This window comes from Caballeronia humi (assembly GCF_001544475.1).
Lineage (GTDB): Bacteria > Pseudomonadota > Gammaproteobacteria > Burkholderiales > Burkholderiaceae > Caballeronia > Caballeronia humi.
Map to the genome: position 1 here is coordinate 280,883 of NZ_FCNW02000001.1, position 57,671 is coordinate 338,553.

The 57,671-nt window shown below is 63.7% G+C and carries 49 protein-coding genes (1 of these 49 cut by a window edge); 28 read left to right on the top strand and 21 right to left on the bottom strand.

All coding sequences use genetic code 11. The features are described from left to right. The first annotated feature begins 15 nt into the window (after window positions 1-15). Together AWB65_RS01380 and AWB65_RS01385 are read left to right on the top strand one after the other, a co-directional pair. Window positions 16-396 carry a response regulator transcription factor gene (locus AWB65_RS01380; RefSeq protein ID WP_087665422.1) on the top strand — a complete coding sequence of 127 codons (381 nt, stop codon included), beginning with the start codon at window positions 16-18 and terminating at the stop codon, window positions 394-396. Between the two features lie 60 nt (window positions 397-456). Beyond that, window positions 457-2,904: an arylsulfatase gene (locus AWB65_RS01385; protein ID WP_087665423.1), complete on the top strand. Its 2,448-nt coding sequence runs from the start codon at window positions 457-459 to the stop codon at window positions 2,902-2,904. 39 nt (window positions 2,905-2,943) lie between these two features. Here the strand turns inward: AWB65_RS01385 and AWB65_RS01390 are convergent, their stop codons facing one another. Together AWB65_RS01390 and AWB65_RS01395 are read right to left on the bottom strand one after the other, a co-directional pair. Beyond that, window positions 2,944-3,576, bottom strand: a complete 633-nt coding sequence (locus AWB65_RS01390) for a response regulator transcription factor (protein WP_087665424.1) — start codon at window positions 3,574-3,576, stop codon at window positions 2,944-2,946. Next, window positions 3,573-5,447, bottom strand: coding sequence for a sensor histidine kinase (locus AWB65_RS01395; protein ID WP_159907485.1), 1,875 nt, complete (start codon window positions 5,445-5,447; stop codon window positions 3,573-3,575). The genes AWB65_RS01390 and AWB65_RS01395 overlap by 4 nt, the downstream gene beginning before the upstream one ends. An 89-nt stretch (window positions 5,448-5,536) precedes the next feature. Between AWB65_RS01395 and AWB65_RS35385 the strand changes: the two genes are divergently transcribed. Both AWB65_RS35385 and AWB65_RS01400 read left to right on the top strand, forming a co-directional pair. After that, window positions 5,537-5,839 carry a hypothetical protein gene (locus AWB65_RS35385; protein WP_125474058.1) on the top strand — a complete coding sequence of 101 codons (303 nt, stop codon included), beginning with the start codon at window positions 5,537-5,539 and terminating at the stop codon, window positions 5,837-5,839. 27 nt (window positions 5,840-5,866) lie between these two features. Next, window positions 5,867-6,232: a BON domain-containing protein gene (locus AWB65_RS01400; protein ID WP_087665426.1), complete on the top strand. Its 366-nt coding sequence runs from the start codon at window positions 5,867-5,869 to the stop codon at window positions 6,230-6,232. Window positions 6,233-6,283: 51 nt separating this feature from the next. Here the strand turns inward: AWB65_RS01400 and AWB65_RS01405 are convergent, their stop codons facing one another. The 5 genes from AWB65_RS01405 to AWB65_RS01425 all read right to left on the bottom strand — a co-directional run bounded on the left by AWB65_RS01405 (window position 6,284) and on the right by AWB65_RS01425 (window position 12,005). Next, window positions 6,284-7,960 (bottom strand): bifunctional aspartate transaminase/aspartate 4-decarboxylase, encoded by a 1,677-nt coding sequence (locus tag AWB65_RS01405; protein WP_087665427.1) that lies wholly within the window; start codon window positions 7,958-7,960, stop codon window positions 6,284-6,286. A 64-nt stretch (window positions 7,961-8,024) separates the two neighbouring features. Continuing rightward, window positions 8,025-9,716, bottom strand: coding sequence for an aspartate-alanine antiporter (gene aspT / locus AWB65_RS01410; RefSeq protein ID WP_087665428.1), 1,692 nt, complete (start codon window positions 9,714-9,716; stop codon window positions 8,025-8,027). A 278-nt stretch (window positions 9,717-9,994) separates the two neighbouring features. Then, window positions 9,995-10,444: a hypothetical protein gene (locus tag AWB65_RS36605; protein WP_200821643.1), complete on the bottom strand. Its 450-nt coding sequence runs from the start codon at window positions 10,442-10,444 to the stop codon at window positions 9,995-9,997. Window positions 10,445-10,498: 54 nt separating this feature from the next. Then, entirely contained in the window at window positions 10,499-11,038 is a 540-nt protein-coding gene (gene bamE / locus AWB65_RS01420) for an outer membrane protein assembly factor BamE domain-containing protein (RefSeq protein WP_087665429.1), read from the bottom strand. A 58-nt stretch (window positions 11,039-11,096) separates the two neighbouring features. After that, window positions 11,097-12,005 carry a peptidoglycan DD-metalloendopeptidase family protein gene (locus AWB65_RS01425; RefSeq protein ID WP_087665430.1) on the bottom strand — a complete coding sequence of 303 codons (909 nt, stop codon included), beginning with the start codon at window positions 12,003-12,005 and terminating at the stop codon, window positions 11,097-11,099. Between the two features lie 564 nt (window positions 12,006-12,569). Here AWB65_RS01425 and AWB65_RS01435 point away from each other — a divergent pair. Next, complete coding sequence (locus AWB65_RS01435; RefSeq protein ID WP_087665685.1) at window positions 12,570-12,821, top strand: GlsB/YeaQ/YmgE family stress response membrane protein; 252 nt, start codon at window positions 12,570-12,572, stop codon at window positions 12,819-12,821. A gap of 72 nt (window positions 12,822-12,893) precedes the next feature. Here AWB65_RS01435 and AWB65_RS01440 read toward each other — a convergent pair whose 3' ends face one another. Further along, complete coding sequence (locus AWB65_RS01440; RefSeq protein ID WP_087658359.1) at window positions 12,894-13,556, bottom strand: VTT domain-containing protein; 663 nt, start codon at window positions 13,554-13,556, stop codon at window positions 12,894-12,896. 220 nt (window positions 13,557-13,776) lie between these two features. On the opposite strand from AWB65_RS01440, the gene mutL reads away from it, so the two are divergent. Continuing rightward, window positions 13,777-15,693 (top strand): DNA mismatch repair endonuclease MutL, encoded by a 1,917-nt coding sequence (mutL, locus tag AWB65_RS01445; RefSeq protein WP_087665432.1) that lies wholly within the window; start codon window positions 13,777-13,779, stop codon window positions 15,691-15,693. Then, on the top strand, window positions 15,690-16,637 hold the full coding sequence (miaA, locus tag AWB65_RS01450) for a tRNA (adenosine(37)-N6)-dimethylallyltransferase MiaA (RefSeq protein WP_087665433.1): 948 nt from the start codon (window positions 15,690-15,692) through the stop codon (window positions 16,635-16,637). Before mutL ends, miaA begins: the two co-directional genes overlap by 4 nt. 48 nt (window positions 16,638-16,685) lie before the next feature. Here miaA and purM read toward each other — a convergent pair whose 3' ends face one another. After that, window positions 16,686-17,741 carry a phosphoribosylformylglycinamidine cyclo-ligase gene (gene purM, locus AWB65_RS01455; protein ID WP_087665434.1) on the bottom strand — a complete coding sequence of 352 codons (1,056 nt, stop codon included), beginning with the start codon at window positions 17,739-17,741 and terminating at the stop codon, window positions 16,686-16,688. A gap of 197 nt (window positions 17,742-17,938) precedes the next feature. On the opposite strand from purM, the gene hda reads away from it, so the two are divergent. The 6 genes from hda to panB are packed head-to-tail and all read left to right on the top strand — an operon-like array spanning window position 17,939 to window position 23,251. After that, window positions 17,939-18,763, top strand: coding sequence for a DnaA regulatory inactivator Hda (hda, locus tag AWB65_RS01460; protein WP_200821651.1), 825 nt, complete (start codon window positions 17,939-17,941; stop codon window positions 18,761-18,763). 11 nt (window positions 18,764-18,774) lie between these two features. Then, window positions 18,775-19,458, top strand: a complete 684-nt coding sequence (locus AWB65_RS01465; RefSeq protein WP_087665435.1) for a histidinol-phosphatase — start codon at window positions 18,775-18,777, stop codon at window positions 19,456-19,458. After that, a complete protein-coding gene (gene pcnB / locus AWB65_RS01470) occupies window positions 19,455-21,083 on the top strand; it encodes a polynucleotide adenylyltransferase PcnB (RefSeq protein ID WP_087665436.1) in 1,629 nt (542 codons plus the stop codon). Before AWB65_RS01465 ends, pcnB begins: the two co-directional genes overlap by 4 nt. Window positions 21,084-21,140: 57 nt before the next feature. Next, on the top strand, window positions 21,141-21,701 hold the full coding sequence (folK, locus tag AWB65_RS01475) for a 2-amino-4-hydroxy-6-hydroxymethyldihydropteridine diphosphokinase (protein WP_087665437.1): 561 nt from the start codon (window positions 21,141-21,143) through the stop codon (window positions 21,699-21,701). Next, window positions 21,698-22,381: a deoxynucleoside kinase gene (locus tag AWB65_RS01480; RefSeq protein ID WP_087665438.1), complete on the top strand. Its 684-nt coding sequence runs from the start codon at window positions 21,698-21,700 to the stop codon at window positions 22,379-22,381. The genes folK and AWB65_RS01480 overlap by 4 nt, the downstream gene beginning before the upstream one ends. A gap of 54 nt (window positions 22,382-22,435) precedes the next feature. After that, entirely contained in the window at window positions 22,436-23,251 is an 816-nt protein-coding gene (gene panB, locus AWB65_RS01485; RefSeq protein WP_087665439.1) for a 3-methyl-2-oxobutanoate hydroxymethyltransferase, read from the top strand. 4 nt (window positions 23,252-23,255) lie between these two features. Here panB and pabB read toward each other — a convergent pair whose 3' ends face one another. The 5 genes from pabB to grpE all read right to left on the bottom strand — a co-directional run bounded on the left by pabB (window position 23,256) and on the right by grpE (window position 29,605). Beyond that, window positions 23,256-25,028: an aminodeoxychorismate synthase component I gene (pabB, locus tag AWB65_RS01490; protein ID WP_087665440.1), complete on the bottom strand. Its 1,773-nt coding sequence runs from the start codon at window positions 25,026-25,028 to the stop codon at window positions 23,256-23,258. A gap of 7 nt (window positions 25,029-25,035) precedes the next feature. After that, window positions 25,036-26,172, bottom strand: coding sequence for a molecular chaperone DnaJ (dnaJ, locus tag AWB65_RS01495; protein ID WP_087658345.1), 1,137 nt, complete (start codon window positions 26,170-26,172; stop codon window positions 25,036-25,038). A gap of 283 nt (window positions 26,173-26,455) precedes the next feature. Beyond that, window positions 26,456-28,417 carry a molecular chaperone DnaK gene (dnaK, locus tag AWB65_RS01500; protein ID WP_087665441.1) on the bottom strand — a complete coding sequence of 654 codons (1,962 nt, stop codon included), beginning with the start codon at window positions 28,415-28,417 and terminating at the stop codon, window positions 26,456-26,458. A 165-nt stretch (window positions 28,418-28,582) separates the two neighbouring features. Then, window positions 28,583-28,996: a thioredoxin family protein gene (locus tag AWB65_RS01505; protein ID WP_087665442.1), complete on the bottom strand. Its 414-nt coding sequence runs from the start codon at window positions 28,994-28,996 to the stop codon at window positions 28,583-28,585. 15 nt (window positions 28,997-29,011) lie between these two features. Further along, entirely contained in the window at window positions 29,012-29,605 is a 594-nt protein-coding gene (grpE, locus tag AWB65_RS01510) for a nucleotide exchange factor GrpE (RefSeq protein ID WP_087665443.1), read from the bottom strand. A gap of 369 nt (window positions 29,606-29,974) precedes the next feature. On the opposite strand from grpE, the gene AWB65_RS36610 reads away from it, so the two are divergent. Continuing rightward, window positions 29,975-30,136 carry a hypothetical protein gene (locus tag AWB65_RS36610; protein ID WP_181505500.1) on the top strand — a complete coding sequence of 54 codons (162 nt, stop codon included), beginning with the start codon at window positions 29,975-29,977 and terminating at the stop codon, window positions 30,134-30,136. Here AWB65_RS36610 and AWB65_RS01515 read toward each other — a convergent pair. From AWB65_RS01515 to hrcA, 3 genes are all read right to left on the bottom strand, one after another. Then, window positions 30,108-30,515, bottom strand: coding sequence for an Hsp15 family ribosome-associated heat shock protein (locus tag AWB65_RS01515; protein ID WP_087665444.1), 408 nt, complete (start codon window positions 30,513-30,515; stop codon window positions 30,108-30,110). The two genes, AWB65_RS36610 and AWB65_RS01515, sit on opposite strands and share 29 nt — an antisense overlap. Before the next feature lie 17 nt (window positions 30,516-30,532). Beyond that, window positions 30,533-31,600: a ferrochelatase gene (hemH, locus tag AWB65_RS01520; protein ID WP_087665445.1), complete on the bottom strand. Its 1,068-nt coding sequence runs from the start codon at window positions 31,598-31,600 to the stop codon at window positions 30,533-30,535. A gap of 135 nt (window positions 31,601-31,735) precedes the next feature. Beyond that, entirely contained in the window at window positions 31,736-32,752 is a 1,017-nt protein-coding gene (hrcA, locus tag AWB65_RS01525; protein WP_087665446.1) for a heat-inducible transcriptional repressor HrcA, read from the bottom strand. A 126-nt stretch (window positions 32,753-32,878) separates the two neighbouring features. Here hrcA and AWB65_RS01530 point away from each other — a divergent pair, with 126 nt between their 5' ends. Then, on the top strand, window positions 32,879-33,841 hold the full coding sequence (locus AWB65_RS01530; RefSeq protein ID WP_235007469.1) for an NAD kinase: 963 nt from the start codon (window positions 32,879-32,881) through the stop codon (window positions 33,839-33,841). Between the two features lie 35 nt (window positions 33,842-33,876). Further along, the gene (gene recN / locus AWB65_RS01535) at window positions 33,877-35,532 is read left to right on the top strand and encodes a DNA repair protein RecN (RefSeq protein WP_087665448.1); all 1,656 of its coding nucleotides are present in this window, start codon (window positions 33,877-33,879) and stop codon (window positions 35,530-35,532) included. Between the two features lie 836 nt (window positions 35,533-36,368). Here recN and glnE read toward each other — a convergent pair. Next, window positions 36,369-39,194 (bottom strand): bifunctional [glutamate--ammonia ligase]-adenylyl-L-tyrosine phosphorylase/[glutamate--ammonia-ligase] adenylyltransferase, encoded by a 2,826-nt coding sequence (gene glnE, locus AWB65_RS01540; RefSeq protein WP_087665449.1) that lies wholly within the window; start codon window positions 39,192-39,194, stop codon window positions 36,369-36,371. A 228-nt stretch (window positions 39,195-39,422) separates the two neighbouring features. On the opposite strand from glnE, the gene AWB65_RS01545 reads away from it, so the two are divergent. The 4 genes from AWB65_RS01545 (at window position 39,423) to aroG (ending at window position 47,540) form a co-directional block, all read left to right on the top strand. Continuing rightward, window positions 39,423-43,643, top strand: coding sequence for a YhdP family phospholipid transporter (locus tag AWB65_RS01545; protein WP_087665450.1), 4,221 nt, complete (start codon window positions 39,423-39,425; stop codon window positions 43,641-43,643). A gap of 61 nt (window positions 43,644-43,704) precedes the next feature. Next, window positions 43,705-44,538: a carbon-nitrogen hydrolase family protein gene (locus tag AWB65_RS01550; RefSeq protein ID WP_087665451.1), complete on the top strand. Its 834-nt coding sequence runs from the start codon at window positions 43,705-43,707 to the stop codon at window positions 44,536-44,538. Window positions 44,539-44,652: 114 nt separating this feature from the next. Next, the gene (gene tldD / locus AWB65_RS01555) at window positions 44,653-46,119 is read left to right on the top strand and encodes a metalloprotease TldD (RefSeq protein WP_087665452.1); all 1,467 of its coding nucleotides are present in this window, start codon (window positions 44,653-44,655) and stop codon (window positions 46,117-46,119) included. A gap of 347 nt (window positions 46,120-46,466) precedes the next feature. Continuing rightward, window positions 46,467-47,540, top strand: coding sequence for a 3-deoxy-7-phosphoheptulonate synthase AroG (gene aroG / locus AWB65_RS01560; RefSeq protein WP_087665453.1), 1,074 nt, complete (start codon window positions 46,467-46,469; stop codon window positions 47,538-47,540). A gap of 62 nt (window positions 47,541-47,602) precedes the next feature. Here the strand turns inward: aroG and hmpA are convergent, their stop codons facing one another. Continuing rightward, window positions 47,603-48,805, bottom strand: coding sequence for an NO-inducible flavohemoprotein (gene hmpA, locus AWB65_RS01565; protein ID WP_087665454.1), 1,203 nt, complete (start codon window positions 48,803-48,805; stop codon window positions 47,603-47,605). Between the two features lie 144 nt (window positions 48,806-48,949). Here hmpA and AWB65_RS01570 point away from each other — a divergent pair, with 144 nt between their 5' ends. Continuing rightward, window positions 48,950-49,189: an antitoxin gene (locus AWB65_RS01570; protein WP_374729724.1), complete on the top strand. Its 240-nt coding sequence runs from the start codon at window positions 48,950-48,952 to the stop codon at window positions 49,187-49,189. Beyond that, entirely contained in the window at window positions 49,186-49,578 is a 393-nt protein-coding gene (locus AWB65_RS01575) for a type II toxin-antitoxin system VapC family toxin (protein ID WP_087665455.1), read from the top strand. The genes AWB65_RS01570 and AWB65_RS01575 overlap by 4 nt, the downstream gene beginning before the upstream one ends. A gap of 4 nt (window positions 49,579-49,582) precedes the next feature. Here AWB65_RS01575 and AWB65_RS01580 read toward each other — a convergent pair whose 3' ends face one another. After that, complete coding sequence (locus AWB65_RS01580) at window positions 49,583-50,134, bottom strand: cob(I)yrinic acid a,c-diamide adenosyltransferase (RefSeq protein WP_087665456.1); 552 nt, start codon at window positions 50,132-50,134, stop codon at window positions 49,583-49,585. Window positions 50,135-50,335: 201 nt separating this feature from the next. Between AWB65_RS01580 and AWB65_RS01585 the strand changes: the two genes are divergently transcribed. The 6 genes from AWB65_RS01585 to proC all read left to right on the top strand — a co-directional run bounded on the left by AWB65_RS01585 (window position 50,336) and on the right by proC (window position 57,366). Further along, window positions 50,336-51,751, top strand: coding sequence for an FAD-binding oxidoreductase (locus AWB65_RS01585; RefSeq protein WP_087665457.1), 1,416 nt, complete (start codon window positions 50,336-50,338; stop codon window positions 51,749-51,751). 85 nt (window positions 51,752-51,836) lie between these two features. After that, window positions 51,837-53,330: an FAD-linked oxidase C-terminal domain-containing protein gene (locus AWB65_RS01590; protein ID WP_087665458.1), complete on the top strand. Its 1,494-nt coding sequence runs from the start codon at window positions 51,837-51,839 to the stop codon at window positions 53,328-53,330. 100 nt (window positions 53,331-53,430) lie between these two features. Next, window positions 53,431-54,519 (top strand): glycolate oxidase subunit GlcE, encoded by a 1,089-nt coding sequence (gene glcE / locus AWB65_RS01595; protein ID WP_087665459.1) that lies wholly within the window; start codon window positions 53,431-53,433, stop codon window positions 54,517-54,519. A gap of 18 nt (window positions 54,520-54,537) precedes the next feature. Further along, entirely contained in the window at window positions 54,538-55,764 is a 1,227-nt protein-coding gene (glcF, locus tag AWB65_RS01600; protein WP_087658325.1) for a glycolate oxidase subunit GlcF, read from the top strand. 59 nt (window positions 55,765-55,823) lie between these two features. Further along, entirely contained in the window at window positions 55,824-56,522 is a 699-nt protein-coding gene (locus AWB65_RS01605; protein WP_087665460.1) for a YggS family pyridoxal phosphate-dependent enzyme, read from the top strand. Between the two features lie 31 nt (window positions 56,523-56,553). Continuing rightward, a complete protein-coding gene (gene proC / locus AWB65_RS01610) occupies window positions 56,554-57,366 on the top strand; it encodes a pyrroline-5-carboxylate reductase (RefSeq protein ID WP_087665461.1) in 813 nt (270 codons plus the stop codon). An 87-nt stretch (window positions 57,367-57,453) separates the two neighbouring features. On the opposite strand, the gene ubiA is transcribed toward proC, so the two are convergent. Further along, window positions 57,454-57,671 carry the final stretch of a 4-hydroxybenzoate octaprenyltransferase gene (ubiA, locus tag AWB65_RS01615; RefSeq protein WP_087665462.1) on the bottom strand. The gene runs 643 nt beyond the window's last position, so only the last 218 of its 861 coding nucleotides appear in the window; its start codon lies beyond the right edge, outside the window — the gene reads right to left on this strand; its stop codon occupies window positions 57,454-57,456.

Genomic DNA, 57,671 nt, shown 5'->3' on the forward strand with positions numbered 1-57,671 from the left:
TGCGGGGAGACGACATTGGAGTCACTTCCGGAACGACGCATCGTGCTGGTCGAGGACGATCGCGACATGCGCAACGCGCTCCTCGTGCTGCTGAAAACGCTCGGGTACGCGGCGATCGACTACGCGTCCGCGGAACGCGCGCTGAGCGACGCCACGTTCGAAGGCGCGGGCTGCATGCTGATCGACATCCATCTGCCGGGCATGACGGGCACGGACATGGTCCGCCAGCTTCGGGCGCGCGGCTGCGACTGGCCCGTGGTCTTCACCACCGCCCACGACGACGAACGTTACCGGATCGAGAGCACGAGGCTGCACGCGCAGTTGCTGCGCAAGCCCTTCGGCGGCGCTGCGTTGCGCGACGCGCTCGACCGCGCGAAAGCCGAGGAAAAGGACTAAGCCTGCTCGTTTTGCATCAATTCATGCTGAACCATCGCAATCAAGCGAAAGGAGAACGCCATGATCGATAGTCACTCGCGCGACGAAGACGGCCGCGCTACGCCGTCGCCCATACGAAATCCCCAGCGTGCTTCGATCGCGTGGCTCGCAGGCAAGATCACGCTTGGACTTGCGCTGACGCTGAGCCTGGCGCTACCCGGCTGGGGACAAGGCGTGCCGCCGGGCAATTACAAGATGGGCGAAGTCCTGCCGATCCAGCCGCCAGCGCAGCCTCCGATCACCGAGATGGACTGGCGCAAAGTGAAACCGCCGGAACGTTTCGTCGTGAAGCCGCCGAAGGGTGCGCCCAACGTGCTCGTGATCCTGATGGACCAGGCGGGCTACTCCGATCCGTCGACGATGGGCGGACCGATCCACACGCCGACGATGGATCGCCTCGCCGCCAACGGCCTGACCTACACCAATTTCCACGTCAATCCGCTTTGCTCGCCGAGCCGCGTCGCGCTGCTCACGGGACGCAACTCGCATCAGAACAGCATGGCGGGCGTGACGGGCACCAACACGAGCTATCCGGGCGACTCGGGCGTCCGGCCGCTCACCATCTCGACTGTCGGGACGATGCTGCAAAGCTGGGGTTATCTCACGAGCTACTTTGGCAAGAACAACGAAGTGCCGGACAACGAGGTGAACATCAGCGGCCCGTTCGACCGCTGGCCGACCCGTAGCGGCTTTGACAAGTTCTACGGCTATATCGCGGGCGAGCAGTCGTCGTTCCATCCGAACCTGATCGACGGGACGACCTACATCGCCACGCCGCGCGATCCGAACTATCACTTCAATCGCGACCTGACCACGAAAGCGCTGGACTGGGTCCGCGCGACGCATTCGCTCACACCGGACCGGCCGTTCTTCATGTACTACGCGCAGAGCGCGAGCCATCCGCCGCATACGCCGCCGAAAGACTGGTTCGAGCGCGATCCATACAAGGGCAAGTTCGACCAGGGCTGGGACAAGCTGCGCGAAGAAACGCTGCAGCGGCAGATCAAGCTGGGCATCGTGCCGCCGGGCACGAAGATCGCGAAGAATCCGGACACCGTGCAGAAGTGGGACTCGCTCGACGCGGATTCGAAGAAGGTGTTTTCGCGTGAGATGGAGGTCTACGCGACGCTGACCGAGAGTGCGGACTTCGAAGTGGGCCGTCTGGTCGACGGCCTCAAGGAAATCGGCATGCTCGACAACACGCTGATCTTCTACATTTTCGGCGACAACGGCGGGTCGGTCGTGGGCGACCTGAACGGCACGTTCGTCGAATGGTCGAGCCTCAACGGCGCGCCGGAGGATGTTCCGTATCTGCTGTCGCGCCTGAAGGAATACGGAACCGAGAACTCGTATCCGAACTACGCCGTCGGCTGGGCGATGGCGGGCAGCACGCCGGCGACGCTCGGCATCACGTTCTCCAGCGGCGGCGGGATCATGTCGGGCATGGTCGTGCAGTGGCCTGCGGGCATCAAGGCGAAGGGCGAGAAGCGGCGGCAGTACACGCACCTTATCGACGTCGTGCCCACGATCCTCGACGCGGTCGGCATACCAGCGCCGAAGTACGTGAACGGCGTCGAGCAGTTGCCGATGCCCGGCGTGAGCATGCGCTACTCGTTCGACAACGGCAACGCGCCGGAGCGGCATCGCGTGCAGTACACGGAGACGGCCGGCAACCGGAGCATCTATCAGGACGGCTGGCTCGCCGCCACGATCCACAGCGCCCTGTGGGAGCCCAAATTGCGCACGGATGACTTCTCGAAGGACAAATGGGAGCTGTACAACCTGCACGAGGATTTCGGGCAGGCCACCGATCTCTCGGCGCAATATCCGCAGAAACTCGAGCAGATGAAGGCGCTGTTCATCGAGGAAGCGCGGAAGAACAACGTCTTGCCGCTGGACGACCGGCGTGCCGAACGGCTCAATCCTGAAGTCGCGGGACGGCCCGACATCATGTACGGGCGAAAGGAGCTGACGCTGTACCCCGGCATGCCCGGACTGACCGAAAACAGCTTCATCAACACGAAGTCGGTCTCGCACACGATCACCGCCGAACTCGAGATTCCGAAGGGAGGCGCGACGAAGGGCGTGGTCATGTCGCAGGCGGGCATGTTCGGCGGCTGGAGCCTGTACGTGATCGACGGCAGGCCGAAGTACACGTACAACTGGCTCGCCCGCGAGCATTACGTGATCGAGTCCCACGATCCATTGCCTTCCGGTCACGTGACGCTCGTCTACGACTTCAAGTACGACGGCGGAGGCCAGCACAAGGGCGGCACCGGCACCTTGTACGTGAACGGGAAGAAAGTCGCCGAAGGCCGCATCGAGAAAACGATGGGCTCGCTCTACTCGCTCGCCGCCGAGACGGCGAACATCGGGGAAGATGCGTACTCGCCGGTCACGAACGACTATGACCCGTGGGACAACGCGTTCACCGGCACGATCGACAAGGTCATGATCAAGTCGCAGTAAGCACGCCGCGCAGCGAAGGTTTGTTCCTTCGCTGCCCGCTCAGGACGCGTCCGCTGGTTGCTTGAGCAGTTCGATCAGTTGCGAGATCGAGTGGATGCCGAGCTTTTGCATGATGCGGGCGCGATGGGTCTTCACCATGCGCTCGGACAGGCTCAGATCCGCCGCAACCGCCTTGTTCAGCTTCCCCGAAGCGAGCCCCGCGACCACGCTGCGCTCGCGCTCCGTGAGCGATTCGAACAGAACCCGGACATCGCTTGCATGCTCGCTTGCGCGCCGTGTCGCGCAATCGCGTTCGATCGCCCGCGCGACTGCGGCAAGCAGTTCGTCCTTCCTGATCGGCTTGGTGAGGAAGTCGAGCGCGCCTGCCTTGAACGCTCTTGCGCACATCGGAACATCGGCTTGTCCTGACAGGAAAATCACCGGCAGCGGCGAGCGCCGTTCAGCCAGAGCTTCTTGCAGATCGAGGCCGCTCGGGCCGCCGGGCATGCGCACATCGAGCAGCAGGCAGCCCGGAGCGTGCGTGGCATCCGACAGCAGGAAATGTCCGGCATCGGAGTAAGTGCGAACCTGATAGCCCGCGACGCGCAGCAGTACCGCGACGGCTTCGCGCATATCGTCGTCATCGTCGACGACGTGGACGACGTGGACGATCGGGATGATAGAGGACGTCATGTTTCCAGCACTCCCTCACGGGATAGTCCCGTGCGTTCCGCGACCCTCAGCGTGATGCGGATCGTCGCGCCCACGCCTTCGTTGTTGAGCGCCGCGAGCCGTCCGCCGTGCGCTTCGACGATCGAGCGGACGATCGTGAGGCCGAGTCCCAGGCCCGTCGGCTTGGTCGTGAAGAAGGAATCGAAGAGATGTTTCTGAGCCTGTTCCGACAGACCGTGCCCCGAATCGGACGCGGCCAGCGCGACCTCATCGGGACCGGCGACCGATGTCGAGAGCGTCAGGCGGCGCTTCGTGACGGGCACGTCCTTCATCGCGTCGATGGCGTTCAGAATCAGGTTCAGCAGCACCTGCTGCAGCGCCGACTTGTCCCCGACGATGCGCGGCAGGTCGCTCGCGAGCGCGAGTTCGCAGGCTACGCTCGCATCGGAGAAGCTGTGGATCATCAGATCGTTGGCTTCGCGGACGACGTCGTTCAGATGCAGCGGACGCAGTTCCAAAGGCTTGCCGCGCGCGAGCGACCGGACTTTCTGCACGACCTCGCTCGCGCGGGCGCTCGCACGCTGGATGCTCGCGACGACCATCGCTGCGTCGGCGGACATCGGCGGGCTTTTCTCCAGCATCATCTGCGCGGCATCGGCGCTGGTCATGATCGCGCCGAGCGGCTGGTTGATCTCGTGCGCGATGCCCGCGGTCAGTTCGCCCAGCACGGCGAGGCGCGACGCCTGATCGAGCGCGCTGCGCTGCTCAGCCGCGGCATGCTCGGCGCGATTGGCGCGGCGCCGCTGGATCAGGAGCGAAGCGATCAACCCGGTCTGTGCGACGAGAACGAGCGCGCCGATGCCCAGTTCCGTCCGATATCGCCTGAACAGGGAATCCGGCTTGTAGAGCACCTTCGTGCCGGGCGGAAGCAGGCTCGAATCGATGTTCCAGCGCTGCAACTGCCGCCAGTCGACCGTCGTCACGGACGGCGGCGACGGCATAATCGACGGCGTAGTTCGTCCCGCATTGCGAAGGATGCGCAGCGCGAGTGCGCCGGCCATCGCGCCCTGCTCTTCCCAGCTCGAAATCGATCCGCCGACGATGCCCGCGCCGAGATACGTGCTGAAGAAGCTGAAGATCGGCGCATGCGCTTTATCAGCGAAGAGGCGGATGAGATCGCGTGGAATGAACGTGTTGCCGTTCGCATCGCGAAAGACGCTCGAATAAAGAATGATGGTGCGCGCGGGAAGCTGCGCGACGCGCTCGAGCATGATGTCGAGCGGCGCGTCCGAAATCCAGGTGACGGGCAGACCATGCGTGCGCATGGCCACCGTGCTCTCGATTCGCCTGCGCCACGCCTGATCGTACGTCGAGGTCCCGGCGATCACCGCGATTCGATCGGCGTTCGGCTGCAAGCGCCGCGCGAGGTCGAGCGTGCCCGCGACATCGAACGCCATGCGCACGCCCGATGCATGCGCGGAGTGTACGCGGCCGAGGAGATCGTCGTCGGGGATGCCGCAGAAGACGATGGGAACATCGGGCCAGAGCGCGTTGGCGTTGCGTTCCAGGAAACCCAGCGCCGGTTGCCGCAGCGCAATGACGACGTCGGGCTCGCGTTGCGCGAACTTCGTTTTCAGATATTGCGTGATGACGGTATCGGGCGGCGGCGTGCCGGACTCGAGCGCATGCAGCGGTTCGGTGACGAATTCAATGGTCGCGTCCGACTCGCGCGCGAAGACTTCGCGGATGCCGCGATCCTGCGCGATCGCGGACGGCAGATAAGGATCGCCGCCTTGCATGATGAGCACGCGCCAGCGGACGGCGGCGGAGGTGTCGGCGAAGCTTGAAGCGCTCAGCAGCACGGGAATTCCCGCCGCGAGCGCGTTGAACATGCGCCTCGAGCAACCGGGAAGACGCCGACGACGTTGAACGCGTTCATGCACGTTATTCGTCTCCATGCGGCGCAACGCGGGCAAACCGAATGGACCTCGAAGTCATCGCAATTACTCCTGTCGGCGCAGACGACGCGCTGGTCATTGTCCATAACAATTCTAGTGCGACGGACGCGCAGGATATGTCGAAATTAGAATTGGCTTTCGATAAATTACAAGTCGCGAATATCAATGGCGCGCGTTCCGGGCGGCGAAATAATCGAATTGTCGTGATAGACGCTAGATCGCTGATTAAATCGGCTGACGGTTCAATACCGACGACAATACCGTTGCCTGACAACACTCGACATACCGGGTATCTTTACGTTCCAGCGCACCTTGGCGCCATTTGAAAAACATACGAGAAAAGGAGAATCGCAATGAATGCACTGAAACCACTCAAGCTGGCGGCTGGCGTTCTGGTCGTCGCGGTATCGATGAACGCGGGAATGCTCAGCGCCTACGCGCAATCCAGCGACGCCGCGGCCGCCACATCGGCGGCACCGAGCGCGAAGTCGTCGAAAGCGGCGAACCGGGCGCTCGCGAAGGAGGTGCGCAAGAGCCTGACAAAGACGAAGGGTTTGAGTTCGTCGAACATCACGGTCCGCGCGAACGGCGGCGCCGTGACACTCGCGGGCACCGTCCCCGATGCCGCGCAGATCGACAAGGCAGGCGAAGCCGCGAAGGGAACGGCGGGCGTCACGTCAGTCAAGAACGCGCTGACGATCCGCGCGATCGGGCAATAAGCGGGTTAGCAAGGCCACCCGGACCGGCCGTTGCCAGTCCGGGGGCGCCCATCAAAGCACCTTGTTCCGGTCCAGCTTCTTGCCGGACTCGGCGTTATACCGCTCGACATATTCCCCGAGCAACTCCCGAATCGCCCGGCCGATCTGCACATAATCGCTCTCGTTGAGATTCGCGAGCGACACGCGTCCCGACGGATGCTGCGTGCCGAAGCCGCGTCCCGGCAGCAGCACGACGCGCGCGTCCTTCGCCAGCTTGAACAGCAACTCCGACGGCTCCGTGTTCTTGATGATCCAGTCCACGAAATCGCGTCCATACGCGCGCTCGCCGAGGAATTCGAGATCGAGGATCGTGTAGTAATCGACCTTGTTGACGTCGCTGTCGTCGAAGGTGATGCCGATTTCACGATACAGCGCCTGCTTGCGGCTGCGGATCAGGCGCTTCAGCGCATTCTTGTACGCGTCAGGCGTGTCCATCAACGAGAACAGCGAGAACAGAACCATCTGCACCTGCTGCGGCGTCGAAAGCCCGGCAGTGTGATTCAGCGCGACGGTGCGGCTGTCGGCAACCAGCCGGTCGATGAACTTGAGATTCTCGGGCTCCGTCGTGATCGATTCATAGCGCTCGTGCAACTGCTTGCGTTGCTCCTTCGGCAGCGCGGCGATCTGCTGGTCGAGCACGTTGTCGCGATGCGTCGCGATCGCGCCGAGCCGCCAGCCGGTCGCGCCGAAATACTTCGAATACGAATACACGAGAATCGTATTTTTCGGACAGAGCGCGAAAAGCGAGACGAAATCGTCGGCGAAAGTGCCGTAGACGTCGTCAGTGAGAAGGATCAGGTCGGGCCGCTCCTTCACGATTTCCGCGATGTATTCGAGGCTCTCCGTATCCATCTTTACCGATGGCGGATTGCTCGGATTCACGAGGAAAAATGCTTTCACCTTCGGATCGCGCAGCTTGTCGAGCTCCTGCTTCGAGTATTGCCAGCCGTTCGCGACATCGGCGTCGAGATTGACGACGTTCAACTGGTAATCATTGAGACGCGGGATCTCGATATACGGCGTGAAAATTGGCGTGCCGAGCGCGATGGTATCGCCAGCCTTGATCAGGTGATTCTCGCGCATCGTGTTGAAGATATAAGTCATCGCCGCCGTGCCGCCTTCGACCGCGAAAACGTCGAACTCGCCGATGAACGGATACGCGCCGATCATCTCGCGCCGCAAATACTGCCCGACGATCACTTCCGACAGCTTCAGCATCCGGTCCGGCACCGGATAATTCGACGCGAGAATGCCCTCGCACATTTCGTACAGAAACTCGCCCGCGTTCAGCCCCATTTGGTCGCGCACGTACGACACGGCGCCGCGCAGGAAATCGATGCCGGGCACGCCCTTGAAGTCACGCGCGAAAATCTCGAAGCGCTCCTCCAGCCCTTCGCGCTTCGGAAACCCGCCGAGCCCTTCCGGCATGTGCGCGAACGAGCGCTCCGATTCACGCATCGCGAAAAGACCGAGTTGCCAGAAACCGTGGCGCGGGATCGTCGCGAGAAAGTTCGGATTGCCGCGGCCCGCGTTGAGCATCGACAGGTTGGCCGGGCGCTCCACCGCGCCGCCGCCCGCCGCCTTGATCAGTTCGTCCTTCAGTTCGAACGGGCTCAGCGCCGCCATCCCGGCACGGTCGCCGGCGCCTGACTTCGAGCCCGCCTTTGCTGATTTTGCTGACTTTGCCATCCAACACCTCCAGATAGGGTGAACTGCAAAAAATCGGAACGTCGAGAGAAACGTGCGGCCTGCGTCAGGTGAGCAGCATCACGATCACCATCCCCCAGATCGTGAGCAGCGTGTTGCCAACCGCGTAGGTAACCGTGTAGCCGAGGCCCGGCACCTGGCTTTTCGCGGCATCGCAGATCATGCCGAGCGCGGCGGTCGTCGTGCGTGCACCGGCGCAGATGCCGAGCAAGAGCGCCGGGTGAAACTTGAAGACGTATTTCGCGACGAACATGCCGATGATGAGCGGCACCGTCGTCGCGAAAATGCCCCACAGAAAGAGGCTGACGCCGAGTTGCTGCAGGCCCTTCACGAATCCCGGCCCCGCCGTCACGCCGACCACCGCGATGAACACGTTCAGCCCGACCGAGTTCATGAACCAGATGGTCGGCTCGGGAATGCGGCCGAAAGTCGGATGGATCGCGCGCAGCCAGCCGAACACGATGCCCGCGATCAGCGCGCCGCCTGCCGTAGAGAGCGTGATCGGAATGTCGCCGATCTTGATCACGACCGCGCCGATCAGCGCGCCGAGCGTGATCGCGAAGCCGACGAACGCGATGTCCGCCGCGCTCGTCGGACGGTCTAGCACGCCCAGCGTCTTCGCGGCGGCCGTGGTGTCCTGCGTGCGGCCGACGAGCGTCAGCGTGTCGCCACGATGCAGCTTCGTGCTCGGCAACACGGGGATCTGCGTCTCGGTGGGGCCGCGCTTGATCTTGCGCAGGAATACGCCGCGCGCCAGCGGCATCGTGGCGAGTTCCAGCAGCGTCTTGCCGTCGACCTCCTTGCTCGTCACGTAGACATCGACGCCCTCCACCGGCACCGCGAGCAGCTCGGGATCGTCGACTTCGACGCCGCGTGGCCCAAGGATATCGACGAGTTGCTCGCGCCGCCCGCCGACGGCGACGACATCGCCCGCCTGCAACACGTCGTCGAGCTTGGCGTCGTGCACCGCGCCGCCGCGCCGGATGCGCTCGATGAAGAGCCGCGTGCCGGCCTGCTCACGCGCTTCGATTTCTCCCACCGACATCCCGACGACCTGGCCGCCCTCCGGAACCCGGTAGGCGCGCAGTTCGTAGCGATGCCACGCCTGGCCTGGGCCGCCGAGCTCCTGCTTGCCGCCGAGCGTCGCCTCGTATTCCTTGCAGGCCGCGACGAGATCGATGCGCAGCAGGATCGGCCCGAGCGTCGCGAGGATGATCGCCGAGCCGATCGTGCCGAAGATGTAGGTGACGGCGTAGGCGGTGGGCATCGCATCGAGAAGCGACTTGGTTTGATCGGCGGGGAGGCCGAGGCGATTGACGGCGTCGGTGGCGAGGCCCATCGATGCCGAGATGGTCTGCGAACCGGCGAAGAGTCCCGCCGCCGAGCCGATGTCATAGCCCGCGAGTTTGGCGGCGACATAAGGCGCGGCGAGACACAGCGCGCATTGCACGACGGAGAAGAGCGCTTGCGGCAAGCCGTCCTTCGCGATGCCGCGCACGAATTGCGGACCGACGCCGTAGCCGACTGCAAACAGAAACATCAGAAAGAAAACGGATTTGACGTTCGGCGAGATCGTAATGCCGAGTTGCCCGATGGCGATCGCGGCAAGCAGCGTCGCGGTGACGGCGCCAAGACTGAATCCGCGATAACTCTTTCCTCCGACCCAATACCCAATTCCCAATGACAAAAAAATCGCGATTTCCGGATAACTGCGTAGTGTTGCCGTGAACCATGACATACGCACTCCTTTTCGGGCTGATCTTCGGGTGGTGGTTTCGTCGTAAGGTGAGGAGAATTATCGATTGTGGTGCAGGCATGATAGCGCGCGTGAAACGATGATGCGTTACAGCACTTCAATAAATGATGGCATTGCCGAAAATGAAATAGTGGTGGCGACAGTTTCAGTTATTGGGTTTTAATGCCGATTTCGATATCCACCCAACAGCCGAGACTTCGCGTATTCAAACGCCGCTTCTCTATTCCGCAGCCGAAACCGCGGAACATATATTGAGACATTTAAATCCGCCTTGTAAGCGCCTCGGCCTGCATGTCTTCCGACGACTCATCGAGTCGCCACGGCGAACTCGCGTCGTACACGCCCTCGCGCACGCACGCGCGGCACCACTGACGCTCGACGACATCCGCCCGCGCCTCCCACACATGCCCGAACGCGCATTGCCAGCGCAACGGATTCGCGGCATCGATATAAGCGGCGGAGAGCAGCGCCCCGCCCCGCGCCCCGGCGATCCGCGCCAGCCGCTGCATACGCAACTCGCGACGCTGCGCCGCGCAGTTCATGCAGCGCACGTTCTGCGCGGCACTGAGCGAATCGTCCCACGCGTGTCCGCGAGCGCAGTTCCACGCGGCATCGTCCGGTGTTTGCGCGCAAGTCTCGCGATACTGCCCGGCTTGTTCCATCAGCGCGCGATGCGCGCGCTGCCTCTCGTTATATTTGTTTTGCTTCATGGCCCTGCCCTTTCTTGATGCCGTCGGTGCCGTCACTGCGGCATCGGTGTGTCGTCAGTGACGGCCGCCGCCCTCCGCTTCGGAGCGCGAGGTCGTCGTCACGATGCCGTCGGGTCCGAAATGCGCGTTGAACATCGCGTCGCGCGTCACGCCGCCCTCTTCCCAGTGCCAGCTCCAGACGCGTTCCTTCTTGAGCGGATACTCCGCCACCGTGGTCGGCTTGCCGAGCAGGCGGCGCACTTCATCCTGCGACATGCCCGGCCGCACCTTCGCGATGTTCTCCGCCGTCAGCACTTGCGTGGCCGACAAGAAGCGGCCGTTCGCATCGAGATCGACCATGTAGGTGGTCGTCCCGGCCGGGCCGCGCGGATATTCGAGGCGCCTGGAGCCATCGGTGAAAGTGCGCGCGGTTTCGGGCTCGCCCATCTGGTTACGAATCTCGGCTTCGGTCGTGACGCCCGGCTTCAGATCCTTCAGCAGCAAGGCGTCCGGCTTGACCGAATTGAAAATCGACTTGAGCTTGTTCATCGCCTCTTCGCTCTGCTGCTGGTCGCAGCCGCTGACTAGCGACGCCGCGCACAACGCGGCGAGCATGATTCTTTTCACGAGCGGACTCCCTGCCGTGTGGTTTTGGCCAAAGCCGCTTGATGCATCAGCCGCCAGCCTTCATCAGCGGCAGCGGATCGACGGCCTGACCCGACTTGCGCACCTCGAAGTGCAGCACCGGCTTGCCGTCCGGGCCCGTGCCCATGTCGGCGATGGTCGCGCCCTGCTTCACGGTATCGCCTTCGTGCACGAGCAGCTTGCTGTTGTGCGCGTAGGCGGTCAGGTAATCGCCGCTGTGCTTCACGATGATCATCTGGCCATACGCGCGCAGTCCGCTCCCCGCGTAGACGACCTTGCCGGGCGCTGCGGCCTTCACGGGCGCGCCGGTCTTGCCCGCAATATCGATACCCTTGCTGCTGCCGCCGAACTTAGTGACGACGTCGCCCTGCGTCGGCCACGCGAGCGAGAAGCCCTTGCCGCTTCCGGCCGGCTCCGGCTCGGGGCTTACGGAAGACTTCGCCGTCGCAGCCGGCGCCGCAGCGGATGGCGCAGCGGGCGAGGTCGCGCCCAGCAGCGGCGGCTGTGCCGTCTTTGCTGCGCCCGCCGTCGCCGATTTGCTCCAGTCGTCCGCCGATGCGGTCGCGCCCGGCGGCACAACGCGCAGCAACTGGTCGATGTTGACCTGCTGGCTCTCGGGCAGGTTGTTCCACTTCGACAGATCGGCGGGCTTCTGCTTGTATATACGCGCGATGCCGTAGAGCGTATCGCCCGGCTTCACGCGATAGAAACCGGGAGCCGCCGGCGCCGGCGTGACCGTTCCCGCCGGAGGCAGCGCCGTTGTGGTCGCGGGCATCGCGCCATCGCCCGGCGATGTCACGGCGGGCGGCGCGTCGCCGCCCGTCGAGCGCTCGACGACGGGCGCCGGCGTCAGCGAAGACGCACACCCCGCGAGGCCCGCCCCGCACACGACGGCCCACGCCGTCAGCCTGAATAATCCCGAACGCATCACCGCCATACTTCCGATTCCCTGCTGTTTGTTTTAACGACGTCCCGACGCGCGCCGTGACGCTCAGAATCGCGTTCCCACGGCGCATCCGCCGAGGAATGCCCCGTTCGACCCGGCCGCGCCGCAACCGAACAACCCGCAACCCGACAACGACGCCGCCAGCCCGATCACGACGACTGCCGCCCGAACCCGGCGCCACTTGTTCCGCTCTTTTGACTTACTGCGAACTTCGACTGCTTCTTTCACGCCTGACAACCCCTGCGAGCATAAAACATTTAACGATGAAAGCCATTTCCAGGCGCCAATTTTACTGACACTTTGGCGTTCTAACCTTTCACGTTATCACACGCGTTCGGCGCTTCGCATCTGCGCTTGTCCGAATCACGACCGCTTCGCCGTTCGCTCGCAGGCTGGATTCTAGCGGCTCCGTGGCCGATTGGCCTTGCGATCGACGTTCTAACAATGCTTGACATTTGAGGGGGTCCGCGATGCGCGTGCATCGGCTACATTTGCCGCGCTCGATGCGGGTGCATCCTGCATTCTCAATTCTCGGAGGTTGATCGCATGGAATTCATGCAACACGGACTCATCTGGGCGCTGATCATCGGCGCGGTTGCGGGCTGGCTCGCGGGCCTGCTCGTCAAGGGCGGCGGATTCGGGCTGCTGGTGGACATCCTCGTCGGTATCGTCGGCGCGGTGGTCGGCGGCTGGCTCTTCAGCGTGCTCGGCGTATCGCTCGGCAGTGGCATCCTCGGCACGCTGATTACGGCGGTGGTCGGCGCGGTCGTGCTGCTGTTCGTCATTCGACTGTTCCGGCGCGCGTAACGCTTCGCCCTGGCAATCGTCAAGCAGCATGAACGCCGAGGCCGCCAACTGGCGGCCTCGCTCGACGAAAACCTAAACCTTCGACGAACCCCGTCGCGTCATCTTCCACAGCGCGCCGAGCGCGATCGGAATGACGGCCGCGCCGATGCCCACCAGCACGATCACGTTCAGATACTGGCGGATGAACGGGATATTGCCGAAGAAGTAGCCGAGCAGCACGAGCAGCAGCACCCAGATCAGCGCGCCTAGCACGTTGAAAAACTGGAAGCGCATCGCGTCCATCGCCGACGCGCCCGCGACGAACGGCGCGAAGGTCCGCACGACCGGCACGAAACGCGCGATGACGATCGTCTTGCCGCCGTGCTTCTCGTAGAAGTCGTGAGTTTTCTGCAGCGCCGCGCGGTCGAGAAACCGCTCCAGCACGGGAATATTCGAATGGAACACCTTCGGCCCGACCGCGCGGCCGATCCAGTAATTGACCGTGTTCCCGGCGATCGCCGCGACGAGCAGCAGCGCGATCAGCGCGCCGAGATGCATCGAGCCGGTCGCGGCGAATGCGCCGCCGATGAAGAGCAGCGAATCGCCCGGCAGGAACGGGAACACCACGAGCCCGGTTTCGCAGAACACGATCAGAAACAGCACTGCGTACACCCAGCCGCCATAGTGCTGGATGAAAAAACCGAGCGACTTGTCGATATGAAGGATGAGTCCCAGAAATTGCAGCAGTGTGTCCAAAAGTGATCCTCGAAAGAAGTAAGCGACAACGCGTGAAAGCGTCGAATGGCATGAAAAAGCGGTCGCGTCATGATACCGAAAGTCGTTGGCGGAAAACTTAGACGCCCTGCTTTTGGCCGACAGATGCGAGCACAGTGGCGGGCGGATTTGGGGTACAAGCGGCGCGAGGCTCACCGCCGGCAGCCAAAAATCCGCAGACACAAGTCGTTATAATTTGGCGATGCCCGATCTCACCGATACCCCCGCCGTCGATTCGACCCTCGGCGCCGCACGCCGTTCGCGCGCGATCCAGCCGCTCCCCGATCAGTTGATCAGCCAGATCGCGGCGGGCGAAGTGGTGGAACGCCCCGCGTCCGTCGTAAAGGAACTGCTCGAGAACGCGCTCGATGCCGGCGCGACCACCCTGCGCATCACGCTCGATGAAGGCGGCGTGAAGCGCATCGTGATCGCCGACGACGGGTGCGGCATGCCGCCCGCCGAATTACCACTCGCGCTCCTGCGCCACGCGACGAGCAAGATCCGCTCACTCGCCGAACTCGAAGCCGTGGCGACGCTCGGGTTTCGTGGCGAGGCGCTGGCATCGATCGCGTCCGTGGCGGAACTCTTCATCACGAGCCGCACGAGCGAATGCGCGCACGCAACCCGCATCGACGCCCAGACCGGTGTGATTTCGCCCGCGGCGGGCACGGTCGGCACGACGATGGAAGTGCGCGAGCTGTACTTCAACACGCCCGCCCGACGCAAATTCCTGAAAAGCGAGCAGACCGAACTCGGGCATTGCCTCGAAATGATCCGGCGCGTCGCGCTCGCGCGGCCCGACGTCGCGATTTCGGTGATGCATAACGGCAAGGCCGTCGAGCACTGGAACGCGAGCGCGCCGCAAGCGCGAGTCGCGAAAATTCTCGGCGAAGTCTTCGATACGGCGCACCTGCCGCTCGACGAGCGCGCCGGACCGCTCGCCGTGTACGGCTGCGCGGGCCTGCCGACAGCGAGCCGCGGCCGGGCCGACCAGCAGTATTTCTTCGTGAACGGCCGCTTCGTGCGCGACAAGCTGCTTACGCACGCCGTGCGCGCCGCGTATGAGGACGTGCTGCACGGCAACCGCTATCCGTCGTACGTGCTGTTTCTCGACTTGCCGCCCGAGGCTGTCGACGTGAACGTGCATCCGTCGAAGATCGAAGTGCGTTTCCGCGATTCGCGCTCGATCCACCAGTTTGTCTTTCATGCCGTCCAGCGTGCGCTGGCGCGGAACGCGGGCGCGTCGCCGGAAACGACGGCGGGCGGTCACGCAGCGCAGCTTCAGCCGACTGGGCCGGCGTCGTTCAGTGCGCGGCCGCTTGCGGGAGCGGGGGTGCTGAATACAGTATCGACAGGATCAAACACGAGCGAAAACGGCACGACCTGGCTGCGCCAGTCGCGCATGACGCAGGGCACGCTGCCCGTCGCGCAGCCGCTCGCGCTCTACGACGCGCTGTTCGGCCGCCGCGACGTGGCCGCCGAGACGCCATACGTTGCCTACGGCGACAAGGCCGACCCGAAAAGTCACGCCGACGACCAGCCCCTCGGCTTTGCCCTCGGCCAGATCCACGGCATCTACGTGCTCGCGCAGAACACGCAGGGGCTCGTGATCGTCGATATGCACGCCGCCCACGAGCGCATCCTCTACGAGCAGTTCAAGAACGCCCTCGCCGATCGCGCGATCGCCGTGCAGCCGCTGCTGATTCCCGTGTCGATGACGGCGGAGCCGGTCGAAATCGGCGTGGTGGAAGAGGAGCGCGCGACGCTCGATGCGCTCGGCTTCGACCTCGCCGTGCTTTCGCCGACGTCGATCGCGATCCGCGCCGTGCCCGCGCTGCTCAAGGACGCCGATCTGCAATCGCTCGCGCGCGCGGTCATCGCGGACTTGCAGGCGTACGGCGGCTCGCGCGTGTTGACCGAACGCCAGCATGAACTGCTCGGCACACTCGCGTGCCACCACGCGGTGCGCGCGAACCGCCGCCTCACGCTCGACGAAATGAACGCGCTTTTGCGTCAGATGGAGGCCACCGAACGCGCCGACCAGTGCAATCACGGCCGTCCGACGTGGTTCCAGCTGACGCTCGGCGATCTCGACCGTCTTTTCATGCGCGGACAATGAGCGCGAGGAAAACGCTTCCGGTCGCCTGCCTGCTCGGCCCGACCGCGTCGGGCAAGACCGCCGCCGCGCTCGCGTTCGCGGCGCGGCGGCCGGCGGAGATCGTCAGCGTCGACTCGGCGCTCGTGTATCGCGAGATGGATATCGGCACGGCCAAGCCGTCCGCCGCCGAACTTGCGGCGGCACCGCATCATCTGATCGACATCATCGATCCTGCAGAGGCTTATTCCGCCGCCGAGTTTCGGTCGGATGCGCTGCGGCTCGTCGACGAAATCACCGCGCGGGGGAACGTGCCGCTTCTGGTCGGTGGGACGATGCTGTATTTCAAGGCGCTCACGCAGGGCCTAAACGATTTGCCCGCCGCCGATCCCGACACGCGCGCCACCCTCGATGCCGACGCCGTCCGCGACGGCTGGCCCGCGCTGCACGCGCGCCTCGCCGCCATCGATCCGCAGACCGCCGCGCGTCTCGCTCCGAACGATTCGCAGCGCATCCAGCGCGCGCTCGAGGTGTTTATGCTGACCGGGCAGCCGATGTCGGCGTTGCTCGCGGCACCGCGTGCGCAGGAAGAATCGGCGCGCTATCGCTTCGTGCCGATCGCGCTGGAGCCTTCCGAGCGCAGCGTGCTGCACGCACGCATCGCCGCGCGTTTCGATGCGATGCTCGCGCACGGTTTCATCGACGAAGTGAAGCGATTGCGCGCGCGAGGCGATTTGAGCCTAGAGATGCCGTCGATGCGCTGCGTCGGTTACCGGCAGGCCTGGGAATATCTCGACGGTGATACCGACTACAACACGATGCGCGACAAGGGCGTCTTCGCGACGCGCCAGTTGTGCAAGCGCCAGTTGACTTGGCTGCGCGCGATGCCGGAGCGGATCATCGTGGATTGCTGCGCAGCGGATGCAACGGAACAGGCAGTCCGGGCGATGGAGCATGTGGGCCAATGAAAACCGCTCACGGTGGAGCGGTTCTTGTTCAGCGATAAAGGAAAAGTTTCAGATCACCACCGTCTGCGCTTCACCTTCGCGGCTCTCGCGCACCGTCCCGATCATCCAAACCTGCTCGCCCGCCGCTGACAGCAGCCCGGTCGCCGCTTCCGCATCCTGAGCCGCGACGATCACCGCCATCCCGATCCCGCAATTGAACACGCGATGCATCTCCGCATCCGCGACGCCGCCGTGCTTCTGCAGCCACGAGAAAAGCGGCGGCAGCGGCCATGCGCGATGATCGAGCTCGGCGGTTAGCCCTTTGCGCAGCACGCGCGGAATGTTCTCGACTAGCCCGCCGCCCGTGATGTGCGCCATGCCCTTCACGGTCACGCTTTGCATCAGCGAAAGCAGCGGCTTCACGTAGATATGCGTCGGTGCCATCAGCGCGTCGGCGAGCGAGCGGCCGTCGAAATCGGCGTTCAGGTCCGGCTGCGCGCGCTCGATGATCTTGCGCACGAGCGAAAACCCGTTTGAATGGATGCCGCTCGACGCCAGTCCGAGCACGACGTCGCCCGGCTGGATCGTGCTGCCGTCGATGATCTTGCTCTTTTCCACCGCGCCGACCGCGAAGCCCGCCAGGTCGTATTCGCCGTCCGGGTACATGCCCGGCATTTCCGCCGTCTCACCGCCGATCAGCGCGCAACCCGACAATTCGCAGCCTTCCGCGATGCCTTTCACAACGGTAGCCGCCGTATCGACGTCGAGCTTGCCACAGGCGAAGTAATCGAGGAAAAAGAGCGGCTCGGCGCCCTGCACGAGGATGTCGTTCACACTCATCGCGACGAGATCCTGGCCGACCGTGTCATGCTTGTTCAACTGGAACGCGAGGCGCAGCTTGGTGCCGACGCCGTCCGTGCCCGACACCAGCACCGGCTCCTTGTAACGCTTCGGCACTTCGAAGAGCGCACCGAACCCGCCGATCCCGCCAAGCACGCCGTCACGCATCGTTTTCTTGGCAAACGGCTTGATGCGGTCGACGAGTGCGTCGCCGGCGTCGATGTCCACGCCCGCGTCGCGATAAGACAAACCTTGGGCGTCAGGGGCGGATTTCGGCTGATTCATGGGGGATGAGCGAGAAGGTCGGTAAAATAGGATTTTACCCGATGACAGCCGTCCGGCTCGAATTCACGCGTTCCGCGCCGCGTCGCCCGCATCTTTTCAAGACCGGGCAAAACAAGCGGAATGCCCTGCGCCCGGCGCGAACCGTACCGCGGCACCAACCGCACCATGCTTTTCAAGATACGCCCCGACGGAACCGACTGCCCGTGCAACGCCAACTGACGCTCGATCTCGGCACGCCGCCGCCTGCCACCTTCGATAATTTTTTCGCCGCCAGCAATCACGAACTCGTGACGCGGCTGCGCGAACTGGAAGGCGCGCTCGCGGCCGGGCCGGTCGCCGATCGCACGTTCTATATCTGGGGCGAGCCGGGCAGCGGGCGGAGCCACCTGCTGCAGGCGCTCGTCCACGAATCGACGGGCCGCGCGAAGTTTTTGAGCCCGCAAAGCGCCCTGACGGCGTTCGGTTTCGACCCGCGCGTGACGCTCTACGCAATCGACGACTGCGACGGCCTCTCCGGCGCGCAGCAGATCGCGCTGTTCAATCTCTTCAACGAGGTGCGCGCGTATCCGGCGAGCGCGCTCGTCGCGACCGGCAGCGCGCCGCCGATGGGCCTCGAAGTGCGCGAGGACCTCCGCACGCGGCTCGGCTGGGGCCTCGTGTTTCACCTCGCACCGCTCACCGACGAAGGCAAGGCGACGGTGTTGAAACACGCGGCGCGTGAACGCGGCATCGCTCTCGCCGACGATCTACCCGCCTACCTGCTGACACATTTTCGCCGCGACATGCCGAGCCTGATGGCGCTTCTCGACGAACTCGACCGCTTTTCGCTCGAACAGAAGCGCGCGGTCACGCTGACGTTGCTGCGCACGATGACGAAGTCGGCGGAAGGTCGCGCGATCGACGACAAAGCGGACGACAAACCGCCGCCGCCCGCCGACCTCCTCGGTGACCCGCTTAGCATCGAATCCGTGTCGATTTCGCCGGAAAGCGGCTCGCCCCGCGCTTCAACCCGCTTCAAGTAAAATGCGCTCCCATGAACCTCGCCCTTTTTGATCTCGATCACACGCTCATCCCGACCGACAGCGACCACGAATGGGGTCGCTTCATGGTGAAGCTCGGCATCGTCGACGCGGACAAGTTCGCGCGCCAGAACGACGCCTTCTACGCCGACTACAAAGCGGGCGTGCTCGACATCGACGCCTACCTGCACGCGATGCTCGCGCCGCTCTCGAAGTACTCGCGCGAACAACTCGCCGACTGGCACGCGCAATTCATGCGCGAGGTGATCAATCCGCGCATCGTGCCGGCCGCCGTCACGCTCGTGCGGGAACATCAGGACGAAGGCGACCTATGCTGCCTCGTCACAGCCACCAACGCTTTCATCACCGCGCCGATTGCCGAAGCGTTCGGCATCGAAACGTTGATCGCGTGTGAAGTCGAAACCGTCGGCAACCATCCGGAAGGCGCGTTCACCGGCCGTCCGACGGGCACGCCGAGCTATCGCGAGGGCAAGATCGTACGCGTCGAGGCGTGGCTCGCGTCGATGGGCAAGCAGCTTTCCGATTTCCGGCACAGCTATTTCTACAGCGACTCCCACAACGACATCCCGCTGCTGGAAAAAGTCACCGACCCGATCGCGACCAATCCCGACGACACCCTGCGCGCCCACGCGCAAGCCAAAGGCTGGCGCATCCTGGACCTCTTCAATACACAGTGATTAAAAAACTCATCCGCAAGCTGTTCGGGCAGGATAGCGCCGATTCCTCCGATGGCGCTTCGGCCGACGCTGCATCGGCATCGACCGACGCCGAAGCCGACGCCTCAGGCGAAACCAAAGCCGCTGTGCGCAAAACCGCGCGCAAGAAGCCCGCCGCCCCGGCGCACCCGGTCAAGCGCGACCCGAACGTGCCGGTCATCCTGTCATCGGATATTCACGGCATCGATCCCACGCTCATCTCGAAGAACGCGATCCGCGTGACCGACGGCCTGCAGGAGGCCGGGCACCGCGCGTTCATCGTCGGCGGCGCGGTGCGTGATTTGCTGCTCGGCGTCGCGCCGAAGGATTTCGACGTTGCCACCGACGCCACGCCCGATCAGGTGCAAAAGCTCTTCCGGCGCGCACGCATCATCGGGCGGCGCTTTCAGATCGTGCACGTGCAGTTCGGGCAGGACATCATCGAGACGTCGACGTTCCGCGCGCTCGTCGACGTGCCCGTTGACGCGCCGCCCGCCGAGCCGCCGCGGCGCCTGAAGCGCGGCGAACTGGATGCGCGCACGCACGCCGTCGATGCGAGCGGCCGCGTGCTGCGCGACAACGTCTGGGGCGAGCAGCACGAAGACGCCACGCGTCGCGATTTCACGATCAACGCGATGTACTACGATCCGGCGACGCAAACCGTGCTGGACTATCACGACGGCATGGCCGATATCCGCGCGCGCCTGCTGCGCATGATCGGCGACCCGGCGACGCGTTATCGCGAAGACCCGGTGCGGATGCTGCGCGTCGTGCGTTTCGCGGCGAAGCTCGGCTTCGAGATCGAAGAGGCAACGCGCGCGCCGATCAAGGAACTCGCCGACCTGATGAACAACGTGCCGGCCGCGCGTCTCTTCGATGAAATGCTGAAGCTGCTGCTTTCCGGCCATGCGCTCGCGTGTCTCACACGGCTGCGTCAGGAAGGCCTGCATCACGGCGTGCTGCCTTTGCTCGATGTCGTGCTGGAACAGCCCCACGGCGAGAAGTTCGTGACGCTCGCGCTCACCAACACGGACGAACGCGTGCGCGCCGGCAAGCCCGTGTCGCCGGGCTTTCTCTTCGCGACGCTCCTGTGGCACGACATGCAGACGCGCTGGCAGCAGTTCACGGCGGCGGGCGATTATCCGGTGCCCGCGCTGCACCGCGCGATGGACGACGTGCTCGACATGCAAACGGAGAAGCTCGCGATCCACAAGCGCTTCTCGTCGGACATGCGCGAGATCTGGGGCCTGCAGCATCGGCTCGAAAAACGCTCGGGCAGAAGCGCGTTGAAGCTGCTGGAACACCAAAGGTTTAGAGCGGGTTATGATTTCCTCCTGCTGCGCTGCGAATCGGGCGAGCTCGATGCTTCGGTTGGACAGTGGTGGACGGATTTCATCGACGGCGACGCCACCGCGCGCGAAACGCTACTCTCGCAAGGCGGCAAGGAACGCGCGCCGAAGAAGCGGCGCCGGCGCAGCAGCAATGCCAAGCGCAGGACGGGTGAGGGATCGGAAGGTGGCGAGATTCGTAGCGAAGGCTCGGGAAGCGAAACCCGCGAAACACGTGAAGTGCGTGAAGTACGCGATGCCGGCCCCCGCGACGAGTGACTCGATCGAATGCTTCAGTAATGAAAGCAGTTGAACGACTGTCGTAGGACTTATGCCATGACGGTAGCTTATCTGGGCCTCGGCGCGAATCTCGGTGATGCGCGTCAGACCCTGAAAGACGCAGTCGTGTGTCTTGCTCAGCAACGCACGATCACCGTGCTCGCGAAATCGAGCCTCTATCGCACCGCGCCGGTCGACGCCGGTGGCGACGACTATTTCAACTGCGTCGTGAAGATCGAGACCTCGCTGCCCGCGCGGCAACTGCTGCGGCTCTGTCATACGGTCGAGGAGCACTTCGGGCGCGAGCGGCCGTATCGCAATGCGCCGCGCACGCTCGATCTCGACATCCTCCTCTACGGCGATTCCTCCATCGACGAAGCCGATCTCATCGTGCCGCATCCGCGTCTCACCGAGCGCGCGTTCGTGCTCGTGCCGCTCATCGAACTCGACGTCGAGCTTGTGATTCCGCTGCGCGGCCGCGCCGATGAATTCCTCGACGCCGTGAAGGATCAGCGCATCGAGAAGGTCGCGACCTGCCAGTGTCCGATGCTCGCGGCGCAACGCGCGACCTCCGACGCTTCATCCACCGCATCCAACAAACCCGACACCTGCCGATGAGCGCCGCTCCGCCCCTTACTGTCACCGCGCCGCAGTTGCGCCCGCCGCATCGCTATATCGCGATCGAAGGTCCGATCGGCGTCGGCAAGACGACGCTCGCCACACTGCTTGCCGAACGGTGGTCGATGCGCACACTGTTCGAGCGCCCACAGGACAATCCGTTTCTCGAGCGCTTTTATCGCGACACGACGCGCTATGCACTGCAAACGCAGCTGAACTTTGCGCTCCAGCGTCTCACGCAGACGCGCGAAGTCGCCGAGGCGATGACGGGCCACGCGCCGCTCATCGCCGATTTCATCACGCAGAAGAGCGAGCTTTTCGCGCGCCTCACGCTGCCCGACGACGAGTTTCATCTCTATCGCGATATCGCGTCGCGAATCGATACGAGTGCGCCCGCGCCCGATCTCGTTGTGTATCTGCAGGCAAGCCCCGAGGTGCTGTTCGCGCGCATTCAGAAACGCGCGCTGCCGATGGAGCTGCAGATTCCGGACGCGTACCTGCGCGCGCTGTGCGACGCGTACAACGATTTCTTCTATCACTACGACGCGACGCCGCTCCTTACCGTCAACGCCGAGCATCTGAATCCGCTCGATTCGCCGGCGGATTTCGCGCTGCTCGTCGACCGGATCGAGTCGATGCGTGGGCGCAAGGAATTCTTTGTCAAAGGCACGTCGCTCTGAGCTTTCAGGCTTTTCAGGCTTCGGCGCTGACTCACTCTATCTCTCGGAAAGATCATGGCGTACTTGCAGGAAACCGGCCGCAACGCGATCACCGTCCCCAAGCTCCAGACGATGCGCGAAGCAGGCGAGCGGATCGCGATGCTGACGTGCTACGACTCGAGCTTTTCGGCGCTGCTCGACCGCGCGGGCGTCGACGTGATGCTGATCGGCGATTCGCTCGGCAACGTGTTGCAAGGACACAGCACGACGCTGCCCGTCACGCTCGCCGACATCGCGTATCACACGGCGTCGGTGGCGCGCGGCAATAGGGGCGCGCTGATCGTCGCGGACATGCCGTTCGGCACGATCGGCTCGCGCGACGAGGCGTACGCGAACGCGGTCACGCTGATGCGCGCGGGCGCGCAGATGGTGAAGATGGAAGGCGGCGAATGGCTCGCGGATACGGTGCGCTTTCTCGTCGAGCGGTCGATTCCGGTGTGCGGGCACGTCGGGCTGACGCCGCAGTCGGTGCACGCGTTCGGCGGCTTCAAGGTGCAGGGCAAGACCGACGCGGCCGCCGCGCAGATGCGCCGCGACGCCATCGCGCTACAGGAAGCCGGTGCGCAATTGCTCGTGATCGAAGCGGTGCCGACGCTGCTCGCTCGCGAAGTGACCGAGCAGGTCGCAATTCCGACGATCGGCATCGGCGCGGGGATCGATTGTTCGGGGCAGGTGCTGGTACTGCACGACATGCTCGGAATTTTCCCCGGCAAGCGGCCGCGCTTCGTGAAGGATTTCATGACCGGACAGCCGTCGATTTTCGCGGCTGTCGAGGCGTATGTGCGGGCTGTCAAGGAAGGAACTTTTCCTGGGCCCGAGCATACGTTTTGAGGTTTTAGCGTCTCAAGCGCGCCTTGATCGCGCCGCGCAGGGCGTTGCTCAACATCACCGCTTCGGCGCTTTCCAGTTCTTCGCGTGTGATCGTGCGTTCCGCCGCGCTCAATTCATCGAGCAACACGGCGCGCATCACGCCCGGCAGAACGCCCGCGTCGATCGGCGGCGTCCACCAGCGGTTGTCGAGCTTCACGAAAACCGTCGACCGGCCGCCTTCCGTCAACTCTCCCCGTTCGTTGAAAAACAGCATGTCGAACGCGCCTTGCGATTCGGCTTCCTTCCACGCGCGATCGTAGTCGGCGCGGCGCGTCGTCTTGTGGCGCAAGAGCGAATCGCTCGATGCCTGCGGCGCGAAACCGTGCTCGGACGCGAGAAGAACGTCGACGGTTTCGGTGTTCAGCGGCGCTAGCGGCGCGTGCGTCAGCGTGATTTTGCCGCCCTTGTCGAGCGCGATTCGCAGACGATACGGCGTTCCTTCGTCGAACGTTCGGCAACATTGGTCGATCCGCGTTTTCAGTTCTTCGCGATTGAACCTGAAACCGAGATATAGCGCGCTTTGTTCGAGCCGTGCGAGATGCCGATCGATATGCCGCATCCCGTCTTCGCGCGTGGCATAGGCCGTTTCGAACAGTTCCAGGCCCGGATCGGCGCCCGTCAGAAACGACGCCTTCAACCGACACTCCGCATATTCATCAGCGGCGACACTATCGAGCACGATGCCCGCGCCGACGCCCATCGTGCCCCGCCCTTCGCGGACCACGAGCGTGCGAATCGCCACCGACATACAGAAGTCCCCGCCGCGATCCAGCCAGCCGATCGCGCCGGTGTACAGCCCGCGCGGCGTACTTTCGATGGCGTCGATCAACTGCATCGTCCTGTATTTCGGCGCGCCGGTGATCGAGCCGCACGGAAAGAGCGCGCGCACGACGTCCGCGAACGTGGTGCCCGCGCGCACGCGCGCCTCGATCGTCGACGTCATCTGCCATACCGACGCATACGGCTCGATCGAAAAAAGCGCGGGAACGTGCACGGACCCGGTGGCCGCCACGCGCGACATGTCGTTGCGCAACAAGTCGACAATCATCACGTTTTCGGCGCGATTCTTGGGGTCGTCGTGGAGCGCTTGCGGATCGGTTTCGCGCGGTGCGGTGCCTTTCATCGGCCGGGCGCGCAGCAAGTCGCCGCTTTTCTCGATGAACAACTCCGGCGAACACGACACCACCGCGCCGCCCTCCGGCAACGCGATCAGCGCGCCGTAGCGCACCGGCTGCCTTTCCCGCAAGCGCCGATACAGCGCGAGCGGCGTGCCGAACACATCGAACGTCAGCCGATAGGTGTAATTGACCTGATACGAATCGCCCGCGCGCAACGCTTCGTGCACGGCGGCGATCGCCGCGTCGAACTCGTCGCGCGTGACGCTCGCCTCGATTCCCGCGACACCCGCCGCCGCGCCGTCATCGCGCGAGGTGAGCCACGCATCGGCTTCGCCGCGCGAAAGATGCGCGCATTCGCGGAACAACAAAAAGCGCAGCGCGGCATTGCCGGGCTGCGCCAACTGAAGATTGCGTCCGAACTCGTAATCCGCGACGACGACCGCATGCAGACCGTCGCGCAAATCGCCTTCGACCTCCGCACACACGGCATCGAGCACCGCGCCGTCCGTGGCGGACCGCTCGTGCGCGAACCCAGTGTAAAGACGACTCGACCGCCTTTCGGCGGTCGAGTCGCAATCGTCGAGCAGCGCGTAAGCCGCGCCGCGCAGATCGGCCGTCATTGCATCGTCAATCAAAAAAACTCTTTACGCGATCGAACCAGCTTTTGCTCTGCGGACTATGCCGCGCGCCGCCCTCGGTCAGCGACTTCTCGAACTGCTTGAGCAGGTCGCGCTGCTGATCGGTGAGCTTGACCGGCGTCTCGACCTGCACGTGCACGTACAAATCGCCCGCGATGCTGGAGCGCAAACCCTTGATGCCCTTGCCGCGCAGACGGAACGTCTTGCCCGACTGCGTGCCTTCCGGCACCGTGAAGCTCGCGCGGCCGGCAAGCGTCGGCACTTCAATTTCGCCGCCGATCGCCGCCGTAGTGAACGGAATCGGCATCTGGCAATGAAGATCGTCGCCATCACGCTCGAACACCGCGTGCTGCTTGATATGAATCTCGACGTACAGATCGCCGCTCGGCCCGCCGTTGATGCCCGGCTCGCCGTTGCCGGCGGAACGAATGCGCATGCCGTCGTCGATGCCGGCCGGAATCTTCACTTCCAGCGTCTTCGTTTCCTTCACCTTGCCCGCGCCGTGGCAATGCGCGCACGGCTCGGGGATATGGCTGCCCGTGCCGTGGCACTTCGGACACGTCTGCTGGATGCTGAAAAAGCCCTGCGACATGCGCACCGTGCCCTGCCCGTGACACGTCGGACAGGTTTCCGGCTTTGTACCGGGCTTCGCGCCCGAGCCTTTGCAGATGTCGCAATTGACCCAGCTCGGCACGCGAATCTGCGTGTCGTAGCCGTGCGCGGCCTGCTCCAGCGTGATTTCCATGCTGTAGCGCAGATCGGCGCCGCGATAAACCTGCGGACCCGCACGGCCGCGCGCGCCGGCGCCGCCGGCTTGCTGGCCGAAGATGTCGCCGAAGATGTCGCCGAAGGCATCGGCGAATCCGCCGAAACCCTGCGCGCCCGCGCCGGCCATGTTCGGATCGACGCCCGCATGACCGTATTGATCGTACGCCGCCCGCTTTTGCGAATCCGACAGCATTTCATAGGCTTCCTTGCCTTCCTTGAAATGGTCTTCCGCGTTCTTGCTGTCCGGATTGCGGTCGGGGTGGTACTTCATCGCAAGCTTGCGATAAGCCTTCTTGATCTCGTCGTCGCTCGCATTCTTCGCGACGCCCAGAACCTCGTAGTAATCCCGTTTCGCCATATCGGTTCGATGCCGCCGCGCGTGCCGCGCACCGGCTCCCTCTCGGATGCTTCGGGTCTCGCGACCCGTGTGTGCCCTTCGACGCCCCGCTTCTCAATCAGCTTCTCAGCCGACTTTTCAACCACGAAGCCAAGCGCCCTCTAAAAAAACAACGTGCCCGGGGAGCCATCAGGCTCGCCAGGCGCGTCTTCAAACCTGCTTCGTCTCGATCGGCTGGTTTCGTGTGAAATCACGCGAAACCAGCTCCGGCCGTGGCGATGAATTGCTAATGCGGATCAACGACTCAGTCCTTCTTCACTTCCTTGAAATCCGCGTCGACCACATCGTCGTGTTGCTGGCTCGCGCCGGCCGACTCCGATGCACCCGCATGGCCGCCCGCCGCACCGGCAGCACCCGCCGCCGCGCCCTGCGCTGCCTGCATGTCGGCGTACATCTTTTCGCCGAGCTTCTGCGACGCGGTGGACAGCGCCTCGATCTTCGCATCGAGCGCGACCTTGTCGGTCGTACCGCTCTTCAGCGCTTCTTCGAGATCCTTCAGCGCGGCTTCGATCTTTTCCTTCTCGCTTGCGTCGACCTTGTCGCCGTACTCGGCCACGGCCTTCTTCGTGCTGTGCACCAGCGCGTCACCCTGGTTGCGCGAGTCGGCCAGTTCGCGAAGCTTGTGATCTTCTTCAGCGTTGGCTTCGGCGTCCTTCACCATCTTGTCGATCTCGGCGTCCGAGAGGCCCGAGTTCGCCTTGATGGTGATCTTGTTTTCCTTGCCCGTCGCCTTGTCCTTCGCGCCGACGTGCAGAATACCGTTCGCGTCGATGTCGAAGGTCACTTCGATCTGCGGCGTGCCGCGCGGGGCCGGCGGAATGCCTTCCAGGTTGAACTCGCCGAGCAGCTTGTTGCCTGCCGCCATTTCGCGCTCGCCCTGGAACACCTTGATCGTCACGGCGCCCTGGTTGTCGTCGGCCGTCGAATACACTTGCGCGTGCTTCGTCGGGATCGTCGTATTCTTGTTGATCATCTTCGTCATCACGCCGCCAAGCGTTTCGATGCCGAGCGACAGAGGCGTCACGTCGAGCAGCAGAACGTCCTTGCGGTCGCCCGACAGCACCTGGCCCTGAATCGCGGCGCCGACGGCCACGGCTTCGTCCGGGTTCACGTCGCGGCGCGGTTCCTTGCCGAAGAATTCCTTCACCTTTTCCTGCACCTTCGGCATACGCGTCATGCCGCCGACGAGAATCACGTCGTCGATGTCGCTGACCTTCACGCCCGCATCCTTGATCGCGATACGGCACGGTTCGATCGTGCGCTCGATCAGTTCCTCGACGAGCGCTTCCAGCTTCGCACGCGTAAATTTCAGGTTCAAGTGCTTCGGACCGTTGGCGTCCGCCGTGATGTACGGCAGGTTGATGTCGGTCTGCGCGGTCGACGACAGTTCGATCTTCGCCTTTTCCGCCGCTTCCTTCAGGCGTTGCAGCGCGAGCACGTCTTTCGACAGATCGACGCCTTGCTCCTTCTTGAACTCGGCGATGATGTAATCGATGATGCGCTGGTCGAAATCTTCGCCGCCAAGGAACGTGTCGCCGTTCGTCGAGAGCACTTCGAATTGCTTTTCGCCGTCCACATCCGCGATTTCGATGATCGAGACGTCGAACGTGCCGCCGCCCAGGTCATACACCGCGATCTTGCGGTCGCCCTTCTCGGCCTTGTCGAGGCCGAACGCGAGCGCGGCAGCCGTCGGCTCGTTGATGATGCGCTTGACTTCCAGGCCCGCGATGCGGCCCGCGTCCTTCGTTGCCTGACGCTGGCTGTCGTTGAAGTACGCGGGAACCGTGATCACGGCTTCCGTGACCGGCTCGCCGAGATAGTCTTCAGCGGTTTTCTTCATCTTGCGCAACACTTCCGCGGAAATCTGCGGCGGCGCGAGCTTCTGGCCGTGCGCTTCCACCCAGGCGTCGCCGTTGTCGGCCTTGACGATCTGGTAGGGCATCAGCGCGATGTCCTTCTGCACTTCCTTTTCTTCGAAACGGCGGCCGATCAGGCGCTTGACCGCGTACAGCGTGTTGCGCGGGTTCGTGACCGACTGACGCTTTGCCGGCGCGCCGACGAGAATCTCGTTCTCATCGACATAAGCGATGATCGACGGCGTGGTGCGCGCGCCTTCCGAGTTCTCGATGACGCGAACCTGATTGCCTTCCATGATCGCCACGCACGAGTTGGTCGTGCCGAGGTCGATACCGATGATTTTGCCCATTTTTGTACTCTCCAGAACTTTGATCGCAGCGGGGCCGGTCTCGCGAATCGCCGATTTTTCCGCCGATTCACCGGGCCGGACGCCCAGAATTCATACCTGTACGCAACATAAGTGCGTTCGCATCGATTTCAAGACCCCGAATGCGATGCGGTCTTTATTTTTTGCCTATGACGCCGGGCCGGTCGCGTGCTTGGCTTCAAGCGCGCCGATCTTCGCGCGCGCCGCCGAAACGGCAGCCTCGAACTGGCCGAGGCCGTGCCAGCCGGTCGCACGGCCGAGACGCCTGCCGCGGTGGAAAAAAAACCACGTGGGCACGCCATGCAGCATGAAGCGGCGTCCCAGTTCGCGATGTTCGTAGACATTGCTGTGGAACCACTTCAGGCCTAGCGCACGGATTTCGTTGGGCTTGGCGACCATCGCCTTTTTCGCGATTTCGCAGTTGTAACAATCCACGCCCCAGAAGAACACGACCGCCAATTCCTCGCCCGCCAATGCCAGCCCGGCGTCGAACGTGTCGGCGCTCAGTTCCTGCATCTCGAAGACGGAGAACGCAGTGCCTTCGACCGGGACGTCGGCCATATCGGCGAGCGCGGCTTACTTCGGCGCAGCGACGGTAACGAGCGCCGGACGCAGCACGCGATCTGCGATCACATAACCCTTCTGCAGCACGTTCACGACGGTATTCGCTTCCTGCTCGGCCGGCACCATTGAAATCGCCTGATGGCGATGCGGATCGAACTTCTCGCCGACCGGATTCAGCGCGATCACGCGCCCTTTCTCCAGCGCGCCGGTCAACTGGCGCAACGTCAGTTCGACGCCTTCACGCACCTTTGCGATGTCGGTCGAGTTGTCGGCAAGCGCGGCTTCGAGACTGTCGAGCACCGGCAGCAGATTCTCCGCGAAGTTTTCGATCGCGAATTTGTGCGCCTTCTGCACATCTTCCTGAGCGCGGCGGCGAACGTTCTCCGTCTCGGCCTTCGCGCGCAGAAATTCTTCCTGAAGCATCGCGACCTTGGCTTGCGCCTCGGCGAGCTGCGCCGCGGTTTCGTTGACGTCGACGGCTTCAGGCGCCGTCGGCTCTGCCGCTTGCGCGTTGTTGTTGGCGCCGGTGGCGTCCGCGGCCTGGCGCGCTGTGTCGTCGGCGGGCGTGGGGTTCTGGCTCGCTGAATTCTCTTGCGTGTTTTCCATGTCGCTAAATATTGGCTGAAGGTTGATTCGGTTGATTCCGATGCGAACGCGAGGCAAAAAACACCGGGTCACGTTGCAAAAAAACAACTACGGAAACGCACGCGTACGCACTGTTTCCGCGCTAACCGCCCATTTTGGGTGTGGGCAGGCGTTTTCAAGGCCCTGTGCGGGATTTTTCCGACCTATTCGACGGACGACTTAACGCACCGTAACAAACTTTGACATCAAAAATAACTTTCAGATTGAGCCGATGGCGTTGCTCGCCTACACTTCGTTGAGGCTTTCGTCCGCGCAGGTTAACCCTAACCCTACGAAAGCATTTCAACCCGCTCAAGCCCTTGCCCGTTTCGCCCGTTACCTGGGGGTACCATGAAACTGACCTTTGCTATCGCGGTGGTCGCCTTGGTACTTGTTGCGGGAACCACGACCATCTGCATGTCCGGCACCATCACGGCGCGCAACACCGAATACGGCGGGATTCACGCCACGGTGGAGCAGCTTTTCAATCCGGACCCGAAATTTTGTCGATAGTGCGCCGGTCGCGCTTGGTCGGCCGGCCCTGTAGTCCGGCCGCCGGCTCGCGATACGTCTTGCGCCGCTCCGTTTCCGCCTGCCGCTTTTCCCGGCCGTCCTGCGTTTCAGCGTAGAGCGTCTGCGCGACAGTCGCCGGTCCGCGCACGTCGCAGATTCCCAGTACTTCCACTTGCCAGATAAGCCGGTCGATGTCGATCTCGACGATATCGCCGACGCGCACGTCCTTTGACGGTTTCACGTTCGCCCCGTTAATCCGCGCACGGCCTTTTTCGACGGCATCGCTCGCGAGCGAACGTGTTTTGAAGAAGCGCGCCGCCCAAAGCCATTTGTCGATGCGAAGACGCGCGCCGGGTTCAGTCGAAATCTTGTGGATCATTTTCTCTGGCTAATGTGTCAGGCGACCGCGCTCAATGGCTGCACCGCCTGAACCGGCCAGCCCTGCAGATGTTGCGCAACGATCTCGCCGAGCGCCTTGATCCACGCCGGCGAAGCATTCAGGCACGGAATGCGGTGAAACACCTTGCCGCCCGCGTGCAGGAATTCGTCGCGCACTTCGATGCCGATTTCCTCGATCGTCTCCAGACAATCGGCGGTGAAGCCCGGGCAGAACACGTCCACGCGCTTCACGCCGCCCGCGCCGAGTTCGGCAAGGGTAGGCGCGGTGTACGGCTGCAGCCACTCCGCGCGTCCGAAACGCGACTGGAACGTGATGCGGCATTCGACCGGTGTAAGCCCAAGTGCCGCCGCGAGCAGCGAACCGGTCTGCTGGCACTGGTCGTGGTACGGATCGCCGAGATCCATCGTGCGCTTGGGCACGCCATGAAAACTCAGCACGAGTTTGTCGCCCGCGGCGAAATCCGGGTGGCCGTGATGCCGCCAGTAATCGCGTATCTGCTCGGCGAGCGCGCCGATATAGGCCGGATGGTCGGCGTAATGACGGATCGTGCGGATTTCCGGCTGATTGCGCACCCGCTTGAGCGCGGTAAAGGCGTCGTCGAAGGCGGTGGCCGTGGTCGATGACGAATATTGCGGATACATCGGCACGAGCAGCACGCGCTCGGCGCCTTCCAACTTCAACTGGTTCAGCATCGCGGGGATGCCCGGTGTGCCGTAGCGCATCGCGTACTCGACGATTACCTGATAGTCGTTCGCGGCGAACAGACGCCGCAACTGCTCGACCTGCCGCTCTGTGTAGACGCGCAACGGCGAGCCTTCCGGCATCCAGACCTGCGCGTACTTCTTAGCCGACGCGCGGCTCCTAAACGGCAGAATCACGAGTCGCAGGATCAACTGCCACACGACAGCCGGAATCTCGACCACGCGCGGATCGGACAGAAACTGCGCGAGATATTTGCGCACGGCCCGGGGCGTCGGCGCGTCAGGCGTACCGAGGTTGATCAGCAGCACGGCGACGCGATGCGAGGCGGCATGCTGCGAGGGCAACTCGAGGTCGAAACGCATGGAGAAGGCGGCCGGATAAGGGGCGTCGTGGAGTGAAGGCCATTATAGCGGCGCGGGTCGCGGCGCATCATCGGCCGAACGGCCTAGTGGCGGAACGCCGCACGGCGGGTGAAGATAGCCCCAAAGCCGGCGCGTCTATTGCTGACTGAGCGACATTGAAAGCAGCCGCGCGGTGATGTCGACGATCGGGATCACGCGGTTGTAGGCCATGCGCGTCGGCCCAATCACGCCGAGGGTGCCGACAATCTTGCCGTTCACCTCATATGGCGCCGTGACCACGCTCATTTCCTCGATCGGCACGAGATTCGACTCGCCGCCGATGAAAATCTGCACGCCTTGCGCGTGGCTCGATACGTCGAGCAGTTGCAGGAGACTCGTCTTTTGGTCGAACACGTCGAAAAGCTTGCGCAGCCGCGCCATGTCGGACGAAAGGTCCGCCACTTCCAGCAGATTGCGCTCGCCGGATATCAGCAAGGTGTCGCCGGGATCGGTTGTGTCGGTGCTCGCCGCTACCGCTGCGTGCATCAGCGTGGTCATGTCGCCACGCAACTGGTCGATTTCCTCGCGAAGACGGCGGCGCACTTCGTCGAAGGACAGGCCGGCGAAGTGCGCGTTGATGTAGTTCGACGCCTCGGTCAGTTGCGACGGCGAATAATCGCGCTGCGTCGCCATGATGCGGTTCTGGACATCGCCTTCCGGCGTCACGATGATGAGCAGGATGCGCTTGTCCGACAGGCGCATGAACTCGATCTGCTTGAACATGTGGCTGCGGCGCGGCGTCAGGATCACCCCCGCGAACGACGACAGGCTCGACAGCACGCTCGCCGCCGCAGCGACGATCTTCTGCGGTTCCTGGCCTTGCAGGCGCGTCTTGACGGCGGTGGTCATCGCCTCGTCTTCGGGCGCCTCTACAGTCAGCATGGTGTCGACGAAGACGCGATAGCCGCGCGGCGTGGGAATGCGTCCCGCCGACGTATGCGGACTCGCGACGAGACCGAGCTCCTCCAGATCCGACATCACGTTGCGAATCGTGGCCGGGCTCAGCTCGAGACCGGAATAACGTGACAGCGTGCGCGAACCCACCGGCTGACCTTCAGCGATGTAGCGCTCGATCAACGTCTTGAGGAGGGTTTGTGCACGTGGGTCTAGCATGAGGAAATTTTAGCTCAACGCGTCATTGAACGGCGTGCGCGCCCGGGGCCGCAAGGGCGCGCGCTGTGTGCCACCGAACTCAGGATGCGCTCCATTCTATCGACAAACAATATATAAGCGCCGTGCATGCCGCGGGCGGGTTCGCCCACGGTTCTTTTCGCCCTTAACCTATGTTGTAATGCCGGCATGGAAATTGGCAGCCAATTCAAGACCGTCGCGCTCGTAGGGCGCACCAACACGCCCGGCATCGAGGCGCCGCTGACCTCGCTCGCCGAGTTGATCGCGGGTCAGGGCTTCGAGGTCGTGTTCGAGGCGCAGACTGCGAAAGAGGTCGGCGTGACGCGCTATCCGGCGCTGTCCACCGCCGAGATCGGCGCGCGCGCGGACGTCGCGGTGGTGCTCGGCGGAGACGGCACGATGCTCGGCTTCGGCCGGCAACTTGCACCGTACAAGACGCCATTGATCGGCGTGAATCACGGGCGGCTCGGTTTCATCACGGATATTTCGCTCGCGCAGATGCACGAACTCGTCCCGCAGATGCTCGGCGGAAGCTTCGAGCGCGAAGAACGCAGCCTGCTCGAAGCGCGCATTGTGCGCGGTGGCAAGCCGATTTATCACGCGCTGGCGTTCAACGACGTCGTCGTGAACCGCAGCGGCTTTTCGGGCATGACGGAACTGCGCGTGTCCGTGGACGGCCATTTCATGTACGACCAGCGCTCCGACGGCCTGATCGTCGCAACGCCGACCGGCTCGACCGCCTACGCCCTGTCCGCCGCCGGGCCGATCCTGCATCCCGAGTTGCAGGGCTTCGTGCTCGTGCCGATCGCACCGCATTCGCTGTCGAACCGTCCGATCGTGCTGCCCGACGATTCCAAGGTCGATATCCAGATCATCGGCGGGCGCGACGTGAACGTGAACTTCGACATGCAGTCGTTCACCGCGCTCGAACTGAACGACACGATCGAGGTGCGCCGCTCGCGCCATACGGTGCCGGTGCTGCATCCGGTCGGCTACAGCCACTTCGCGACGCTCAGGAAGAAGCTCCACTGGCATGAGCATCCGTCGCAGGCCGACGCTTCGAATCCCTGAACGCGCACGCGCGTCACTCCTTCACGCCCCCATTCATGCTCCGTCATCTTTCGATTCGCGACTTCGTCATCGTCGCCGCGCTCGACCTCGAATTCGACAGCGGCTTCACGGTTTTTTCGGGTGAAACCGGCGCTGGCAAATCCATTCTCATCGATGCCCTCGCCCTCACGCTGGGCGCGCGCGGCGACGCGAGCGTCGTGCGCACGGGCGAGGCGCGCGCCGACATCACTGCTGAATTTTCGACGCACGCGGCAGTTTTCCGCTGGCTTGAAGAGCACGCGCTGGCCGCGCAAGAAGCGGACACGGTGATGCTGCGCCGGGTGATCGACTCGAACGGGCGGTCGCGCGCGTTTATCAACGGCACGCCCGCGACGCTCACGCAATTGCGCGAAGTCGGCGAGATGCTGGTCGATATCCACGGGCAGCACGCGCATCAACTGCTGATGCGGCCCGATGCGCAGCGCGAACTCTTCGATACCCATGCTGGGCTTACCGAGACGGCTGCGTCGGTGACGCGTGCGTATCGCGCGTGGCGTGACGCGGCGCAGGCAGTGGAGACGGCGCAGAGCCGCGATCGCGAGTTGCAGTTGGAGCGCGAGCGGCTCGCGTGGCAACTGAGCGAATTCGACAAGATTTCGCCGCAGCCGGGCGAGTGGGAGGATGTGAGCGCGGAGCATCATCGGCTGTCGCATTCGGCGAGTCTCATCGACGGCGTGCAGAGCGCGCTCGACGCACTCTCCGAATCGGATGACGCGATGATTACTCAGCTTGCTGCGATCACTTCCAAGCTGCGTGGGCTTGCAGATATCGATCCGGCGCTTTCCGATGTACTGGCTTCGCTGGAGCCGGCGGAAATTCAGTTGCAGGAGGCGGCGTATTCGCTGTCGCATTATGCTCAGCGGCTGGAGCTCGATCCGGATCGGTTAGCGCAGGTTGAGAAGCGGATGGACCAGTTGCATTCGACGGCGCGCAAGTTTCGTTTGCAGCCGGAAGCGTTGCCGGAGGAGCATGAGGCGCGTCGGCAGCAGCTTGCTCGGCTTGATGCTGCGGCGGATCTGGATGGATTGCGGGCGGCGGAGGCGAAGGGTAAGGACGCGTATCTCGCGGAGGCGAAGGCGCTGTCGAAGGCGCGGGCCAAGGCTGCGAAGGCGCTTGGGGCCGCGGTTACGGTGGGGATGCAGGAGCTTTCGATGGCAGGCGGCAGCTTTGAAGTCGCGCTTGTACCGTTGGCGGAAGGCGGGGCTAGCGGGCTTGAACAGGTCGAGTTTCGGGTTGCGGGACATGCTGGGGTTTCGCTTCGGCCGCTTGCTAAGGTGGCTTCGGGAGGCGAATTGGCGCGGATTAGTCTGGCGCTTGCGGTGATTGCGAGCACCGCGAGTCCTACGCCTACGCTGATCTTCGATGAGGTTGATACGGGGATTGGAGGTTCTGTGGCAGAGGTCGTCGGGCGGCTATTGCATCAGTTGGGGCGAGATCGGCAGGTTTTGTGCGTTACGCACCTTCCCCAGGTTGCGGCGCGTGGGGATCAGCATTTTCAAGTTGCCAAGGCCGGGGATGCGAATGGCGGCACTGTGAGCACCGTTACGCCGCTAGACAAAGCGAAACGGGTGGAGGAAGTCGCCAGGATGTTGGGAGGGATTGAGATTACGGCTACTACGAGGAAGCATGCGAGGGAGATGTTGGCGGCATAAGGGATTTATTGGAGTTCGGATTTAGGCGTGGTTGAGAGTCTGCGAATTGTGAGAATTTCAATTAATTTTTGGAAAATGCCGTGCTCACGACGAGTCAGATTTTTTGATTTTGCGACTGGAACGTCTACGGCTGTCGTCTTCGATCTCGACAAGCGGCTCGATTCGACCCACTTCAGCCCTTCGACGCAGCGGAACCCAAAGGGCAAATCTCAAGGGCACAACGGCCGTTCGTACGAGCGTTGTGGGCAAAGCTTGGTTTCGGACAAAATGCCTGCAAACGCACTTAGCTGACCTCAGTCGTATTCTTCCGTGCTTGTCGCTTATTCAGCAACGAAGTAATGCCTGCAATGCTCATGGCGAGCAGAGCGAATACGAATGTTATGTCCGCTGTCACAAAACAGCCTACCGACCAAAGCTCCGCAGGCAAATGATCCGATTTGGGCATATATAGGACAATATTTGCGGCTCGCGCTATAAACACAAGTCCAACGCCGCAAGCTACTATTGCGACCAACAGCATTATCCAACAAACAATCATTGCACCCAGTGCCAATAAATTCGCATTTGCTGTGTCAACTACATTTTCTGAAAAGGTGATTGATACGACCAAGATTGCAGAAAGCAAAGTAAGAAAAGTCTTTGCCAGATTTCCCTAAATAACAATTTACCGCCCTGCTTGTTTATCTTGATCGCATTTATCTGCAGACTCAATGACGCCGAATCCAAATACTAAATCATAAAACGCTCGCGTCTCGGCGAGACTGGTGCAGCGTAATAGAACGGTCAAGGACAGAGCGCCTCCCACATCCTCAGTTACCGCGTGGGAACGGCCTAATTCAGCCCGCTACAGCAGCAGCCAAAATCCCGCCAAAAACCCTTTCCCAAAGCCGCGTAACTGCCTCCCTTTCCGCAGCCACTAACTCCGCCTCAACCCTCGCCTTCTCCATCCCATCCAGCCTCAGCTTATGCTGCATCTTCCGATAAACCCGATAAGCCGCCCCAACCGTCTCCGCTTCCTCGGTCGACATAAGCCCGCACTGCGCCGCGATCCGTAATAGCGAAATATTCCCCGCATTACGCACAAATTCCCGATGCTCGCGCGAATGCAGCAGCACCCAAAACTGCACGATGAACTCGATATCAACCATTCCACCGCGATCGTGCTTCAGATCAAAAAGCGCGGTCCGATTAGGATGGCCTGCCTCCACACGCTCGCGCATCGCCACAATCTCCTTAGCCAGCGCCCCGGCCTCACGCGGCGCAACGAGCACTTCAGCCCGAATCGCCTCAAACGCCTCGCCAATCGCGGAATCGCCCGCGCTATAACGCGCTCGGGAAAGCGCCTGATGCTCCCAAACCCAGGCTGTATTTGCCGCGTCGCCTTCGCGAATCTGGTACGCGCGAAACGACTGCAAGCTCGTCACCAGAAGCCCCGACTCCCCATTCGGCCGCAACCGCAAATCAACATCGAAAAGCGTCCCAGCCCCAGTCGCCGTCGTGAGCCAAGTCACAAGCCGCCGAGCAAACATCGCATAAACATCCGAAGCAGCGTCATCCGGATCGTCGTAGAGAAAGATCAGATCGAGGTCCGACGCATAACCGAGTTCCTTCCCACCCAACTTCCCATAAGCGATCACAGCGAACCTCGGCACTTCCAGATGCCGCTTCGGAAAATGCTTCCACACCGTCTCGACCGTTACGTCCAAAACCGCATCCGCCAGCTCGGACAACCGATCACTCACATGCTCAACCGTGAGGCGCCCCGCCAGATCGATCAGAAGAATCCGGAACACTTCAGCCTGATGCGCATGCCGCAGCAAGTCCATCTGCTGTTCGGCGCCATCGGCGACAGCAAGCCGCGCGCGCAGCGAGCGCTTGAACTCGGGCCAATCGAACGGACTGGCAATCGCTTCGTCGTCGAGCAATTCATCGAGCAATTGCGGATGGCGGATCAAATACCCCGCCGCCCAGCGCGAGCCACCCAAAACGGAAAGCACCCGATCCAGCGCCGCCGGATACTCGGTGAGCAGCGCGAGATACGCCCCGCGCTTGCTCACCGCTTCGAGCAAATCAAAAAGACGCGTAATCGTGTCACCCCGCCGCGCGGCCGGCTCGATCGACTGCGCCGCTTCCAGCGCGCGCTGCGCGACGATATCGAAGCGTTCGCGGCTCTTCGACGGCAATCCAAGATAGCGCGTCGAATTCCAGACGCTTATCAGCCGCGCGAGCAACGCAGCCGGATCGGTGAAGCCAAGCCCGGCCAGCCGCGCGACGAGTTCCTCGCCAGCGCTGTCGTCGGCGAGCGCGCTGCTCCAGATCCACGACGCCGCCGAATCCTCCGCCACACCGCAGCCGCCCTGCCCGCTGACCTTGTCCGCGAAGATCTCGTCGAACTGTTCTTCGACGAGTTCACGATGCGCATCGAGCTTCGTCATCAGCGCGGCGTAATCGGCGAACCCGAGCGACTCCGCGAGCAACGCGCGCTCGTCGGGGGCGACGGGCATCGCATGCGTCTGCGCGTCGTTGCGATACTGCAGCCGATGCTCGACCGTCCTCAAAAACAGATACGCCTCACTCAACGCCGCGCGCACCGCCGTCGCAATCAGCCCATGCGCCGCCGCCCGCTCGAGCACGGCAAGCGTCGGACGAATGCGGAATTCAGCGGCCTGTCCGCCTCGGATCAACTGAAACACCTGCGCGCTGAACTCGATTTCGCGGATGCCGCCGCGCCCGAGCTTGATGTCGTCGGCCTTGTCGGGACGCATCGACGCGCGCCGCTGCGCTTCCTGTCGAATCTGCAGATGCAGCGAGCGGATCGCCGAGATCACGCCGTAATCGAGATAGCGTCGGTACACGAACGGCGTGACGATCGCGTCGAGCTGCTTCGCGAGCCGCCGCGCCGATTCGCTTTCGCCCTCGGAGACGAGCCGACCCTTGATCCACGCATACCGCTCCCACTCGCGACCCTGCACGTAGAAATATTCCTCCAGCATGCCGAGGCTGCACACGAGCGGACCGGAATCGCCATTCGGCCTAAGCCGCATGTCGACGCGAAACACGTAGCCATCCTGCGTGAGTTCCGCGAGCGCTCCGATCAACCGGCGTCCGAGCCGTGTGAAGAATTCCTGCGTGGTGAGCGGCGCGCGCTGGCCGCCGGCCGTCTCGCCGTCTTCCTCATAAACGAAGATCAGATCGATATCCGACGACGCATTCAACTCGCGCCCGCCGAGCTTCCCCATCCCGACGACGCCGAGTGTCAGCCGCTCGCCTTCCGGTCCGCGCGGCTCGCCGAAGAGCACTTCCAGATCGGCCGACAACACCGCGAGCGCCCGCTGGACGGTGACTTCAGCGAGATCGGTCATCGCGCCCGTGACCTCGGCGACATCGGCCTCGCCCGCGAGATCGCGCTCCATCACCGTGCAGAACACCTCGGTGCGCAGGCGCCTCAACGCGGTTTTCAGCGCTGCTTCGTTGAGCACGCCGTCGCCCGAACAAGTGCCGCAGAGCGCATCCAGACGCGATTCGATCCAGCCGCGAGTGATCGGCACCGATGCCCATAGCGCGACCTGCGCGGGCAAATCCGGACGCGCAGCGTACGCGCGCGCGGCATAGTTGGAATAGGCTGTACTACGCAATGTTGCCGGGGTCGCTGCTTGAGTCATGGGAAGTCAGGCTCGCTCGTTGCTTCACTCGTTGCTTCAGAAAAGGCGGCACCCGGTGAGATGCTGTCGGGTGCTTGCAGGAAGACCTGCCGCGAAACGCGTCGAACGCCGTCTGGCTTGGCTTTGCGGCAGGTTGGCAGAGCCCGCGCCCAGCCGTGAGCGCGATACCCTGTGTTACGATTTGAACGTCAAACACGCAAAACTACCATATCGCCGAAACGCCGCAGCATGTCCGACAGCAAGGAATCCGTCGACCCTCTCGAAGTTGGACAAGCGAAGCCCCGCGGCAATGCCGAGCGCGTGATTTCACGCGTCTCCCGCATCATCCTCGTGCTGGCCATCGCGCTGTATTTCGCGGTGGCGGGCCTCTATCTCGGACTGCGCTACGCCGTCCTTCCGCAAATCGATGGCTTCAGGCCGCGCATCGAACAACTCGTCTCGTCGAAGATTCACGCGCAGTTGCACATCGGCCGGCTCACTGCGCGCTGGTCCGGGATGGAGCCCGTGCTCGATATCGACAACCTGCGCATCGACGGCCCCGACGGCACGCCCGGCCTGGCCGTCCCGCACGCGAGCGCGAGCCTCTCGTGGCGCTCCCTGTTCAGCTTCGCGCCGACGCTCGCGAACCTCACCGTCGATGGCCCCGACGTCATCATCGCGCGCGCGGCCAATGGATCGCTGAGCGTGGCGGGCGTGCCGATCCCGACGCGGCGCACCGGCGAAAGCGCCTTCATGACATGGCTCCTCAAGCAGCAGACCATCGTGCTGCACGACGGCACGCTACGCTGGCGTGACGCCGAGCGCGCGGCGCCCGAGATCGCGCTGAAGCGCATCCGGCTCGCTGTGTTCAACGACGGCATCCGTCACCGGCTCGCTTTGCAGGCCCCCGCCGACGGCGACGTGCTCCACGGCCCGCTCGACTTTCGCGCGGATTTCCGCCATCAGCCGTTCTCGGCGATCGGCGTTCCGGCGCACTGGACCGGCCGCGCCTACGTGACGACCGGCCCGGTCGATCTGCCGATGCTCGCGCGGTACGTGAAGATCCCGTTCGAGATGTACAGCGGCCGCATCGACAACGAGATCTGGCTGAACTTCGCGGGCGGCATGCTGCAAAGCGCAAGCGGCGACCTGACGGGCGGCAACATCGCGCTGCGCGTGCGGCCGACGCAGCCGCGGCTCGATCTGCCGGTTGCGCAGTTCGGATGGACGCTCGCGAAGGACGACACCGAGTACACGCTGCATCTCTCCGACCTGCACGCGGAACTCGGTCAAGCGCCGCTCGCCGATGGCACAGCGGTCGCGCGCCTCCTCGAATCGAAAACACTGACGGCGAAGTACCGGGCGGCGTCAGCGCAGCGCGGACAGTTGTTCGGTGTATCGGGCGATGTCATCGATTTGGGGATACTCGCGGAATTCGCCCGCGCGCTGCCGCTGCCGCGCAAGGTGCTCACGCAACTCGTGCTGTTCAATCCGCAAGGGCAGATCGCCGATTTCACGCTGCAAACGGAACGCGTCGCGCCGAAAACCGACGAGCAAGCCAAGGAACTGCAGGCAAAAGGCGAAGCGCTGCCGGTTTTGAGATACACGGTCAAGGGCGACTTGCAGGGCATCAGCGTGCAGGCGCAGGAGCCGCCGCCGGGGCTCACGGCGAACAACCACCCGCGCGCGGGGATTCCAGGCGTTGAAAACCTGTGGGGCAAGATCGACGCCGACCAGACGCAAGGCTCGATCACGATCGATACGAAGAATGCCGCCGTGACGATCCCCGGCGCCTTCGACGATCCGCGCCTCACCTTCGATACGCTCGAAGGGCGCGCCGCCTGGACCATCGCCGATGCGCCCGCGCCCGGCGAGCCGCGCCGTGCGTTCACGGTGCGCGTCGAAACGCTGCGCGTGAAGAACGCCGACGCCGAGGGCGAAGCAACCGCCTATTACTGGAACCAGGGCCACGGACGAGGCACGCTCGATCTGAAGGCGAAGGTCGCGCGCGTGAAGGTGACGAGCCTCGTGCGCTACCTGCCGACGTCGCTTAACGAACGCGTGCGCGTCTATCTGGGACACGCGCTGCAGGCGGGCGTGTCGCGCAACGGCACGATCGAAGTGCACGGCGACCTGACCCGCTTCCCGTACACGAAGTTTCCCGATGCCGGCATCTTCCGCATCGAGGCGCCGTTTACCGGCGGCAAGTTCGATCCGACGCCCTACCCGCCGCGCAAAATGTTGAACGGCACGCCGAACTTCTGGCCCGGCTTCGACGGCATCAGCGGCAAGTTCCAGATGGCACAGAACAAGCTGCGCTTCGACATCGACCGCGCGCACTATCGCAACGTCGCGATCACGAAGACGACCGGGCGCATCGAGGATACGGGCAATCGCGAGTCGCTGTTGCTGATCGACGGGCAGGCGCGCGGGCCGCTCGCGGACATGCTCCAGTACGTCGACGACAGCTCGCTCGGCATCATGGCAAAGCACGCGACGCGCAAGATCCGCGCGACCGGCGACGCCACGCTCGCGCTCAAGCTCGGCCTGCCGCGCATCCGGCTGCCAAAGCCGCACGTCGATTACGAAGGCTCGCTCACCTTCGCCGACAACGAAGTCGCCTACGCGAACCTGCCGCCGCTCTCGCACGTGCGCGGACGTGCGAGCTTCGCCCAGAAAAGCGTCACGCTCGACAATCTCACCGGGCGCTTTCTCGGCGGCGACGTGCGTGGAACCGGCGGCGTGAAGCCGGACGGCAGCTACGCGCTGAACGTGAACGGGCGCATCGGCGCGGATGCGGCGAAGGGGCTCAACGTGCGCATCAGTCCGCAGATCACGCAGGTTCTAAAGCACGTCAGCGGCACGGCGCCTTACGAAATGCACGTGCGCGGCATGAAGAACGCGCTGCCGCGCATCGAGGCAACGTCCGATCTGACCGGCCTCGGTCTCGACTTTCCGGCGCCGTTCGCGAAACCGCAAGGAACGCCGATGCCGTTCGCCGTCCGCTTCGAGCCGGCCACGGACGGCCCGGCCGGGCGTCACGACGCGAATGTCACGCTCGGCCCCGTGAAGGCGCACTACCTGTTGCAGCAGACGGGGAAAGCGCAGTTGAACGTGGTGCGCGGCGCGATCGGCGTGAACAAGCCGGCCGATCTGCCGCCGCAAGGCGTAACGGCCGCGATCGATCTCGACGAACTCGATGCCGACGCCTGGCGCAAGTTCATCACGGAATTCACGCCGCCGCCCGCAACGCAGTCCGCCGTCGCCGCGCCAAAACCACCGATGAACGAAAACGTCAGACAGTTCATCCCGACTCGCGTCGCGCTGCATCTCACGACGCTCAAGCTGCTCAGCCGACGCTGGCAAAACATCGTCGTCGATGCGAGCGAGGACAACCGCAAGTGGCAGGCGAATATCGCGTCGGATCAGGTGACGGGACAGGTCGCGTGGACGCCCGGCGCGATCCGCGACAGCCCCGGCGCGTTGCAGGCGCGCTTCACGCAGGTCGTGATTCCGGACAAATCGGAGGGCGAACTCGCCGGGCCGACGATCCGCCGGCCGCCGCGCAATGTGCCGTCGATCGATCTGATCGTGAATGAAGTCGTCGTGCGAGGACGGCCGATCGGACGGCTCGAAGTCGATGCGCACAACAGCGTCGATCACGGCATGCCGGTGTGGTCGCTCGACAAGTTCGAACTGGCCAACCCGGACGCGACGCTCGCCGCAACAGCGAACTGGCGCGCGTTCACGTCCGCCGAAACCGACGACGATGGCGACGACAAACCCAACGACACCACTCCGCGCCGCACCGCGCTCGATTTCAAGCTCGACGTGAAGGACGCGGGCGCCCTGCTCGACCGCTTCGGCCTGCCGCGCACGGTCAACGCGGGCAGCGGCACGATTTCCGGCAACGCGGCTTGGGGCGGCGGCCCGACCGCCGTGGACCTGCCGACGCTGGACGGGGCGCTTGCCGTCGACCTGCGCCACGGCCAGATCCTGAAGGTGAACGCGGGCGCGGCGAAGCTGCTCGGCATCCTGAGCCTGCAAAGTCTCGCGCATCTGCTTACGCTGAATTTCCAGGACGTCGTCGGCAAGGGGCTGCCGTTCGACCGCATCACCGGGACGGCGAAAATCGACGACGGCATCGTCCGCACCGACAATTTCGCGATGGTCACCTCGCCCGCGCGCGTTGAGCTGAAGGGCATGGTCAACCTGCCGACGCAGACCCAGGACCTCCACGCCCTCGTGATCCCGACGATCAGCGCCGGCGCGGTCGCGATCGGCGCGGCGGTCATCAATCCGCTGCTCGGCCTGGCGACGCTGGCGGGGGACCTGGTGCTGTCGAAATCGATCGGCAAGGCGTTCGCGCGCGACTACGCGATCACCGGCACGTGGTCGAAACCGGTCATTCAGCGGGTGAAGGGCGATCAGGGTAAGATCGAAACTCCTGCCGCCGCTGTCACCGACTGAGGCTGACAGCGTCGCGTTTCACCGGCTTCCGACGCATCAGACGCATTCACCGCAGGCAGACATGAGCGAAAGATCAAGCGAACACCACGCCGGGCCGTTCAGGGTCGCGGCGCTGCAAATGGTCAGCACGCCGGATCGCGAGCGCAATCTCGCCGAGGCGGGCCGGCTGATCGCCGAGGCCGCGCGCGACGGCGCGCAACTCGTGCTGCTGCCCGAATACTTCTGCTTCATGGGCTTCAAGGACACCGACAAGCTCGCCATCCGCGAAACGCCCGGCCACGGCCCGATCCAGCAATTCCTGGCCGATGCCGCGCGCGAGCATCGCGTGTGGGTGATCGGCGGGACGATGCCGCTGGAGTCGCCCGAACCCGCGCGCGTGCTGAATACGACGCTCGTCTTCGATCCCGCCGGCAAGCAAGCCGCGCGCTACGACAAGATTCATCTGTTCAATTTCGAAAAGGGCGAAGAGTCCTTCGACGAAGCCCGCACCATCTGCCCCGGCGGCGAAGTGCGCACATTCGAGGCGCCGTTCGGACGCGTCGGGCTCTCGGTCTGCTACGACCTGCGGTTTCCCGAGCTGTATCGAAAGATGGGCGACTGCGCGTTGATCGTCGTTCCTTCTGCGTTTACTTACACCACGGGTAAAGCGCACTGGGAAACGCTGCTGAAAGCACGCGCCATCGAAAACCAGTGCTATGTGCTCGCCGCCGCGCAGGGCGGGAAGCACGAGAACGGCCGCCGCACATGGGGCCACACCATCCTGATCGATCCGTGGGGCGAAATCATCGACGTGCGCGAGGAAGGCGCGGGCGTCGTGGCCGGCGAGATCGAGCCGGCGCGCATCGCGTCCGTGCGGCAGAGCCTGCCGGCGTACCGCCATCGCGTGCTAGGCTGAACACGTAACGAGCTTGAAAGCGCGCTTTCTACCCCGCAGATAGCTCCCCAGACACCGACGTTAGAATATTCAACACACTTCAACACACGTCACCGATATAGCCACAGGCACCGCATGAACATCATCGAACCCGGCATCCGCAATCTCGTCACCGCGAAAGACGTTCTGCTCACGCCCTATGGGCTCGACGAGGCGCTCATCACGCGCACGCTCGCCGAAATCTTCACGCACAAGGTCGATTACGCGGACCTCTACTTCCAGATGACCCGCAGCGAGGCATGGAGCCTTGAAGAGGGCATCGTCAAATCAGGCAGCTTCAGCATCGATCAGGGCGTCGGCGTGCGCGCCGTGTCCGGCGATCGCACGGCATTCGCCTATTCCGACGACCTCTCGCCCGAGTCGATCCGTCAGGCGGCCATCGCCACGCGCGCGATCGCGAAGGCGGGCGGCGGCAAGCACAAGATCAAGTCGGCGAGTTCGCTCACCGGCGTCTCCGGCCGCGACCTCTACCTTCCCGCCGATCCGCTCCACTCGCTCGATGCCACCGCCAAGGTGAAATTGCTCGAACGCGTCGAGAAGATGGCGCGCGGCCGCGATCCGCGCATCGTCCAGGTCATGGCGGGCCTCGCGGGCGAATACGACGTCGTGCTGGTTGCACGCAGCGACGGCGCGCTCGCCGCCGACGTCCGCCCGCTCGTGCGCGTCTCCGTCACGGTGATCGCCGAGCACGACGGACGCCGCGAAATCGGTAGCGGCGGCGGTGGTGGCCGCTTCGACTACGGCTATTTCACGGACGAAGTGTTGTCGAAATACGTTGATGACGCGGTGCACGCCGCACTCGTGAACCTCGAAGCGCGGCCGGCTCCGGCGGGCGCGATGACCGTCGTGCTCGGGCCGGGCTGGCCGGGCGTCCTGCTGCACGAAGCGATCGGCCACGGGTTGGAGGGCGATTTCAACCGCAAGGGATCGTCTGCGTTCGCGGGGCGGATCGGCGAACGGGTGGCGGCGAAAGGCGTGACGGTCGTCGATGACGGCACGCTGCCGAATCGCCGCGGCTCGCTCAATATCGACGACGAAGGCAACCCGACGCAGTGCACGACGCTGATCGAAGACGGCATCCTGAAGGGCTACATCCAGGATTCGCTGAACGCCCGCCTGATGAAGATGCCGGTGACCGGCAACGCGCGCCGCGAGTCGTACGCCGCCCTGCCGATGCCGCGCATGACGAACACCTACATGCTCAACGGTGACAAGGACCCGGGCGAAATTCTGGCGTCGGTGAAAAACGGGCTGTACGCGGTGAATTTCGGCGGCGGTCAGGTCGATATCACCAACGGCAAGTTCGTGTTCTCGGCGTCCGAAGCGTACATGATCGAGAACGGCAAGATCAGCTACCCGGTCAAGGGCGCGACGCTCATCGGCAGCGGGCCGGAAGCGCTGAAATTCGTGACGATGATCGGCAACGATATGGCGCTGGATAGCGGCGTCGGCGTGTGCGGCAAGGAAGGCCAGAGCGTGCCGGTGGGCGTCGGCCAGCCGACGCTGCGCATCGAAAAAATGACGGTCGGTGGAACGGTCTGATGACTCTGGATCATGCGGCGTTCCCGCATGATCCATTCTCGTTTCCTGCGATTTTTGTTCTGACCGTGCGGATAATCCGCGTTTTACCGTGCGCCGACTTGTCAGTCGTGCATGATTGAGGTTATAAAGGCAATCACCTGATTTTCACGAACCACCCGAAACCGCCATGTCCGCCAAGTTTTATTTTTATTTCTTTTGGCATCTCAAGCCGCTGGCGGATCGAGAGGGGTGAGTCGTAGGTAAGCAAAACCCGAAATTCCCGAAAAACCGCCAGCCGAGTCTGGCGGTTTTTTTTCGCCTCCCCGCCTGGCAAAAAGTACGCAGCAACGCGCTCCTGGAGAAACGAAATGCCCCCGCATAACACTGATGACGTCCGTATCCGCGAATTGAAAGAACTGACCCCGCCCGCTCACCTGATTCGCGAATTCGCCCTCGGCGAATCCGTGTCGGAACTGATCTACACCGCCCGGCAGTCGATGCACCGCATCCTGCACGGCATGGACGACCGCCTGATCGTCATCGTCGGGCCGTGCTCGATCCACGATCCCAAAGCCGCGATGGAATACGCCGGACGGCTGATCGAACAGCGCAAGCGCTTCGCGGGCGAGTTGGAAATCGTGATGCGCGTCTACTTCGAAAAACCGCGCACGACGGTCGGCTGGAAAGGGCTCATCAACGACCCACACATGGACAATAGCTTCAAGATCAACGAGGGCCTGCGCACCGCGCGTGAGCTGCTGCTGAACATCAACGAACTCGGACTCCCCGCTGGCACCGAATACCTCGACATGATCAGCCCCCAGTACATCGCCGACCTGATCTCGTGGGGCGCGATCGGCGCGCGCACGACGGAATCGCAAGTGCATCGCGAACTGGCGTCGGGGCTGTCGTGCCCGGTCGGCTTCAAGAACGGCACGGACGGCAACGTGAAGATCGCCGTCGATGCGATCAAGGCGTCATCGCAGCCGCACCATTTCCTCTCGGTGACGAAGGGTGGCCACTCGGCGATCGTCTCGACGGCCGGCAACGAGGACTGCCACATCATCCTGCGCGGCGGCAAGGCGCCGAACTACGACGCGGAAAGTGTGAACGCCGCGTGCAGCGACATCGGCAAGGCGGGTTTGGCGGCGCGTTTGATGATCGACGCGAGCCATGCGAACAGCTCGAAGAAGCATGAGAACCAGATTCCGGTCTGCGAGGATATTGGCCGGCAGATCGCGGGCGGCGACGAGCGGATCGTCGGCGTGATGGTGGAATCGCATCTCGTCGCGGGGCGGCAGGATCTCAAGGAAGGTTGCGAACTGACCTATGGACAGAGCGTGACCGATGCGTGCATCGGCTGGGAAGAGAGCGTGAAGGTACTGGAAGGGCTTGCCGAAAGCGTCAAGCAGCGGCGCGTGGCGCGCGGCGGCGGGAACTGACCGGCGCTTGCTTAAGCAAGAAAGGGCTGCGAGTTTCGCAGCCCCTTTTCTTTCGATGCGGCTTATTCCAGCATGCCCGCGCCGAAGATTTCAGTGTGAATCCGTTCGGCGTGGATGCCCGCGGCGTGCAGCGCGGCCATCTGCCCGCGCATGAACGCGACCGGGCCGCAGATGTAGTAATCGGCATCGGGCAGAAGCGCCTGGCTGACGAACTGCGCCCAATCCATGCGTCCGTGGAAGTCGAAGTCCGCGCCCTCGCGGTCCTCCGGACGCACGGCTTCGTAGAACACCGCGCGCGTGACGTTCGAATGTTTCGACGCGATGTCGTTCACCCAATGCTTGAACGCGTGCACGCCGCCGTGCCGGCACGCATGCACGAACGCGACTTGCCGCTTGCTGCCTTCGGCGACGAGCGACGCAAGCATCGACACCATTGGCGTGATGCCAACGCCGCCGCTCATCAGGACGACGGGCGTCGTTTTCGTGCGATCAAGGAAGAATTCGCCCATCGGTGCGCTCACCTCGACGATCGATCCGACTTCTACGCCATCATGCAGACCGTTCGACACATGCCCGGCAGGAAGGCCGACGGGACGCTCGCGCTTGACCGAAATCCGCAGATACTGGCCGTTCGGTGCATCGGAGAGCGAATACTGGCGCGGCTGAACGACGCCGATCTCGTTCACGAACCGCTTCACGCTGACGTATTGGCCGGGCGCGAAATCGCGCAGCTTCCCGCCATCCGACGGCTTCAGATAGAACGACGTGATCTCGTCGCTCTCCATTTCCTTGCGCACCACGGCGAACGGACGGAAGCCGCTCCATGCCGCGCCGTCGTAGAGCTTCTGCTCGGCGCCGATCAGGATGCCGGCAAGTTGCCCGTACGCGGCGGCCCAGGCGTCCAGCGTGGGTTGATCGACGGCATCGCCGAGGACTTCGGAGATGGCCGCCAGCAGGTTCTCGCCAACGATCGGGTAATGCTCGGCGCGGATATTCAGGCTCGCGTGCTTCTGCGTGATATGTGCGACGGCGCCGCCGAGCGCGCCCAGGTTGTCGATGTTCGCCGCATAGGCATAGACCGCGCGGGCCAGCGCCTGCGGTTGTCCGCCGCTTTGCTGATGCGCCTGGTTGAACAGGTGCTTGAGCTCGGGCTGGTTGGCAAACAAGCGCTTGTAGAAATGCGTCGTGATGGTCGCGCCGTGCTCGGCGAGGACGGGCGCGGTGGCCTTCACGCGGGCGATCTGGTCGGTGGTCAGTGCGGTCATTCGTGCTTCTCCTTTTATAAGATGCACAAATGCTACATCTTTTAAGGGAGCGTTGAATGAGGGTTTTTGTCGCAGTTTGTGCGACGAGTTGAAGCGCATGCAATGTAGGTATATCCTTTTGATATATACCGTATTGGAGTGATCATGAACGCAAAACTTTTTTGGTCGGGTCGATCGCAGGCTGTGCGTTTGCCCAAGGAATTTCGCTTCGACGCGAACGAAGTCCGCATTCGGCGGCACGGGAACGCCGTGATCCTCGAACCCATCGCGAATGACTGGGCATGGCTGGATGACATCACTGGTGAAGTCGATGAAGACTTCGTCAAGGCCGCGACCGAACAGGCACGTCAACAAGATCGCCCGGAACTGGATTTTTTCAAGTGAAATTTTTGCTCGACACTAACGCCATCATCGCACTGCTCAAACGACACGCAGGCATTCTGGCCACCATGACCAACCACCAGCCGAATGATTTCGGCATCCCGTCGATCGTTGCTTACGAGTTGTATTTCGGCGCGTACAAGGGACAGCGCGTGGAGCACAACCTATCGCAAATCCAAAGTCTGCCATTCGAGGTGCTCGATTTCGACTGCGAGGACGCACGAAGCGCGGGTGGAATTCGCGCGGCGCTCGAATCGAAGGGAACCCCAATCGGCGTCTATGACACCCTGATCGCCGGACAGGCAATCGCCCGAAATCTCACGCTCGTCACACACAACACGCGCGAATTCGACCGAGTGCCAAGCCTTCGCGTCGAGGACTGGGAAGCCTGAGCCCCTACTTCCTCCGCTCGTGATCCCACAAAACATCGCTGCCACCATCCACACAATTCAGCACCCGCGCGATCACAAACAACAAATCCGACAGACGGTTCACATACTGCCTCGGCGCCGCGTTGACCTTATCCACCCTCCCAAGCGCCACGATCGACCGCTCCGCCCGCCGGCAAACTGTCCGCGCCACATGCGCCAGCGACGCTCCCCGCGATCCCGCCGGCAAAATGAACTCCTTCAGCGGTGGCAATGTCGCGTTGTAATCGGCAAGCCACGCATCGAGGCGCGCCAGATGCTGCATTTCGATCATCGAATGACCCGGAATGCACAACTCGCCGCCGAGATCGAACAGATCGTGCTGAATATCCACGAGCGCCGCGCGCACGTTCCCCGGCAGCGGTTCGCACAGCAGCACGCCAATCTGCGAATTGAGTTCGTCGACGTCGCCGATCGCCGCAATCCGCGCGTCGTCCTTCTGCACGCGGCTGCCGTCGCCGAGGCCGGTCGTGCCGTCGTCGCCGGTGCGCGTCGCTATCTTGCTCAGGCGATTGCCCATCGTTTCTCTCCGTTGTGCGCGTCATCGAGCCGTTCATTATGAAGCCTGCCGATGCCCGGCGGACGAGGGTCTATCGGCGTAAAATGACTTCAAAATACCGATTAACCGCGCCGGTTTCGTCACGTGCCGCGCGCGATTCGAATCAAATCAACCAATAATCGGGCGACTGAACAAAGCGCCCCGAGGTCCGGAGACAACACCGTGAATCATCCCGTCCCGCCGCTGGCCGTTCGCCGCCCCTTCCCCGCCGCACTTTTCGACGCGCTCAAGGCGCAATTCGGGGATCGCGCGACGAGCGCGCGCGCCGTGCTCGAGCATCACGGCCGCGACGAATCCCCGTTCGATCCGCAATTGCCCGACGCCGTCGTCTTCGCGCGCAGCACGGAGGACGTGCAGGCGATCGTGAAACTCTGCGGCCAATACGACGTGCCGATCATTCCCTACGGCAACGGTTCGTCGCTCGAAGGGCATCTGCTCGCGGTGCAGGGCGGCGTGTCGATCGATTTGTCGGAGATGAACCGCGTGCTCGCGATTAACGCCGAGGACCTCACCGTCACCGTCGAGCCTGGCATTTCACGCAAGCAGCTGAACGAAGCGCTGCGCGACACCGGCCTCTTCTTCCCGATCGATCCGGGCGCGGACGCGAGCATCGGCGGCATGTCGGCGACGCGCGCCTCGGGCACCAACGCCGTGCGCTACGGCACGATGCGCGAGAACGTGCTGGCGCTGACCGTGGTGCTTGCCGACGGCCGCGTCATCAAGACCGGCACACGCGCGCGCAAGTCGTCGGCGGGATATGACCTGACGCGCCTTTTCGTCGGCTCGGAAGGCACGCTCGGCGTCATCACGGAAATCACGGTGCGGCTCTATCCGCAGCCGGAAGCCGTGTCGGCGGCGGTGTGCGCGTTCCCGTCGATGGGCGATGCGGTGCGCGCCGTCATCGAAACGATTCAGATGGGCGTGCCAGTGGCGCGCGTCGAGTTCCTCGATTCGCTCGCCGTGCGCGCAATCAACCGCCACTCGAACCTCACCTTCCGCGAATCGCCGATGCTGTTCTTCGAATTCCACGGCTCCGAATCGGGTGTCGCGGAACAGGCGGGCATCGTGCAGGAGATCGTCGCGCAGAATTCGGGCGCTGACTTCGAATGGGCGACGCGCCCGGAAGACCGCAGCCGTCTCTGGAACGCCCGCCATTCGGCCTATTTCGCGATGCTGCAACTGAAGCCCGGCTGCCGTGCGGTGACGACGGACGTTTGCGTGCCGATTTCGCGACTCGCGGAATGCGTCGTCGAGACGGAGCAGGATTTGAAGGAATCGACGCTGCCGTGTCCGATCGTCGGCCACGTCGGTGACGGCAATTTTCACGTCGCGATGCTGCTCGATCCCGCGAAGCCCGAGGAGCTGGAAGAAGCGGAGCGCATCAATCACCGGATCGTGCAGCGAGCACTGCGCATGGGCGGCACCTGCACGGGCGAGCACGGCGTCGGGTTGCACAAGATGGGCTTTCTGATCGAGGAGCACGGCGAGGACGCGGTCGGCGTAATGCGCGCAATCAAGCATTCGCTCGATCCGAAAAACCTGATGAACCCCGGCAAGATCTTTTCCTTCGCGGCGTGATGCGCGCGGTCCGGCGGTTGAGAGCGCCAGATCGACGCCCGAGCAACGAACCGCACATTTCAAGAACCAGGCGCCAGGAGGAGATATGAACGCACCCACGGAATTCACTCCGGAAGTGCTCGAACAGCGCCAGCGCGAAGTCGTGCAGGCGCTGATGGCCGTGCTGCCGACGCATTGCCTGCTCTTTCGCGACGAAGACACCGCCGCCTACGAATGCGACGGCCTCGCCGCCTATCGACGTCTGCCGCTCGCGGTGGCGTTGCCGGAAACCGAGGCGCAGGTGCAACGCGTCGTGCAGATTTGCCTCCGGCTCGACGTGCCGATCGTCCCGCGCGGCGCGGGCACGGGCCTATCGGGCGGCGCGATGCCGATCCGCCACGGCATCGTGCTGTCGCTCGCGCGTTTCCGGAAGATCGTCGAAGTCGATCCGTACGCGCGCACCGCCACCGTCCAGCCAGGCGTGCGCAACCTGTCGATCTCCGAAGCCGCCGCGCCCTACGGTCTCTATTACGCGCCCGATCCGTCGTCGCAGATCGCGTGCACGATCGGCGGCAACGTCTCCGAGAATTCGGGCGGCGTGCACTGCCTCAAGTACGGCCTGACCGTCCATAACGTGCTGCGCGTGCGCGCGGTGACGATGGAAGGCGATATCGTCGAATTCGGCTCGCTCGCGCCCGACGCGCCCGGACTCGACCTGCTCGCCGTTCTGATCGGCAGCGAAGGCATGTTCGCGATCGTCACCGAGATCACCGTCAAGCTGATTCCGAAGCCGCAGACGGCGCAAGTCATCATGGCGAGCTTCGACGACGTCGTGAAAGGCGGCAACGCGGTCGCGGCGATCATCGCGGCGGGCATCATCCCGGCCGGTCTCGAAATGATGGACAAACCCGCGACGCGCGCCGTCGAGGAATTCGTGAACGCCGGCTACGACCTCGACGCCGCCGCGATCCTGCTCTGCGAATCGGATGGCACCTACGACGAAGTGGCCGAGGAAATCGTCCGCATGACGGCCGTGCTGCGCGAGAACGGCGCGAGCCGCATCCAGATTTCGCGCTCGGAAGCCGAGCGGCTCAAATTCTGGTCAGGTCGCAAGAACGCGTTTCCGGCGGCCGGGCGCATGTCGCCGGATTACTACTGCATGGACGGCACCGTGCCGCGCCGCCAGATCGGGCCGCTGCTCGCGCGTATCGAGCAGATGGAGAAGAAGTACGCGCTGCGCTGTATCAACGTGTTCCACGCCGGCGACGGCAACATGCATCCGCTGATTCTCTTCAACGGCAACGATCTCGACGAATGGCACCGCGCGGAGGCGTTCGGCTCCGACATCCTGGAAACGTGCGTCGAGCTGGGCGGCACGGTGACAGGCGAGCATGGCGTCGGCATCGAGAAGATCAATTCGATGTGCGTGCAGTTTTCGCCGGAAGAGCGCGACGCGTTTCACGCGGTGAAACGCGCGTTCGACCCGCCCGGCCTGCTGAACCCCGACAAGGGCATCCCGACACGCGCGCGCTGCGCCGAGTACGGCAAGATGCACATTCGCGGCGGACTGCTGCCGCATCCCGAGATCCCGCGCTTCTGAAGCGAGGTGAGGCACACCGCAGGCTATCCACGTTTAACCCGAGTCGTGCGGCCTGAACCGGCCGGTACAATCGATCGACGAGCCACGAGAAGCGGACACCATGGAACACGACGACATCGTCGCCGGCTGGTCGGAACGGATTCGCCGCGCCACCGAAACCAGCACGCCGGTCCGCATCCGGGGCGGCGGCACGAAGGACTGGTACGGGCAGACGCTGCGCGGCGAGATCCTCGATACGCGCGCACATAGCGGGATCATCGAATACGACCCGGCCGAGCTCGTCATCACCGTGAAGGCGGGCACGCCGCTTCGGGCCGTCGAGGCGGCGCTGCGCGAATGCGACCAGATGCTGCCGTTCGAGCCGCCGCATTTCGGGCGCGATGCGACCATCGGCGGCTGCATCGCGGCGGGTATCGCGGGGCCGCGCCGCGCATGGACCGGCGCGCCACGCGACTTCGTGCTCGGAGCCGTCGTGATGAACGGCCACGGCCAGGTGCTGCACTTCGGCGGGCAAGTGGTGAAGAACGTCGCGGGCTACGATGTCTCGCGGCTTTTGGCCGGCTCGCTCGGCACGCTCGGGCTGATCCTGGAACTGTCGATCAAGGTGCTGCCCAAATCCGTCGCCGAGGCGACGCTCAAGTTCGACATGCACGCCACCGACGGCGTGCGCAAGCTCAACGAATGGGGCGGCCATCCGCTGCCGATCACCGGCAGCGCGTGGCGCGACGGCACGCTCGCGCTGCGGCTCGCGGGCGCGGAAGCGGCGGTGAAGGCGGCGCGCACGACGCTCGGCGGCGAAGTCGTCGATGCAGTGGAGGCCGATCGCTTCTGGGTCGGCCTGCGCGAACAGACCGATCCGTTCTTCGCGGTGATCGAGCCGAAGGCGGCACTCTGGCGTCTCGCGCTACCCTCGATTGCCGAACCGCTGCATCTGCCCGGCGCGCAATTGATGGAATGGGGCGGCGCGCAGCGCTGGTGGATCACCGATACCGATCCGCAGACCGTGCGCATCAGCGCGAAGCAAGCCGGCGGCCACGCGACGATCTTCCGCGCGGGCGCTTCGTACGATCGCAATGCGGGCGTCTTCACGCCGCTGCCCGCGCCCGTGATGAAAATTCATCGCGGACTGAAAGCCGCTTTCGATCCCGCGCGCATCTTCAATCGCGGCCGTCTCTACCCCGACTTCTGAGCGCGGAAAACCCACGCGATGCAAACCAATCTCGCCGATTTCATCCGCGGTACGCCCGAAGGCGACGAAGCCGATGCCATCCTGCGAAAGTGCGTGCACTGCGGTTTTTGCACGGCGACCTGCCCGACCTATCAGCTCCTCGGCGACGAACTCGACGGCCCGCGCGGGCGCATCTATTTGATGAAGCAGATGCTCGAAGGCGCGCCCGTCACGCGCAGCACGCAACTGCATCTGGACCGCTGCCTGACGTGCCGCAGTTGTGAAACAACGTGTCCGTCGGGCGTGCAGTACGGAAGGCTCGTCGAGATCGGGCGCAAGGTGGTCGAGGAGAAGGTCGAGCGGCCGCTGCGGCAGCGTCTCCAGCGCAAACTGCTCGCCAACTTCCTGCCGAACAGCACGCTTTTCACGCCTGCGATGAAGATCGGCCAGCAGTTCCGGCCGTTGCTCTCGAAGAAGCTGCGCGCGAAGATTCCACTCGCCGAAAGGCCGCTCGCCGCGCCCACGCGCAAGCACGAACGCAAGATGCTGATGCTCTCGGGTTGCGTGCAGCCCGCGATGATGCCGAACGTCAACACGGCGACGGCGCGCGTCTTCGATGCGCTCGGCATCGAGATCGTGACGGCGCCCGATGCGGGCTGCTGCGGCGCGATCCGCCTGCACCTCGGCTACAACGACGACGCCCTCGAAGACGTGCGCAACAACATCGACGCGTGGTGGCCGTACGTTGACGACGGCGTCGAGGCGATCGTGATGAATGCGTCCGGCTGCGGCGCGACGGTGAAGGAATACGCGCACCTCTTGCGCGACGATCCGGCTTACGCGGAGCGGGCACGGCGCATCGTCGATCTGACGCGCGACCTGGCCGAAATCCTGCCGCAATACGAGGAAGAACTCGTGACGCTCGCGCGCCGCCGTGGCGTGCATACGGTGGCGTTTCATCCGCCGTGCACGCTGCAGCACGGACAGCAGATTCGCGGACAAGTCGAGCAGTTGCTGACCGCGCTCGGGATCGAAGTGCGCCTGCCCGCCGACAGCCATCTATGCTGCGGGTCCGCCGGCACGTATTCGGTGCTTCAGCCGAAGCTCTCTTACAAGCTGCGCGACCAGAAGCTCGACAAGCTCGAAAAGCTGGAGGCGCAGTTGATCGTGTCGGCGAATGTCGGCTGCATCGCGCACTTGCAGAGCGGCACGTCCACGCCCGTTACGCACTGGATTCAACTGCTCGAACACTTGCTTTACGGGTAGCGCGTGCGTCGCGGGGGCGTCCGTATAATCGACGGTTTGCATACCGCGCCGCATTCGCCATGTCCGATATCGCCATTCATCTCGACGCAGTCAGGCAACGCATCGCGCAGGCGGCCGCCGCCGCTTCACGCGATCCCGCTTCGGTCAAGCTGCTCGCCGTCTCGAAGACCTTCCCCGCCAGCGATGTCCGCGCTGCCTTCGATGCCGGCCAGCGCGCGTTTGGCGAAAACTACGTGCAGGAAGCGGTCGCGAAGATCACGGAACTCGGCGCGCTGCGCGGCGAGATCGAGTGGCATTTCATCGGGCCGCTGCAATCGAACAAGACGAAAGTCGTCGCCGAACACTTCGACTGGGTGCATTCCGTCGACCGGCTGAAAATCGCCGAGCGGCTGTCCGATCAGCGTCCAGAAGGCGCGGCGGCGCTCAACGTGTGCCTGCAGGTGAACGTGAGCGGCGAGGCGTCGAAGAGCGGCGTCGAGCCGGACGAAGCCGCCGTGCTCGCGCACAAGATCGCCGCCCTGCCCAGCTTGCGGCTGCGCGGACTGATGGCGATCCCCGAACCCGCCGCCACGCAGGGCGAGCAGCGCGTGCCGCACGCCCGCCTGCGCGCGCTGCTGGACACACTGCGCGCGGATGGCCTCGACCTCGATACGCTGTCGATCGGCATGTCGGCGGATCTGGAGGCGGCCGTGCTCGAAGGCGCGACGATGGTGCGCATTGGCACGGCAATCTTCGGCGCGCGCGATTACTCGAAGTGACTCTTCTCTCCCGAACCTTCCGAAACTCACCATGAAAATTGCATTCATCGGCGGCGGCAACATGGCCGCGGCGCTCATCGGCGGCCTGATCAAGCGCGGCGTGGCGCCGGCGGACCTGTACGCGATCGATATCAACGACGAAGCCCGCGCGCGCACCGCAGAGCAGTTCGGCATCGCGACGGGCGCGGCGATCGACGCGACGCTTGGCCGGTTCGATGCAATCCTGCTCGCGGTCAAGCCGCAGGTGTTGAAAGACGTCGCGAAGGCGCTGGCGCCGCATTTGTCGGCGCAACTCGTGATCAGCATCGCCGCCGGCATCCGTGCCAGCGACCTGTCGCGCTGGCTTGACGGCTACGCGCGCATCGTTCGGACGATGCCGAACACACCCGCGCTGATCGGCATGGGCGTGACGGGGCTCGCGGCGCTGCCGGGCGTCGATGATGCGGCGAAGGCCCTGGCGTCGAAGGTTCTGGAGGCGGTCGGCGCGGCCGTCTGGTTCGACGACGAAGCGAAGATCGACGCCGTCACCGCGATCTCGGGCAGCGGGCCGGCGTACGTGTTCTATTTCATCGAAGCGATGCAGGAAGCGGCGCGCCAGCTCGGCATGGACGAAGAGCAAGGCCGCGCGCTCGCCGTCGCGACATTTACGGGCGCGGCGCAGCTCGCGGCGCAGTCGGGTGAGCCGGCGAGCGTGCTGCGTCAGCGCGTGACGTCGAAGGGCGGGACAACGGCGGCGGCGCTTGCATCGTTCGATGCTTCAGGGGTGAAGGACGCGATCGTGCGCGGTGCGCTCGCGGCGGATGCCAGGGCGAAGGAAATGGGTGATGAGTTGGGGGCGGGTTAATCTTTGATGATTCGACGCGCATGAAAAAGCCGTTTCGGTCGTGAGACCGGAACGGCTTTTTAGCAAGAGAAAGTGGCTGCGGGAGGCTTAAGGCGCCATCGCGTAATGCAACGCGATCCCCGCGAACAGCGCGCCGCCGAGCCAGTTATTGTGCTTGAACGCCGCGAAGCACGGCATGCGCTCGCGGTTGCGAATCAGCGCGTAATGGTAGACCGCGCACCCCGCCGCCGCCGCCCAGCCGAGCCAGTACAGCCATCCGAAGCCCAAAGCGATCCCGATCCCCACGTAGATCGCGAGCGTCACCG

Coding starts and splice junctions, on each gene's coding strand:
- mutL (WP_087665432.1), top strand. CDS start 13,777: ATGCCCGATCTCACCGATACCCCCGCCGTCGATTCGACCCTCGGCGCC.
- AWB65_RS01435 (WP_087665685.1), top strand. CDS start 12,570: ATGCAACACGGACTCATCTGGGCGCTGATCATCGGCGCGGTTGCGGGC.
- hrcA (WP_087665446.1), bottom strand. CDS start 32,752: ATGCTAGACCCACGTGCACAAACCCTCCTCAAGACGTTGATCGAGCGC.
- AWB65_RS01605 (WP_087665460.1), top strand. CDS start 55,824: ATGTCCGATATCGCCATTCATCTCGACGCAGTCAGGCAACGCATCGCG.
- AWB65_RS01390 (WP_087665424.1), bottom strand. CDS start 3,576: ATGACGTCCTCTATCATCCCGATCGTCCACGTCGTCCACGTCGTCGAC.
- AWB65_RS36610 (WP_181505500.1), top strand. CDS start 29,975: ATGAAACTGACCTTTGCTATCGCGGTGGTCGCCTTGGTACTTGTTGCG.
- proC (WP_087665461.1), top strand. CDS start 56,554: ATGAAAATTGCATTCATCGGCGGCGGCAACATGGCCGCGGCGCTCATC.
- AWB65_RS01570 (WP_374729724.1), top strand. CDS start 48,950: ATGAACGCAAAACTTTTTTGGTCGGGTCGATCGCAGGCTGTGCGTTTG.
- panB (WP_087665439.1), top strand. CDS start 22,436: ATGGCGTACTTGCAGGAAACCGGCCGCAACGCGATCACCGTCCCCAAG.
- AWB65_RS01465 (WP_087665435.1), top strand. CDS start 18,775: ATGAACCTCGCCCTTTTTGATCTCGATCACACGCTCATCCCGACCGAC.
- AWB65_RS01545 (WP_087665450.1), top strand. CDS start 39,423: ATGTCCGACAGCAAGGAATCCGTCGACCCTCTCGAAGTTGGACAAGCG.
- hemH (WP_087665445.1), bottom strand. CDS start 31,600: ATGCGTTTCGACCTCGAGTTGCCCTCGCAGCATGCCGCCTCGCATCGC.
- glnE (WP_087665449.1), bottom strand. CDS start 39,194: ATGACTCAAGCAGCGACCCCGGCAACATTGCGTAGTACAGCCTATTCC.
- AWB65_RS01550 (WP_087665451.1), top strand. CDS start 43,705: ATGAGCGAAAGATCAAGCGAACACCACGCCGGGCCGTTCAGGGTCGCG.
- AWB65_RS01400 (WP_087665426.1), top strand. CDS start 5,867: ATGAATGCACTGAAACCACTCAAGCTGGCGGCTGGCGTTCTGGTCGTC.
- purM (WP_087665434.1), bottom strand. CDS start 17,741: ATGAATCAGCCGAAATCCGCCCCTGACGCCCAAGGTTTGTCTTATCGC.
- AWB65_RS01480 (WP_087665438.1), top strand. CDS start 21,698: ATGAGCGCCGCTCCGCCCCTTACTGTCACCGCGCCGCAGTTGCGCCCG.
- AWB65_RS36605 (WP_200821643.1), bottom strand. CDS start 10,444: ATGAAGCAAAACAAATATAACGAGAGGCAGCGCGCGCATCGCGCGCTG.
- glcE (WP_087665459.1), top strand. CDS start 53,431: ATGGAACACGACGACATCGTCGCCGGCTGGTCGGAACGGATTCGCCGC.
- miaA (WP_087665433.1), top strand. CDS start 15,690: ATGAGCGCGAGGAAAACGCTTCCGGTCGCCTGCCTGCTCGGCCCGACC.
- dnaK (WP_087665441.1), bottom strand. CDS start 28,417: ATGGGCAAAATCATCGGTATCGACCTCGGCACGACCAACTCGTGCGTG.
- AWB65_RS01580 (WP_087665456.1), bottom strand. CDS start 50,134: ATGGGCAATCGCCTGAGCAAGATAGCGACGCGCACCGGCGACGACGGC.
- grpE (WP_087665443.1), bottom strand. CDS start 29,605: ATGGAAAACACGCAAGAGAATTCAGCGAGCCAGAACCCCACGCCCGCC.
- dnaJ (WP_087658345.1), bottom strand. CDS start 26,172: ATGGCGAAACGGGATTACTACGAGGTTCTGGGCGTCGCGAAGAATGCG.
- tldD (WP_087665452.1), top strand. CDS start 44,653: ATGAACATCATCGAACCCGGCATCCGCAATCTCGTCACCGCGAAAGAC.
- folK (WP_087665437.1), top strand. CDS start 21,141: ATGACGGTAGCTTATCTGGGCCTCGGCGCGAATCTCGGTGATGCGCGT.
- AWB65_RS01385 (WP_087665423.1), top strand. CDS start 457: ATGATCGATAGTCACTCGCGCGACGAAGACGGCCGCGCTACGCCGTCG.
- AWB65_RS35385 (WP_125474058.1), top strand. CDS start 5,537: ATGGACCTCGAAGTCATCGCAATTACTCCTGTCGGCGCAGACGACGCG.
- aroG (WP_087665453.1), top strand. CDS start 46,467: ATGCCCCCGCATAACACTGATGACGTCCGTATCCGCGAATTGAAAGAA.
- AWB65_RS01425 (WP_087665430.1), bottom strand. CDS start 12,005: ATGGCGGTGATGCGTTCGGGATTATTCAGGCTGACGGCGTGGGCCGTC.
- hmpA (WP_087665454.1), bottom strand. CDS start 48,805: ATGACCGCACTGACCACCGACCAGATCGCCCGCGTGAAGGCCACCGCG.
- AWB65_RS01515 (WP_087665444.1), bottom strand. CDS start 30,515: ATGATCCACAAGATTTCGACTGAACCCGGCGCGCGTCTTCGCATCGAC.
- AWB65_RS01505 (WP_087665442.1), bottom strand. CDS start 28,996: ATGGCCGACGTCCCGGTCGAAGGCACTGCGTTCTCCGTCTTCGAGATG.
- AWB65_RS01395 (WP_159907485.1), bottom strand. CDS start 5,447: ATGTTCAACGCGCTCGCGGCGGGAATTCCCGTGCTGCTGAGCGCTTCA.
- AWB65_RS01405 (WP_087665427.1), bottom strand. CDS start 7,960: ATGGCAAAGTCAGCAAAATCAGCAAAGGCGGGCTCGAAGTCAGGCGCC.
- pabB (WP_087665440.1), bottom strand. CDS start 25,028: ATGACGGCCGATCTGCGCGGCGCGGCTTACGCGCTGCTCGACGATTGC.
- AWB65_RS01530 (WP_235007469.1), top strand. CDS start 32,879: ATGCCGCGGGCGGGTTCGCCCACGGTTCTTTTCGCCCTTAACCTATGT.
- glcF (WP_087658325.1), top strand. CDS start 54,538: ATGCAAACCAATCTCGCCGATTTCATCCGCGGTACGCCCGAAGGCGAC.
- recN (WP_087665448.1), top strand. CDS start 33,877: ATGCTCCGTCATCTTTCGATTCGCGACTTCGTCATCGTCGCCGCGCTC.
- AWB65_RS01590 (WP_087665458.1), top strand. CDS start 51,837: ATGAACGCACCCACGGAATTCACTCCGGAAGTGCTCGAACAGCGCCAG.
- bamE (WP_087665429.1), bottom strand. CDS start 11,038: ATGCTCGCCGCGTTGTGCGCGGCGTCGCTAGTCAGCGGCTGCGACCAG.
- aspT (WP_087665428.1), bottom strand. CDS start 9,716: ATGTCATGGTTCACGGCAACACTACGCAGTTATCCGGAAATCGCGATT.